At 56.9% G+C, this 57,671-nt stretch carries 51 protein-coding genes (2 of these 51 only partly in view); 27 read left to right on the top strand and 24 right to left on the bottom strand.

Going from position 1 to position 57,671, the window contains the following annotated elements; genetic code table 11:
* Positions 1-811 carry the 5' portion of a SufS family cysteine desulfurase gene (locus tag ACY8FN_RS02890; protein WP_463099185.1) on the bottom strand. The gene continues 410 nt to the left of window position 1, outside the view, so only the first 811 of its 1,221 coding nucleotides appear in the window; it begins with the start codon at positions 809-811; its stop codon lies off the left edge, out of view.
* Positions 812-992: 181 nt separating this feature from the next.
* Here ACY8FN_RS02890 and rep point away from each other — a divergent pair, with 181 nt between their 5' ends.
* The gene (gene rep / locus ACY8FN_RS02885) at positions 993-3,005 is read left to right on the top strand and encodes a DNA helicase Rep (protein ID WP_068978113.1); all 2,013 of its coding nucleotides are present in this window, start codon (positions 993-995) and stop codon (positions 3,003-3,005) included.
* Here the strand turns inward: rep and ACY8FN_RS02880 are convergent.
* The 5 genes from ACY8FN_RS02880 to ACY8FN_RS02860 all read right to left on the bottom strand — a co-directional run bounded on the left by ACY8FN_RS02880 (position 3,002) and on the right by ACY8FN_RS02860 (position 9,069).
* Positions 3,002-5,284: a putative bifunctional diguanylate cyclase/phosphodiesterase gene (locus ACY8FN_RS02880; RefSeq protein WP_463099184.1), complete on the bottom strand. Its 2,283-nt coding sequence runs from the start codon at positions 5,282-5,284 to the stop codon at positions 3,002-3,004. The genes rep and ACY8FN_RS02880 overlap by 4 nt on opposite strands.
* Before the next feature lie 84 nt (positions 5,285-5,368).
* Positions 5,369-5,824 carry a c-type cytochrome gene (locus ACY8FN_RS02875; protein WP_463099183.1) on the bottom strand — a complete coding sequence of 152 codons (456 nt, stop codon included), beginning with the start codon at positions 5,822-5,824 and terminating at the stop codon, positions 5,369-5,371.
* 197 nt (positions 5,825-6,021) lie between these two features.
* A complete protein-coding gene (tdh, locus tag ACY8FN_RS02870; RefSeq protein ID WP_068978116.1) occupies positions 6,022-7,050 on the bottom strand; it encodes an L-threonine 3-dehydrogenase in 1,029 nt (342 codons plus the stop codon).
* 68 nt (positions 7,051-7,118) lie between these two features.
* A complete protein-coding gene (locus tag ACY8FN_RS02865; RefSeq protein ID WP_463099182.1) occupies positions 7,119-8,309 on the bottom strand; it encodes a glycine C-acetyltransferase in 1,191 nt (396 codons plus the stop codon).
* A 115-nt stretch (positions 8,310-8,424) separates the two neighbouring features.
* Positions 8,425-9,069 carry a TetR/AcrR family transcriptional regulator gene (locus ACY8FN_RS02860; protein WP_101320080.1) on the bottom strand — a complete coding sequence of 215 codons (645 nt, stop codon included), beginning with the start codon at positions 9,067-9,069 and terminating at the stop codon, positions 8,425-8,427.
* 158 nt (positions 9,070-9,227) lie between these two features.
* Here ACY8FN_RS02860 and rfaD point away from each other — a divergent pair, with 158 nt between their 5' ends.
* From rfaD to ACY8FN_RS02830, 6 genes are all read left to right on the top strand, one after another.
* Positions 9,228-10,181 carry an ADP-glyceromanno-heptose 6-epimerase gene (gene rfaD / locus ACY8FN_RS02855; RefSeq protein ID WP_139717867.1) on the top strand — a complete coding sequence of 318 codons (954 nt, stop codon included), beginning with the start codon at positions 9,228-9,230 and terminating at the stop codon, positions 10,179-10,181.
* 118 nt (positions 10,182-10,299) lie between these two features.
* Positions 10,300-12,060 (top strand): polysaccharide deacetylase family protein, encoded by a 1,761-nt coding sequence (locus ACY8FN_RS02850; RefSeq protein ID WP_463099181.1) that lies wholly within the window; start codon positions 10,300-10,302, stop codon positions 12,058-12,060.
* A gap of 7 nt (positions 12,061-12,067) precedes the next feature.
* Positions 12,068-13,309, top strand: a complete 1,242-nt coding sequence (locus ACY8FN_RS02845) for an O-antigen ligase family protein (protein ID WP_463099180.1) — start codon at positions 12,068-12,070, stop codon at positions 13,307-13,309.
* A complete protein-coding gene (locus ACY8FN_RS02840; protein WP_463099179.1) occupies positions 13,310-14,362 on the top strand; it encodes an acyltransferase family protein in 1,053 nt (350 codons plus the stop codon). It abuts the gene before it with no gap.
* A gap of 162 nt (positions 14,363-14,524) precedes the next feature.
* Positions 14,525-16,372 carry a sulfatase-like hydrolase/transferase gene (locus ACY8FN_RS02835; RefSeq protein WP_463099178.1) on the top strand — a complete coding sequence of 616 codons (1,848 nt, stop codon included), beginning with the start codon at positions 14,525-14,527 and terminating at the stop codon, positions 16,370-16,372.
* Positions 16,373-16,493: 121 nt separating this feature from the next.
* A complete protein-coding gene (locus ACY8FN_RS02830) occupies positions 16,494-17,726 on the top strand; it encodes a 3-deoxy-D-manno-octulosonic acid transferase (protein WP_463099177.1) in 1,233 nt (410 codons plus the stop codon).
* A 47-nt stretch (positions 17,727-17,773) separates the two neighbouring features.
* Here ACY8FN_RS02830 and ACY8FN_RS02825 read toward each other — a convergent pair whose 3' ends face one another.
* Positions 17,774-18,313, bottom strand: a complete 540-nt coding sequence (locus ACY8FN_RS02825) for a hypothetical protein (protein WP_463099176.1) — start codon at positions 18,311-18,313, stop codon at positions 17,774-17,776.
* A gap of 299 nt (positions 18,314-18,612) precedes the next feature.
* Here ACY8FN_RS02825 and ACY8FN_RS02820 point away from each other — a divergent pair, with 299 nt between their 5' ends.
* From ACY8FN_RS02820 to ACY8FN_RS02800, 5 genes are all read left to right on the top strand, one after another.
* Positions 18,613-19,329, top strand: a complete 717-nt coding sequence (locus tag ACY8FN_RS02820) for a substrate-binding periplasmic protein (RefSeq protein ID WP_463099175.1) — start codon at positions 18,613-18,615, stop codon at positions 19,327-19,329.
* Positions 19,330-19,389: 60 nt separating this feature from the next.
* Complete coding sequence (locus tag ACY8FN_RS02815; RefSeq protein ID WP_005357044.1) at positions 19,390-20,211, top strand: helix-turn-helix transcriptional regulator; 822 nt, start codon at positions 19,390-19,392, stop codon at positions 20,209-20,211.
* Between the two features lie 40 nt (positions 20,212-20,251).
* Positions 20,252-20,887, top strand: a complete 636-nt coding sequence (locus ACY8FN_RS02810) for a LysE family translocator (RefSeq protein WP_463099174.1) — start codon at positions 20,252-20,254, stop codon at positions 20,885-20,887.
* A gap of 412 nt (positions 20,888-21,299) precedes the next feature.
* Positions 21,300-21,965, top strand: a complete 666-nt coding sequence (locus tag ACY8FN_RS02805) for a DUF3313 domain-containing protein (protein WP_463099173.1) — start codon at positions 21,300-21,302, stop codon at positions 21,963-21,965.
* Positions 21,966-22,184: 219 nt separating this feature from the next.
* Complete coding sequence (locus tag ACY8FN_RS02800; RefSeq protein ID WP_463099172.1) at positions 22,185-22,697, top strand: cupin domain-containing protein; 513 nt, start codon at positions 22,185-22,187, stop codon at positions 22,695-22,697.
* A gap of 101 nt (positions 22,698-22,798) precedes the next feature.
* Here ACY8FN_RS02800 and ACY8FN_RS02795 read toward each other — a convergent pair whose 3' ends face one another.
* Positions 22,799-23,299 (bottom strand): DUF1993 domain-containing protein, encoded by a 501-nt coding sequence (locus ACY8FN_RS02795; RefSeq protein ID WP_463099171.1) that lies wholly within the window; start codon positions 23,297-23,299, stop codon positions 22,799-22,801.
* A 157-nt stretch (positions 23,300-23,456) separates the two neighbouring features.
* Complete coding sequence (locus ACY8FN_RS02790) at positions 23,457-23,678, bottom strand: hypothetical protein (protein WP_463099170.1); 222 nt, start codon at positions 23,676-23,678, stop codon at positions 23,457-23,459.
* A gap of 263 nt (positions 23,679-23,941) precedes the next feature.
* Between ACY8FN_RS02790 and ydfZ the strand changes: the two genes are divergently transcribed.
* The 6 genes from ydfZ (at position 23,942) to ACY8FN_RS02760 (ending at position 27,939) form a co-directional block, all read left to right on the top strand.
* Positions 23,942-24,139, top strand: coding sequence for a putative selenium delivery protein YdfZ (ydfZ, locus tag ACY8FN_RS02785; protein ID WP_042018422.1), 198 nt, complete (start codon positions 23,942-23,944; stop codon positions 24,137-24,139).
* 203 nt (positions 24,140-24,342) lie between these two features.
* Positions 24,343-24,780 carry a DUF2846 domain-containing protein gene (locus ACY8FN_RS02780; protein ID WP_124243327.1) on the top strand — a complete coding sequence of 146 codons (438 nt, stop codon included), beginning with the start codon at positions 24,343-24,345 and terminating at the stop codon, positions 24,778-24,780.
* 225 nt (positions 24,781-25,005) lie between these two features.
* Complete coding sequence (locus ACY8FN_RS02775) at positions 25,006-25,791, top strand: metallophosphoesterase family protein (protein WP_463099169.1); 786 nt, start codon at positions 25,006-25,008, stop codon at positions 25,789-25,791.
* 3 nt (positions 25,792-25,794) lie between these two features.
* A complete protein-coding gene (locus tag ACY8FN_RS02770; RefSeq protein WP_463099168.1) occupies positions 25,795-26,676 on the top strand; it encodes a hypothetical protein in 882 nt (293 codons plus the stop codon).
* Complete coding sequence (locus ACY8FN_RS02765) at positions 26,673-27,011, top strand: MazG nucleotide pyrophosphohydrolase domain-containing protein (protein WP_463099167.1); 339 nt, start codon at positions 26,673-26,675, stop codon at positions 27,009-27,011. Before ACY8FN_RS02770 ends, ACY8FN_RS02765 begins: the two co-directional genes overlap by 4 nt.
* Position 27,012: 1 nt before the next feature.
* Complete coding sequence (locus ACY8FN_RS02760) at positions 27,013-27,939, top strand: thymidylate synthase (protein WP_463099166.1); 927 nt, start codon at positions 27,013-27,015, stop codon at positions 27,937-27,939.
* 207 nt (positions 27,940-28,146) lie between these two features.
* Here the strand turns inward: ACY8FN_RS02760 and uvrD are convergent, their stop codons facing one another.
* The gene (uvrD, locus tag ACY8FN_RS02755; RefSeq protein ID WP_463099165.1) at positions 28,147-30,318 is read right to left on the bottom strand and encodes a DNA helicase II; all 2,172 of its coding nucleotides are present in this window, start codon (positions 30,316-30,318) and stop codon (positions 28,147-28,149) included.
* Between the two features lie 505 nt (positions 30,319-30,823).
* Here uvrD and ACY8FN_RS02750 point away from each other — a divergent pair.
* The 4 genes from ACY8FN_RS02750 (at position 30,824) to ACY8FN_RS02735 (ending at position 35,577) form a co-directional block, all read left to right on the top strand.
* Positions 30,824-31,822 (top strand): BMP family lipoprotein, encoded by a 999-nt coding sequence (locus ACY8FN_RS02750; RefSeq protein WP_042018409.1) that lies wholly within the window; start codon positions 30,824-30,826, stop codon positions 31,820-31,822.
* Positions 31,823-31,907: 85 nt separating this feature from the next.
* Positions 31,908-33,491, top strand: a complete 1,584-nt coding sequence (locus tag ACY8FN_RS02745) for an ABC transporter ATP-binding protein (RefSeq protein WP_068978138.1) — start codon at positions 31,908-31,910, stop codon at positions 33,489-33,491.
* Positions 33,491-34,609: an ABC transporter permease gene (locus tag ACY8FN_RS02740; RefSeq protein ID WP_068978139.1), complete on the top strand. Its 1,119-nt coding sequence runs from the start codon at positions 33,491-33,493 to the stop codon at positions 34,607-34,609. The genes ACY8FN_RS02745 and ACY8FN_RS02740 overlap by 1 nt, the downstream gene beginning before the upstream one ends.
* Before the next feature lie 2 nt (positions 34,610-34,611).
* On the top strand, positions 34,612-35,577 hold the full coding sequence (locus ACY8FN_RS02735; protein ID WP_042018403.1) for an ABC transporter permease: 966 nt from the start codon (positions 34,612-34,614) through the stop codon (positions 35,575-35,577).
* An 87-nt stretch (positions 35,578-35,664) separates the two neighbouring features.
* Here the strand turns inward: ACY8FN_RS02735 and mgtE are convergent, their stop codons facing one another.
* The 9 genes from mgtE to argS form a co-directional block, all read right to left on the bottom strand.
* Positions 35,665-37,089, bottom strand: coding sequence for a magnesium transporter (gene mgtE, locus ACY8FN_RS02730; RefSeq protein WP_101318609.1), 1,425 nt, complete (start codon positions 37,087-37,089; stop codon positions 35,665-35,667).
* Between the two features lie 145 nt (positions 37,090-37,234).
* Positions 37,235-38,635 (bottom strand): siroheme synthase CysG, encoded by a 1,401-nt coding sequence (cysG, locus tag ACY8FN_RS02725; RefSeq protein WP_463099164.1) that lies wholly within the window; start codon positions 38,633-38,635, stop codon positions 37,235-37,237.
* A 12-nt stretch (positions 38,636-38,647) separates the two neighbouring features.
* The gene (gene nirC / locus ACY8FN_RS02720; protein ID WP_463099163.1) at positions 38,648-39,460 is read right to left on the bottom strand and encodes a nitrite transporter NirC; all 813 of its coding nucleotides are present in this window, start codon (positions 39,458-39,460) and stop codon (positions 38,648-38,650) included.
* Between the two features lie 57 nt (positions 39,461-39,517).
* Positions 39,518-39,835, bottom strand: coding sequence for a nitrite reductase small subunit NirD (nirD, locus tag ACY8FN_RS02715; RefSeq protein ID WP_463101123.1), 318 nt, complete (start codon positions 39,833-39,835; stop codon positions 39,518-39,520).
* The gene (gene nirB, locus ACY8FN_RS02710) at positions 39,835-42,381 is read right to left on the bottom strand and encodes a nitrite reductase large subunit NirB (RefSeq protein ID WP_463099162.1); all 2,547 of its coding nucleotides are present in this window, start codon (positions 42,379-42,381) and stop codon (positions 39,835-39,837) included. The genes nirD and nirB overlap by 1 nt, the downstream gene beginning before the upstream one ends.
* Positions 42,382-42,652: 271 nt before the next feature.
* Positions 42,653-43,981, bottom strand: coding sequence for an HslU--HslV peptidase ATPase subunit (hslU, locus tag ACY8FN_RS02705; RefSeq protein ID WP_101318599.1), 1,329 nt, complete (start codon positions 43,979-43,981; stop codon positions 42,653-42,655).
* Positions 43,982-44,049: 68 nt separating this feature from the next.
* The gene (gene hslV / locus ACY8FN_RS02700; protein ID WP_042018387.1) at positions 44,050-44,583 is read right to left on the bottom strand and encodes an ATP-dependent protease subunit HslV; all 534 of its coding nucleotides are present in this window, start codon (positions 44,581-44,583) and stop codon (positions 44,050-44,052) included.
* Between the two features lie 188 nt (positions 44,584-44,771).
* On the bottom strand, positions 44,772-45,617 hold the full coding sequence (locus ACY8FN_RS02695; RefSeq protein ID WP_463099161.1) for an SPOR domain-containing protein: 846 nt from the start codon (positions 45,615-45,617) through the stop codon (positions 44,772-44,774).
* A 3-nt stretch (positions 45,618-45,620) separates the two neighbouring features.
* Complete coding sequence (gene argS / locus ACY8FN_RS02690; protein WP_463099160.1) at positions 45,621-47,366, bottom strand: arginine--tRNA ligase; 1,746 nt, start codon at positions 47,364-47,366, stop codon at positions 45,621-45,623.
* A 309-nt stretch (positions 47,367-47,675) separates the two neighbouring features.
* Between argS and ACY8FN_RS02685 the strand changes: the two genes are divergently transcribed.
* The 3 genes from ACY8FN_RS02685 to ACY8FN_RS02675 all read left to right on the top strand — a co-directional run bounded on the left by ACY8FN_RS02685 (position 47,676) and on the right by ACY8FN_RS02675 (position 49,632).
* Positions 47,676-48,242, top strand: a complete 567-nt coding sequence (locus tag ACY8FN_RS02685; RefSeq protein WP_463099159.1) for an LON peptidase substrate-binding domain-containing protein — start codon at positions 47,676-47,678, stop codon at positions 48,240-48,242.
* Between the two features lie 141 nt (positions 48,243-48,383).
* Complete coding sequence (locus ACY8FN_RS02680) at positions 48,384-48,953, top strand: sigma-70 family RNA polymerase sigma factor (protein ID WP_068978146.1); 570 nt, start codon at positions 48,384-48,386, stop codon at positions 48,951-48,953.
* Positions 48,946-49,632 carry a ChrR family anti-sigma-E factor gene (locus ACY8FN_RS02675; RefSeq protein ID WP_463099158.1) on the top strand — a complete coding sequence of 229 codons (687 nt, stop codon included), beginning with the start codon at positions 48,946-48,948 and terminating at the stop codon, positions 49,630-49,632. The genes ACY8FN_RS02680 and ACY8FN_RS02675 overlap by 8 nt, the downstream gene beginning before the upstream one ends.
* Positions 49,633-49,698: 66 nt before the next feature.
* Here the strand turns inward: ACY8FN_RS02675 and bacA are convergent, their stop codons facing one another.
* The 5 genes from bacA to galE form a co-directional block, all read right to left on the bottom strand.
* Positions 49,699-50,514 (bottom strand): undecaprenyl-diphosphate phosphatase, encoded by an 816-nt coding sequence (gene bacA, locus ACY8FN_RS02670; RefSeq protein ID WP_101326498.1) that lies wholly within the window; start codon positions 50,512-50,514, stop codon positions 49,699-49,701.
* Between the two features lie 114 nt (positions 50,515-50,628).
* The gene (gene galM / locus ACY8FN_RS02665; protein WP_463099157.1) at positions 50,629-51,618 is read right to left on the bottom strand and encodes a galactose-1-epimerase; all 990 of its coding nucleotides are present in this window, start codon (positions 51,616-51,618) and stop codon (positions 50,629-50,631) included.
* A gap of 64 nt (positions 51,619-51,682) precedes the next feature.
* Positions 51,683-52,831, bottom strand: a complete 1,149-nt coding sequence (gene galK / locus ACY8FN_RS02660; RefSeq protein WP_463099156.1) for a galactokinase — start codon at positions 52,829-52,831, stop codon at positions 51,683-51,685.
* Positions 52,828-53,886: a UDP-glucose--hexose-1-phosphate uridylyltransferase gene (locus tag ACY8FN_RS02655; protein WP_463099155.1), complete on the bottom strand. Its 1,059-nt coding sequence runs from the start codon at positions 53,884-53,886 to the stop codon at positions 52,828-52,830. The genes galK and ACY8FN_RS02655 overlap by 4 nt, the downstream gene beginning before the upstream one ends.
* A 59-nt stretch (positions 53,887-53,945) precedes the next feature.
* Positions 53,946-54,959 carry a UDP-glucose 4-epimerase GalE gene (galE, locus tag ACY8FN_RS02650; protein ID WP_463099154.1) on the bottom strand — a complete coding sequence of 338 codons (1,014 nt, stop codon included), beginning with the start codon at positions 54,957-54,959 and terminating at the stop codon, positions 53,946-53,948.
* 201 nt (positions 54,960-55,160) lie between these two features.
* Between galE and ACY8FN_RS02645 the strand changes: the two genes are divergently transcribed.
* Entirely contained in the window at positions 55,161-56,168 is a 1,008-nt protein-coding gene (locus ACY8FN_RS02645; RefSeq protein ID WP_042018364.1) for a substrate-binding domain-containing protein, read from the top strand.
* Between the two features lie 189 nt (positions 56,169-56,357).
* Positions 56,358-57,671 carry the beginning of a beta-galactosidase gene (locus tag ACY8FN_RS02640; protein WP_463099153.1) on the top strand. The gene runs 1,746 nt beyond the window's last position, so only the first 1,314 of its 3,060 coding nucleotides appear in the window; the start codon lies at positions 56,358-56,360; its stop codon lies off the right edge, out of view.

Genomic DNA, 57,671 nt, shown 5'->3' with positions numbered 1-57,671 from the left:
GCAGAGTATTGAAGGTGGTGCCGCTGAAACTGACTCGATCGATCATCTCGCCACCTGCCTGCCAGGGCGGCATCCGTTCCAGCAGCTCGGCGCGGCCCCACAACACGCCGATGCCGGTCGGGCCATAGAGCTTGTGACCGGAGAAAGCGTAGAAGTCGCAACCTATGGCCTGCACATCCACCTCGAGATGAGCCACCGCCTGGGCGCCGTCGATCAGCGTCACGGCACCAACCGCTTTGGCGGCAGCCACCATCCGGGCGACCGGATTGACGGTACCGAGAGCATTGGAGACGTGAGTCACGCTCACCAGTCGGGTGTGTGGCCCCAGCATGGCGTGATAGGCGGCCAGATCGAGATCACCTCGTTCATCGAGCGGGATAACCCGGATCACCGCACCGGTGCGCTGGGCGACCAGCTGCCACGGGACGATGTTGGCGTGGTGCTCCAGGGTGCTGAGGATGATCTCGTCCCCCGCCTTGAGCTCGCTCATCCCCCAGCTCTGGGCCACCAGATTGATCGCCTCCGTGGTGCCGCGGGTCCAGATCACTTCGTGGCTGTCAGGCGCATTGATAAAGCGGGCGACCGTTTCGCGGGCTGCTTCGAAGGCACGGGTCGCGCGGCCACTCAGGGCGTGGGCGGCACGGTGCACGTTGGCGTTGTCGGCCTGATAGTAGTGAGCAATGGCATCCAACACCGCGTGCGGCTTCTGGGTGGTGGCGGCGTTGTCCAGATAGACCAGAGGGTGGCCGTTCACCTCTTGCGCCAAGGCCGGAAACTGGCTGCGCAGTCGGTCATGCTGTTGCTGATTCATGCTCCCCTCATCATCTGGAAAAAGTCATCATCTCGAAAGGTCGGCCATGATCCTGAAAATAGCGCTCGAACACAAGGCGCGATAAGCCTGATTGGCGGTTGTCTGCCGTGTAGCAGCTACGGCTCGTCGGGTGATTTCTGGTACAATGCCGCCCCTCATCATAAGCCAAGAGATCCGGCCCATGAAGCTCAACCCCAATCAGAACGAAGCGGTCAAGTATGTCTCCGGCCCTTGCCTGGTGCTAGCGGGTGCCGGATCGGGCAAGACCCGCGTCATCACCAACAAGATTGCCTATCTGGTGCAGCAGTGCGGCTATAACGCGCGCAATATCGCTGCCGTCACCTTTACCAACAAGGCGGCGCGGGAGATGAAGGAGCGGGTCGGCCAGACTCTGGGGCGCAAGGAGGCGCGGGGGCTGATGGTCTCCACCTTCCATACCCTGGGTCTCGATATCATTCGCCGTGAGCACAAGAGCCTGAATCTCAAGGCGAACTTCTCTCTGTTCGATGACACCGACCAGCTGGCGCTGCTCAAGGAGCTCACCGAAGACGAGCTCGACAACGACAAGGACAAACTCTCTGCCCTTATCAGCCAGATCTCCAACTGGAAGAACGACCTCATCCTGCCAGCCCGCGCCATGCGCATCGCTCGCGGGCCGGAAGAGGTGTTGATGGCCCAGCTCTATGAGCGCTATCACCGCCAGATGGTGGCCTATAACGCGCTGGATTTTGACGATCTTATCGTGATGCCGACCCTGCTGCTCAAGAGCAATCAGGAGGTGCGCGAGCGCTGGCAGAACAAAATCCGCTACCTGCTGGTCGATGAGTATCAGGACACCAACACCAGCCAGTACGAGTTGGTGAAGCAGATCGTCGGTGAGCGCTCCCGCTTTACCGTGGTGGGGGATGATGACCAGTCCATCTACTCCTGGCGCGGTGCCAAGCCGCAGAATCTGGTGTTGCTGAGTGAAGACTTCCCCAGCCTCAAGTTGATCAAGCTGGAGCAGAACTACCGTTCCAAGCGGCGCATCCTCAAGTGCGCCAACATCCTGATCGCCAACAACCCGCACGTCTATGACAAGGCACTCTTCTCCGAGCTCGATGAAGGGGTAAAGCTCAAGGTGCTATTCGCCAAGAACGAGGAGCACGAGGCGGAGCGGATCGCTGCCGAAATGATGGGCCACAAGTTTATGAACCGCACCCGGTTCAAGGATTACGCCATCCTCTACCGGGGCAACCATCAGTCGCGCATCTTCGAGAAGGCGCTGATGACCAACCGGATTCCCTACCGCATCTCCGGTGGCACCTCGTTTTTCTCCCGCACCGAGATCAAGGACATCATGGCCTACCTCAAGCTGCTGGTGAACGCGGACGAGGACACCGCCTTCCTGCGGGTGGTCAACCTGCCACGCCGCGAGATTGGCCCCACTACCCTTGAGAAGCTTGGTCAGTATGCCAACCAGCGTGGCAAGAGTCTGTTTGCCGCCAGCTTCGAGCTGGGGCTGGAGCAGCACCTCTCCGGCCGTGGTCTCGTGGCTCTGCAGGCATTCACCAACTGGCTGGTGCGGCTGGGCGATCAGGCGCTACGGGGCAATCCGGTTGAGGCGGTGCGGGATATGATCAAGGAGATCCACTACGAAGAGTGGCTCTACGAGACCTCCCCCAGCCCGAAAGCGGCTGAGATGCGGATGCAGAACGTCTCCACCCTCTATCGCTGGATCACCGAGATGCTTGAGGGGGATGAGCTGGAGGAGTCGATGACACTGGCTCAGGTGGTTACTCGCCTCACCCTGCGCGACATGATGGAGCGCAACGAGGGGGAGGACGATGCCGATCAGGTGCAGCTGATGACGCTGCACGCCTCCAAGGGGCTGGAGTTCCCCTATGTCTACATGGTGGGGATGGAAGAGGGCTTGCTGCCGCACCAGACCAGCATCGATGAAGATAACGTGGAGGAGGAGCGTCGTCTCGCCTACGTGGGGATCACCCGGGCCCAGACCGAGCTGACCTTTACCCTCTGCAAGGAGCGGCGCCAGTTTGGCGAGTCGGTACGGCCAGAGCCGAGCCGCTTCCTGCTGGAGCTACCGCAGGATGATCTGGAGTGGGAAAATCAGAAGAAGGTGACGGCCGAGGAGCGCCAGCAGAAAGGACAAGTGGGCATTGCCAATCTGCGGGCGATGTTCAAGAAGGACTAAAGCGGTGGGCTGGCCGGGGCAAGCAGCGGCACTATGTCGGCTCCGGGCATCGGGGGGGAGATGTATCGTCCTTGCCCCATCTGGCAGCCGATGTCGATCAGCTTCTGCAACTGTTGCTGGTTCTCGATCCCCTCGACCACCAGGGTGTAATTAAGATCCTGACAGATATCCCGCATGGCGCGGATCAACGCCAAATCTTTGGGTGACTGCAGCATGCGTTGGGTAAAGCTGTCATCCACCTTGATGTAATCCACCGGAAAGTGAAACAGGGCATTGAGGGAGGAGAAGCCGGTGCCAAAATCATCCAGGCTGATCTGGATGCCCTTGGCTCGCAAGTCATGCAAGGACGCGAGCGCATCGGAATCCTGTCGTGACAATTCCCGCTCGTTGAATTCAAAAATCAGATAGTTGGGGGCAACCCCCACCTCCTCGATGATGGCCATCAGCCGCATGATATGGTCGTGGTTGGCGAGGTGCTTGCCCGAGAGGTTGATGGCGACCTTGAACTTGCTTTGCCCCGAGAACGGCAACCAGTTTTTTAACTGTTGGCAGGTTCGCCGCAGGATCTGGTAATCCAGTTCGAGAATGAGACCGCACTGCTCCGCCAGCGGAATAAAATCAAAGGCATCTTTCAGCACTCCCTCTTCGGTCAACCAGCGTGCCATCACCTCCAGCCCGGTCAGGTGACTGTCTTGCAGCCGGATCACCGGTTGGTAGTAGGGGACGATTCGCCCCTCTCGTAACGCTCTGGCCAGCATCTCCTCCGGTGAATTCCAGTTCTGGTTAATGCAATCTTCCGAGTAGTGGACGATCCGGCTGCGGCCATTGCGCTTGGCCTGATACATGGCCAGATCGGCTTGATGGAGCAGTTGGCTAATATCCGTGGTTTGCTCGGATACGCTCGATACCCCCAGGCTGACGGTAATATTCAGCTCGTTACCTAACAGCCTGAACGGATAGGAGAGGCGGCTGATGATGCGGTTGAGCACCGGGCTGATGTCGTCCTCGTGTTTGCTGCTATCCAGATAGATGACAAACTCGTCGCCACCCAGTCTGGCCACCAGATCATTTTGCCGGATACAGGTCTGCAGCCGGCGGCTGACCTCTTTCAGTAGCTGATCGCCGGCACTGTGGCCCAGGGTGTCATTGATCTGCTTGAAGTGGTCCACATCGATAAAAATCACCGTAAATCCGGGCGATTTGTAGCGATTGTAGTGGGTCATGGCTTGATTGAGGTGGTTCATCAACAGCGCCCGGTTGGGTAGCTGGGTCAAGGGGTCGTGGAGTGCATCGAATTGCAGCCGTCGCTCCAGCTCTTGATGCTGCTTGAGCTGCTTTTGCAATCTGAGGTTGGTCTGGCGCAACTGCTGCAGCCGCTGGTTGATGGAGTCCTCGGTGTTGATGTCGGTGAGTTGCTGACGGATCCGCCTTAACTCCAGCAACAGGGTGAGCTGGCCGCGCAAGAAATCGAGGAACAGCTTGTCATCGGTCTCCAGCGGTTGAGCCGTGCTGATGATGAAGTGGCCGAAATACTGCTGCTGCAGTCGTAGCGGCATGCTGTGCCAGTGTCGTGATTCCCTGTTTACCTCGATATTGCTGGTGCTGTGACATAAACCACTGATGAGTTCATCACTCTGGTGAGGGTGTGCCGGATAAATTTTCTCCAGCTTCTGGCTATTGAGCCTGACCAGCAGCATGTCCTCGATGGCCAGCATCTGGCGCAGAACGGCCTCTAGCTGGGAAAACAGCGCCTGACCCGGCAGGGTGTTGGCTAACCGTATGATGCGGCTGATGCTCTCAATCTTCTTCTTCCAGTTAGGATCTTTACGGAACAACGGAGACGGGAGTTCAGCGAGATGATAGTCCGCTTGGGTTTCGGTCAGCCGTTTGGCCAGACACTCCAGCAGCAGGCGCAGGGTCGGCAGATCTGTTGGCGCGCCGCGCGCCAGTAGCCACTGTATCTGGCCATGCTCGATGGGGAAGACACACCACCCCTCAGCCTCATCCAGCTGGGTGAGCTGATCGGCGATGCGAGATTGCTCCCGGCCGAGTTGCTGTTTGAAGGTGTCGCTCACCTTGTGGGCGTAGATCCAGTTCAAGCCGGTATCGGAGAGGCCCAGCATGCCGAAATGTTGCAGCGGGCAGAGCTGATCAATTTGCTGGATAAGTGCGTCGTAATCCCCTACCGTGGCCGTTTGCTGCGCTGGGAAGTCCATAATGGCAGAGACCAACGCCAGCAGAGGAGTTGAGTAGTGGGGTTCGATGGATTGGGACGACATGAGCAACTCCCGATAGGTCTACCTTACAAGAGTAGTCGGAAGCCGATAGATTGAAAGGGCCGCAAGTGCGGCCCTTTCAAATACTTACAGTTTGTCGATCATGTAGTGAATGGCGTTTTCAATCTCTTCATCACTACAGGTCGTGCAGGTGCCGCGTGGCGGCATCATGCCGGACTTGCCGGTGAAGCCTTCAATGGCATGTTTTTTGAGTGTCGCAATACCCTGGGCGATGCGAGGTTCCCAGACCGCCTTGTCACCCCGTTTGGGGGCACCAGCGGCGCCGGTGGCATGACAGGCAAAACAGGCTCCATTGTATACGGCTTCGCCGTCGCGTGGGCCGGAAGGGGTTGCCGCAGCAGCCGTCGCACTTGCCCCGACAATACCTTCCAGATCCTTGGCGGTATAGACCTGACCGATTGGTTTGACCCGCTCGGCAATGGCTTCCGGCGACATCTCATCGGACGCAAGCACGACTCCAGACAGGCTGGCGGCCGTCATCCCGACAGCCAGCAAATAGCTCAGTTTTTTCAACACGCTCATATACTCCCAGCAGTCTTTTATTATCCCTGTAAACGACGGGATTATAACCGAATAGTTACGGCCTTTTAAACGCTTGTGTGTGAAGTGTTAAACACTCTGCGTACAAAGTTTTGGGCGATATCACGGCAATTCGGACGGTGGAGATAAAAAGAAACCCGGCATTCGCCGGGTTTCGGGTAACCAAACGGTGAAATGGACTATTTGTCCCAGCTCAGGATCACCTTGCCGGAGTGGCCGGAGCGCATCGCATCGAACCCCTGCTGGAATTCGTCGATGTGGAATCTGTGGGTAATGATGGGGGAGAGATCCAGCCCGGACTGGATCAGGCTGGCCATCTTGTACCAGGTCTCGAACATCTCGCGGCCATAGATCCCTTTGATAAACAGCCCCTTGAAGATCACCTTGTTCCAGTCGATGGCCATGGTTGAGGGGGGAATGCCGAGCATGGCGATCTTGCCGCCGTGGTTCATCTTGTCGAGCATCTCCTGGAAGGCGCTTGGCACGCCGGACATCTCCAGCCCCACATCGAACCCTTCGGTCATGCCCAGCTCGCTCATCACGTCGGCCAGCTTCTCTTTGCTGACGTTGACCGCGCGGGTGGCGCCCATTTTGCGGGCCAGCTCCAGCCGGTATTCGTTGACGTCGGTGATCACCACGTGGCGCGCACCGACATGGCGGCAGACCGCGGCAGCCATGATGCCGATGGGGCCCGCACCGGTGATGAGCACATCCTCACCCACCAGATCGAAGGAGAGGGCGGTGTGCACCGCATTGCCAAAGGGATCGAAGATGGCAGCCAGCTCGTCCGGGATGTTGTCCGGCAGCTTGAAGGCGTTGAATGCGGGGATCACCAGATATTCGGCAAAGGCTCCCGGGCGATTAACGCCAACGCCAATGGTGTTGCGGCACAGATGGGTGCGGCCAGCGCGGCAGTTGCGGCAGTGACCGCAGGTGATGTGCCCTTCACCGGAGACCCGATCGCCGATGGCGAAGCCGCGCACTTCCTGACCGATGGCGACCACTTCCCCCACATATTCATGGCCGACCACCATGGGCACCGGAATGGTCTTCTGGGACCACTCGTCCCAGTTGTAGATATGGATATCGGTACCGCAGATGGCGGTTTTGCGGATCTTGATCAGCAGATCGTTGTGGCCGAGCTCGGGGGCCGGCACATCCGTCATCCAGATGCCGACCTCTTTTTTGAGTTTGGAGAGTGCTTTCATGGTTGTTCCTTCATGCCAGTCAATCACGATGAATGCAGAAAAAAGGGGCTGCAGCCCCTTGATTCAAATCAGATAACGCCGAGTTCACGGCCGATGCGGATAAAGGCGTCGATCGCCTTGTCCAGCTGCTCGCGGGTGTGGGCGGCAGACATCTGGGTGCGAATGCGCGCCTGACCCTTGGGCACTACCGGGAAGGAGAAGCCCACCACATAGATGCCGGCAGCCAGCATGCGGCTCGCCATCTCGGAGGCCAGTTTGGCATCCCCCAGCATCACCGGAATGATGGCGTGATCAGCGCCCGCCAGAGTGAAACCGGCGGCGCTCATCCGCTCGCGAAAGTATTGGCTGTTCTCTTTCAGGCGGGCGCGCAGGTCGTGACCTTCAGCCAGCATGTCGATCACCTTGATGGTGGCGGCAACGATGGAGGGGGCCAGCGAGTTGGAGAAGAGGTAAGGACGGGAGCGCTGACGCAGCCAGTCGATCACCTCTTTTTTGCCGGAGGTATAGCCACCGGATGCGCCGCCGAGCGCCTTGCCCAGGGTGCCGGTGATGATGTCGACCCGATCCAGCACACCGCAATATTCGTGGGTGCCGCGACCGTTTTCGCCGATAAAGCCGACGGCGTGGGAGTCATCCACCATTACCAGCGCATCGTATTTGTCCGCCAGATCGCAGATGGATTTGAGGTCGGCGATGACCCCATCCATGGAGAAGACGCCGTCGGTGGCGATCAGCTTGAAGCGGGCACCGTCGGCATTTGCCTGCTTGAGCTGGGCTTCCAGCTCGGCCATGTCGTTGTTGGCGTAACGATAGCGCTTGGCCTTGCACAGCCGCACGCCGTCGATGATGGAGGCATGGTTGAGGGCATCGGAGATGATGGCATCTTCGGTGCCGAATAGGGTCTCGAACAGGCCGCCATTGGCATCGAAGCAGGAGGAGTAGAGGATGGTGTCCTCGGTGCCGAGGAAGCCGGATATCTTCTGCTCCAGCGCTTTGTGCTGATCCTGGGTGCCACAGATGAAGCGCACTGAAGCCATGCCGAAGCCGTGGCTGTCGAGCCCCTGATGGGCGGCGGCGATCAGATCCGGGTGGTTGGCCAGTCCCAGATAGTTGTTGGCACAGAAGTTCAGTACCTGCTCACCGCCGACGGCGATGCTGGCCTGCTGGGCGGAGGTGATGATGCGCTCCTGCTTGTACAACCCTTCCGCTTGCACCTGGTTCAGTTGCTCGGTCAGGTGACGATAGAATCCGTTAGACATCCTCGATCCTTATTGGCTATTTCAGCTGCGTATCAACAGAGGGCGACATTTTACTGCAATCTGTTGCGGCAAATTCAAATGATTGTGCTGATATTCAACAAATGTGAAACAGATCTCACCCAACAGGTTGGGCCAGCTGACGGTAATGTTGTTCCAGCTGGCGGATCTGCGTGGCCACTTGGGGTTGCACATAGGGGCGCAGCAGGAACAGCACCTTCAACACTCCCTGATAGAGCAGCGGTTTGGTGATGCGGGTGTTGGGGGCCTGGGCAATCTGGAACGGGATCCAGCAGGTCACCACCATCTTGATGGTTTGGCCCAGATCCGGCAGGTCTTCATCGCTGACATCGATAATGCCCCCTTCGCGCAGGCTCTTGAGCAGCGCGACCACTGATGCTCGCATCTGCTCCTGAGCCTTGAGGTACTTCTGTTGCAGCGGTTCGTCTCGGCTCAGGATGTCCGGCAGATTGGCGTAGAAGAAGCGGAACTGCCACATCAGATAGAAGATGGCATCCAGGTAGCCCATCAGATCCTGTAGGGTGATTTCACGGTTGCGGGTCGGGATGAAGCTCTCGCTCAGGTGGCGGGCATACTGGTCGAAGATGGAGTGGATGATGTCTTCTTTATTGCGGAAGTGGTAATAGAGGTTGCCCGGGCTGATGCCCATGTGCGCCGCAATATGGTTGGTGGTGATGTTGCGTTCACCCTGATCGTTGAACAGCTCGGTCGCGCTGTGAATGATCCTGTCTCTGGTTTTCATCACTCATTCCTCCAGCGGGTTTCGTCTGGGGGCGATTTTAACAAGGTCGAATCCCCAGACCGCCCGTGATAAACTTTTCGGCAATTTCAAATTGGCTCACTATACACAGCTTTAACAAGCAGTCACATGTAGCCATCAACGTACGAGAGGCAAACTCCATGATCGTAGTAACTGGCGGTGCTGGCTTTATCGGCAGCAATCTGGTCAAGCAGCTGAACGCTCAAGGACGGACCGATATCGTGGTCATTGATGACCTGACCGACGGCACCAAGTTCGTCAACCTGGTCGATCTGACCATCGCTGACTACATGGATAAGGAAGAGTTTCAGCACCGTATAGTGTCTGGTGACGATTTCGAAGAGTGGGATGGCATCGAGGTGATCTTCCATGAAGGCGCCTGCTCTGCCACCACCGAGTGGAACGGCAAGTTCATCATGGAGGTCAACTACGAGTACTCCAAGGATCTGTTCCACTACTGCATCGAGCGCGAAATTCCGTTTATCTACGCCTCCTCTGCCGCAACCTACGGTGGCCGCAACGACAACTTCATCGAAGATCCCAAGTTCGAACAGCCGCTCAACGTCTATGGCTACTCCAAGCAGCTGTTTGACCAGTACGTGCGCCGCTGGATCCCCGAGATCAACTCTCAGGTGGTCGGTCTGAAGTACTTCAACGTCTACGGCCCGCGCGAGCAGCACAAAGGCTCCATGGCTTCCGTCGCCTTCCACCTCAATACCCAGGTGAAGAAGGGTGAGAATCCCAAGCTGTTTGAAGGCTGTGACGGTTTCCCGAACGGTGGCCAGATGCGTGACTTCATCTATATTGACGACGTCTGCAAGGTAAACCTCTGGTTCTGGCAGAACCCGCAGCACTCCGGCATCTTCAACTGCGGTACCGGCCGTGCCGAGCCGTTCCAGAATGTGGCCGAAGCGGTGATCAAGCATCATCAGAAGGGGGCTATCGAGTACATCCCCTTCCCGGATCACCTCAAAGGTCGCTACCAGAGCTTCACCCAGGCTGACATGACCAAGCTGCGCAGTGTCGGTTATGACGCCGAGTTCAAAACCGTTGCCGAAGGGGTAGCGGATTACATGGCCTGGCTCAACCGCTAACGGGCGAGCACAACGCGGCAGCTTGAGCGCAAAACCGGAAGTGGGCACTCCCCTGCTTCCGGTTTCTGGTCTCTGTGGCTGCTTGCCGTTCCTCTCTTCTCTACCGGGTAACCGCGCGATGAATATATTGATGGCACTCTCCCAGCTCGAAGTAACGGGCGCGGAGGTATATGCCACTACAGTCGGCAACGAACTGACCCGGCGTGGTCACAACGTCTTTTATGTGTCAGATACCCTGACCAAGCCGACTCTTGGTCCCGTCTTCAAGCTTCGATTCAACAAGCGCAGCATCCTGCGCCGTTTCTGGCACGTCTTCTACCTCATCTATCTCATCAAGAAGCATCATATCCAGTTGGTGCATGCTCACTCCCGCGCCTCCGGCTGGAGCAGTTATGTGGCCTGCAAGCTGACTGGCACCCCGATGATCACCACGGTTCATGGTCGCCAACCAGTGCACGCGTCCCGCAAGGCATTCCATGCTCTCGGCTATCGGGCTGTTGCCGTTTGTGAGGATATTGCCCATCAGATTGTCGACAATCTGGGGGTCGATCCCGCGATCGTGCAGGTGCTGCGCAACGGTATCGAAACCGACAAGTTCCAGCCTGTGCCGGCGCCGGACAATCCCAAGCCGGTGATTGCCATCATAGGTCGTCTGAGTGGCCCCAAAGGGGAGCTCTGTTACCGCCTGCTCGACGAAGTGCTTGATCTTGATGCCTGTCGGGTGCGGATTGTCAGCGGTACCAAGGTGCCGGAGCGCTTTGCCCGTTTCGAAGGTCGTGCCGAGTTTGTTGGCTACGTCGACGATGTACCCGCTCTGCTGGCTGGCTGCGACCTAGTAATTGGTGCAGGTCGGGTAGCCATGGAAGCGCTGCTCTGCGGCCGCCCCGCCTTTGCCATCGGTGAAGCCAAGGCCATTGGTCTGGTGACCGAGCAGAATCTGGATGAAGCGCTGGCCAGCAACTTTGGCGATATCGGCCCCAAGGATCTGGCCATCGATTTTGCTGCGCTGAAGGGAGCGGTTGAATCTGCGCTTGCGAGCAAGATGGTGCCGGAAGCCATTCGCCAACGCATTCAGGATGAGTATGGCTTGCAGGGGGTGGTATCCGGTCTGGAATCCATCTATCAGGATGCGGTGGTGGAAACCCTGCGCCGCGAGATGCCAATCATCATGTACCACCGCTTTATCGAACAGGATAGCGAGAAAGGGGTGCACGGCACCTGGATGCCGATCGCCATGTTCGAGAAGCATCTGCGCCTGATGAAGTGGCTCGGCTACGAGACCCTGACTTTCCGCGATCTGGCGGACAAAGGCTTTATCCACCGTCTGCAATACGGCAAGAAGTACCTGATGATCACTGCCGATGACGGCTATCAGGACAATCTGACCCGCATGCTGCCGCTGCTGGAAAAATATGGTTACAAAGCCGTGGTGTACGTGGTCACCGGTGAAGGATATAACCGTTGGGATGTGGAGCATCCGACCAATCCGGATACCAAGGTCTCATTGATGAGTGGTGAGCAGGTCAAGGCGCTGGCCGCCAGCGGTCATGTGGAAATTGGTGGTCACACTCTGACTCATCCTCGCCTGAGCAAGCTCTCGCCAGAGCTGCAGGCCCATGAGATTCAGGAGAATAAACGCCAACTGGAAGCCCTGCTCGGCCATCCGCTGCTCTCGTTCGCCTACCCTTACGGAGATATGAACGAGAGTGCCAAGGCGCAGGCTATTGCTGCCGGGTATCGTTTTGCCGTCGCTACCAATAGTGGCCCCAAAGCAATGCACCAGGACCCTTTCCAGATCCGCCGGATCGCCATTTTCCCCCGCACAGATGTGTTCGGGTTATGGCGTAAAATCCGTGGGAATTATGTTTTTAGGAAATAGTTAATTTATGACACTAACTCATAATGTTTTTTTACCATGGCGTGGTAATTGCGTTCACAATCTCGTTCAGGTTGGCACGTTTTTATTTGGTGCGTTAGCTCTGACCATTTCAAGTGGTTATTCCTATGGACCCGCAATATTATTTGTGGTGAGTCTTGCCGTTTGTTGGCGTCCCTCTTATTGGGTAAGTATGCCAAAAGAGATGAAAGGACTTGCACTGGTTTTTATTTTTTATGTTTTGATACAGGCTTTATCTATATGGATGGATGGAGGGAAATTACGAGAATTTGATCGCCCCAGTAGAGTCCTCATGGTCGTGGTGATATTGCCTTTGCTTGCTAGATATCCAGCTCGCCTCACTAGCTTAATATCTGGTGTTTCTGTAGGGGCTTGCATATCTGGAGCCATTGCCATTCATGATAAATTGTATTTAGGTATGCCAAGAGCCTTTTATGATTCAATGCCAATACAGTCTGGCAATATCAGCATGACTATGGGGCTACTATGTTTATGTTGCTATTTTTGGTATCGTAAGGAGGGAAACAATAGAGGCGCAATAGTCATGCTATTTTCCTGTGGTATGGGGATGCTAGGCAGCGTTTTGTCTGGTACTCGTGGTGGATGGGTATTATTACCGATGATAATTTTGTCGATACTTATTTATTTTAGGTCTTCGATTCATAGAGTTGATAAGGTGGTCATGGTGCTCTTGTGCGCGGGAGCGATTAGTTTGTTTTTTTCCCCTAAAATAGGAATGCTAAGCAGGGTTGAGTCAGTTAAAAATGAAACATTAGAGTATGTTAATGGTGGAAATAAAAATACCTCGGTGGGAATTAGGTTTCAATTGTGGGAGAGCGCCATTTATTCTTTCAAAGAAAAACCATTTTGGGGGTGGGGTAATAATGGTGTTCGAGTGGCACATGCAGAACAGTTAGCGGATGGCCGCATTACTACATTTATATACGATTTTAACTCTCATGCACACAACCAGTTTTTGGATGAAATGGCTAAGCGTGGTTTAATTGGGTTGGCTGTATTATTGTCTTTATTTTTTTATCCCTTCCGCTCTTACATAATAGAGCCACGATGTAGTGCACTTAAACCTATTTTACTTGGGGTTAGTGCTATGACACTATTTGATTACTGCCTCACTCAGGCTTTTATCAACCACAATTCAGGAATTACATTTTTTCCTGTAATTTTTTCTATTCTTGTATCAGTTCAAACTGATAGTAGAGCGGAACACTAAATGCAACAACGTACAAATAAAAGTAGAATTTATGGTATTGATGGTTTGCGTTTTGTTGCTGCAATATCTGTCGTGTTATTTCATTACATTAGTTATTCTGTCGACAAAGATTTTGCATTAATACTTCAACAGTCTAATTTTGGATGGCTTGTATCTATTTCAAAGTATGGTTTTTTGGGTGTAGAGCTATTCTTTATGATCAGTGGATTTGTAATTCTCTATAGCGCTCAAAATAAGTCTTGGCAGGATTTCACCAAATCAAGATTTATCAGAATATACCCCACACTCTGGTTAGCGGCAACAATCACTTTTTTTGGGGTATTGCTATTAGGCTCCACATCTAGGGATCCAACCGTTACCCAGTATTTGGCAAACTTAACTCTTATGCATCGTTTCGTATTCAATCAACCACATCTTGATGGCGTGTATTGGACTCTCACAACAGAATTACGTTTTTATTTGATTATCGGAGTTATGCTTGCTTTTGGTTGGTTAACAGAGAAGAAATTAAAGTCGGTTATGGTTATTTGGAGTGTTCTTGCCATTACGTATTTGTCATTAGGTAAAGCAGGTAACTTCATTACATACGGTACTTATTTCTCAGCTGGTGTTGGTTTTTATTATTACTGGGCAGAAGATAAAACGTTTTATAATAAACTCTATTTATTATTCACCCTGATTGCTTCAATCTATTCAGGCATTATCGCACACAGCGATCTAAATTTGTCCAATAACATAATAGGCCTCGTTATTACTGCATATTTTGGTTGTTTTTATTTTTTATTAAATGGTTATCAACTCCCAATATCCAACAAGGTGCTTGTAAGCCTAGGTGGAATAACGTACCCACTTTATTTGCTTCATCAAGAATTGGGCTACTCATTATTACAGTATGTAGAAAAATCAGCTAACACATACATAGCCTTTAGTTTTATCACGACAATGCTAATGATATTTTTGGCATTCATAATATATCGTTACTTTGAGCCGCGAGCTCACGCCATAACAAGTAAATATTGTGTTGATTTAATTAAAAAATATGAAAAAAAGTGATTTAAACATTTCCATATTATGTTGGTGGCTTTTTAGTTAAAAACACATAGGTATTAATTTTCTGAAGATGAATTCAACGCCATAATAATGAAAAATCTAGCCTTTAGATTGATTGTTAGGCGTTGATATATTTCAGCAACGATTGATGTGGGGGGTGGATTAGTGTTTTTAAATTTATTTGATAGTGAATTAAATATTAATTTGGCGTGTATGGTTTTAGCGTATGGGTTGCTAGCAACCACTTTTATAAAGCGTATATTGTCGCTTAAGTTACATCTGACTAATGCGCCCTCATTAAAAGATGTTGCGTATATAGGAATGTATGCAGTTATAGCTGGTTATTGTGATAGTTCTTTAATAATTACATCGTTTTGGTTGGTTTTAATTTTGTTTTTATGGTGTAACGCTGTTTTATTCAGTTCTTATGGATTAAAAATAAACATCGGTAATGTCAAAACGTTTTTTAGTGGTGTAAAGTCATTCAAGGGAGAGTTAGCTGAAATTTGTAATTTTTTGTGGCGTTTTAACTGGGTGCTTCTTTGCCCGCTTTTTTTCATATCTTGTTTTTTTACTACATCATTTCTATCAAATTCTACATTTAATTTTGGTAGTACGGCACTATCTTTGGTATTGGCTATTTTTATATTTACTAAATCAAAGTTAAGGTTATTATCTGGGTTGTTATGGCTGTCAGGGTGTACCGTTGTTACGGTATCCTTATCAAGGATGGATGTTTACCCATATGATTTAATTTTTATATTTATAATATTGCTAGTTGCTATAGAATTTTATCGTGATGGTGTGTCACTAGCTAAGTTTATAGAAGGTAGGTCGGTTTTTGAAAGTATATCTAGTAATTCCAACATTAGATATAACTCATCCTTTACTGATTTGAAGGAGTTAGAAGAAATAATTTCCGGGAGGAATAAAGAAGCGTTATTAAATCCATACGAAAATCTTTATGGGGTACTAAAAGATAAAAGTGTATTTATATTTTCGGTCGAGTCATTGTCTTACTCTGCATTTATGCAGTCTGGTGTAGCTAAGGACATATTAAATATATTCACTGGCAGTATCAGTACAGAGAGAGCATATTCGGTATCTCCTAATACAAATCAATCGATTAGGGCTGTGTATAGTTGTATGTATAATGGAGAGTTAGAGGCTGGGGGGGCGCTTAGTTTATTAAATCAAGGTGGGTACAATACAGTATTTATAACCACTCAAGATACTCAATATTTCAATATGAATAAACTGCTTGTGGACAGTGGCTTTAACACAGTAATAGATAATCATAACTTACCAAAAAATAGCAATGACTACATAATTAAAGAGTATGTCGACAACATAAAAGCAAACGTAAAGGATGGTAAACATTTCTATCATATAATGAATTCACAAACTCATAGTAATTACAAGGTTTATGATAAGGAAGCTTTTTGCGAACATGATAATAGCGTTCTTCATGGGCGATACTTGAATGCTGTAGATGAGAGTTTGAGCATTATAAGAGATGTCATACTGTCATTAAAAAAAGACGGTTTTTTTAAAGATGCTGTTTTCATTTTAACTGGTGATCATGGCCAATCATTTGGCGAGTTTGGTTATCATGCCCATTCAAGTGCGACAATAAATGAACAAGTTCGGGTTCCTTTTATCATATTCAATGATGAATTGCCTAAAATTAATTTAGATATGTTCCTTAACATTGATTTAATGCCATCATTATTCCATCTGTTGGGTGTTTATTACTCATCAGATGAAATCGATGGTGCTAATGTTTTTACTGATAGGCATACCTACACCTTACTTTATTCAGATACTAAAAATGGAGAGGAACCATCTAACGTATCTGTTGTGATTGGTGATAAAAAATATTATATCGATAATGTTTTTGGCGAAAGATTTATTCTAAATCTTAATGATGACGTGCAAAAGTTAGATGTTAAAAATGAGAGTATAGAAAATGTTGTATATCTCGCATTAAAAAAGCATAACTTTATTGGTTAGGTGGACATTTATGATAAAAAAAATAATTAATACCGGAGTTTTATGGTTTGGTGTTCTCGGCGGGATACTTGTTTCTTGGTTATTTTCCGATCACCAACTCCTCACCGGCGATCAGACCCAAATGCTCTACAAGGGTTACCTTGGTGCTTATGAGGGGGTCTGGCTTAGTTATGGCAATGCGGCGAGTGCGGTGGGCAATGTGCCGGGGAGTTTGTCGGCCTGGCTGATTGGCGGGCCCTTGCTGCTGTGGGATTCACCTTATGCGCCCATGCTGCTGCTGCTAGCGATGCGGTTGGTCGGGTTCCTGCTGTTTGATTCGGTGATCCGCCAGGTGTTTGATGACCGTGGATTGAATGGCAATGTATTGAATAGCCATGTGGTGCGGTTGCTGTTTCTGGTGCTCTGCTGGCTCAACCCCTGGTTCCAGTACGAGAGTCTGCTCTACAACCCCTCTTATCTGTTCCTCTTCTCCGCCATGCACTGCTGGTCGGCTTGGCATATGCGCGAGCGGGCCTCCTTCTGGCACATGATCGTGCACTTGCTGGCCATTGGCATGGCGATGCAGTTGCACTACTCCTGGCCGCTGCTGGCGGTGATGTCCACCTACCTGTTCTGGCGCCGCATTCTCAAAGTGAGCTGGAGCGGGGTGGTGGTGGCTGCCCTGTTGATCGGTGCCTCGTTGATCCCGTATATGTTGGAGGCGATAAGTAACACTGCGATCACGCAGCAAGCCGATCCCGAAGCGCGTCAGCGCTATATCGGCTGGGGGCTGGTGCATGTCTATCCGGTGCTGAAATCGGTGCTCTACTGGTTGCGTTACGGCTCCTGGCTGTTTGCCAGCAAGCTGGTCAACGACACCCAGTTTATCTGGCTGGCGGGCCACGAATATCTGCAGTTGGCGGCGGTCTGGCTGTGGCGGGTGGTGATCTACGGGGTGGGCTCGGCGACCGTATTGCTGGCGGCCAAGGCCAACTGGCAGCTGTGGCGCGATCTCAAACCACGCTTGCTGCGCAGTGATCGTGCCGAAGTGGATGGCGAGAGCTGGCTCGGCCTCTATGCGCTGGCGGCAGTGCTGGCGGTGCTGGTGAGTGCGGCGCTCTCGCCCATCACCTTCAACTACTGGCACCTGATGCTGATCTTCCCCTACGCCCTGTTCCCGACCCTGCTGCTGCTGGTGCGCTGGAGTCGCCGTTACCCGCAGTGGGTTGGCAAGGGGCTGCTGGCTGCAACCCTGTTCTGCACAGCCGTGAACCTGATTGCGGCGTGCGACAGCACCAAGTTCTCCTATCAGGCGGACTACAAAACCCAGGTGCTGGAGTATCTGCAAGAGATGAAGCTGCAACCCGGGCAGTGAGTCATCCACAGCCAGCTCCCTGATCTTGGGGGGCTGGCTGTCGGTCGCTATTCGAAACGATCCATATGGGCGAAGTTTTTGGCTTCGGCAACCCAACCCTCACGCCCTTGCTGGTCCCGAATTTTTACCCACCACTGGTTCTGCGGTGACGGGCCGTATCTGACCTCTTTGCGCGCATAGTCGTAATCGAGGATGTAGGTTTTGCCCTTGTACCAGAACAAGCCATCACCTTCGCCCACCCAGCCGAGGAGATAAAGTTTTTCCCCTGCCTTCATGTTAAACAGCGGCCCTTTTCCCTCTTTGCTGTAGCCCAATTTGACCGGTCTGAGTATCTCGACGATCCCCGCTTTTTCGGTAATGACGACCCCGGTCAGCCCTTCTACCTGCTGGCCGCGGGGTACCCGGAACAGCTCCCTGGCAGTAGAAGACGGTTCGGCTCTGACGATCACCTCTTGCTTGGTGGTCCATGCCTGATAGGTGCAACCTTCAAACGGGCAGCGTCCCCAGTCGAAATAGGGCTGGCGCGGCTTTTCATCAGAACTTACGGTCGTGGCGAACAACGACAACAACAGCAAAAACAGTCTCATGAATCTACCTGTCCGGCGGGGCGATCACCCGTCGGTTTGATGAAGGGGGCAACACTATATCTCAAGACCCTAATATTCATCAAAGCAGCGGCTTTATTGATTTTCAGCGCAATAAAACGGGTGGTTGATGGTAATGGAAATAGGGGCCACAAGGGGCTGCTGAACGGCGGGAGGGGATAGCCCGCCCCTTTGCCTTGTGCCATGCTGATGGCTATCGGGGCATCGGGTCGGCACTTATGGGCATCTCTCGTTCGGGTATGGGTTTGTTATTACTGCTATCGGCACTTCTACTTCCTTTTATGACTATCAGCCAAGCCGTGGCGGCCAATGCGCCACTGCGGGGATGCGTCTTCCAGCTGGCACCGCTGGTCACCATCGATCAGCAGGGCAAGGTCTCCGGGCCGGTGCTCGACTACTTTCGCCGCCACATCGAACCCGTGATCGGGCGCACCATCGAGTGGCAGGGGCTCAATGTGGCGCGGCTGCTCAGCAACCTCGAGAGCGGCGAGTGCGATCTGACCCCGCTGCTGAGTTACAGTCCCGAGCGGGCTCGTCACTTTCGCTATATCGACCCCCACCTGTTGCTGCTGCGGCCGGTGCTAGTGGTACTGGGGCCATCGCGACTTCACTCGGTCGAGCGGCAGGAAGATCTCTACGGCACCACCATCGGCTGGTCGAGTCAGGCGATCGTGCCGCCGCTGTTGCAGCATCCGCAGATCCATATCGACACCCTTTCCCAGCTCAGCTGGGAGCATGGCAACATGCAGAAGTTGCTGCGCGGGCGGATTGATGCCGCGCTCTTCTCCAACGATATTTCCGCCAACCATTTTCGCGCCAAGCTCCCTGCGGCGACTCGCCTTATCTACCTGCCGGCCCCCCCGCTGCAGGTGCATATCGTGTTGACCAAGTCGCTGGGGGATGCCAATCCCGAGCTGGTGCAGCGTATGCGCCAGGTGGTGGAGCGGGTGCCGCTCGCCTCACTGGTGGAGTCCACCCCGCGGCTGTGGGGGCGTTGAAAGGGAGTTGCGTGCAATAATCTACAAGTCCAAGGCCCGCTGCTGGTGTATCTATAACCCATGAATACCACCGATTCCCTCATCCGCTACTGGCAATCCCCGCACCTGCCGGGGGTGGAGCTGTCGCACTCCCACCACAGGGCGTTCAGCTACGGCCGCCATGTCCATCTCGACTACCATATCGGGCTGGTGCAGCGGGGTGGCCAGAAGTTTATCCACAAGGGGAACAGTCACCATCTGGTGCGCGGGGTGCTCTCTACTGTCAACCCGGACGAGGTGCACGACGGCCTCAGCCTGCTGCCGGAAGGATACGAGGTGCGGGTCTTCGCCATCGATCCGCAGCAGCTGGCGCTTTGGCTGCCGGAGCAGCCGGAACCCTTCTTCGACAAGGGATTGCAGAGCCGCCCCGACCTCTATCAGGGTTTTGCCCAACTGCACGGCTATCTTGACAACCCCAAGGCTGATGGCCTGTTGATCGAGAGCCAGCTGCTGGCCCTGTTGGGGGAGCTGCTGCATCTGGCCCCCGAGGTGCATCAGCTGGCCGATCCCCAGTTGCGCTTCCTGCGCGACTACCTGATGGCCGCTCTCGATGAGCCCCACTCGCTGGAAGAGCTGGCGGGGCTGCTCGGGCTCGACCGTTTCGCCTTCTTGCGCCAGTTCAAGAAACGCAGCGGCATGACCCCCTACGCCTGGCTGAAACGGCTGCGGTTGGAGCAGGGCAAGCGGCTGCTGGCGAGCGGGATGGCGGTGAGCGAAGTAGCGCTGGCGGTCGGTTTCTTCGATCAAAGTCACTTCCACCACGGCTTTCGCCAGGCATTCGGTCTGACCCCTGCCGAATTTCGTGCCCAGATGCAATCTTTTACAAGCCGCGCCCCCCGCTGATCCGCCATGCTGGCTCTCCGTCGTTAAAGCGAGAGTTGTTATGCTGACCAGTTTGTTCGTTACCCTTGGCCTGATGCACCTGATTGCACTGGCCAGCCCCGGCCCCGATTTTGCCCTGATCCTGCGCACCAGCCTGCACCGGCCGACCGCCCTTGGCGCGGCGCTGGGCATCTCGCTGGCGATCATGGTGCACGCCACCCTGAGCCTGACCGGGATCAGCATGCTGATCGCCAGCCACCCGCTGCTGTTTATGGTGATCAAGTGCGGCGGCGCCCTCTATCTGGGCTGGTTGGGGTGGGGTGCCTTGATGGCGGCTCGCCAGCAGAGCAGTACCGTGATGGCCAGCGCTGCCAACGAGCTGCACGGCTGGGGTAGGGGCGTGCGCACTGGCCTCGCCACCAACCTGCTCAACCCCAAGGCGCTGGTGTTCTTTATCGGTCTGCTGGCCGCCATGGTGACGCCAGAGGTGGATGGAGTGACCCGCAGCCTGCTAGTGGGCGAGCTCTTCATCATCTCCCTCTGCTGGTTCGGCCTGCTGGCGTGGAGCCTCTCCACCGATCGTGCCCAGCGCCTGCTGCTGCGGGTGCAGCGGCCGCTCAATCTGGTGACCGGCGTGCTGTTTGCGCTGGTCAGTCTCTCCATTCTGGTGAGCATGGGGGCCGAGCTGGTAGCCTGACGGTCTGGGATCTGGATAACTGATGGGAGGGCCTGCCGCTTGTCCGGCGGCAGGCCCGTTTACGCAAGATAGCTGATGATCGGTCATCGCCCGTTCTGAAGTATTTCCCCGTGCAACTCACGCCGCCTACGGGCCCGCATCGTTTGAAAAAACAGAGCGCCCGCCGCAGCCCCATGTAGCCGGATTAAACAACCGACCCCCGCCAGATCACCGCTCACACACTCACCGCTTCTGTACAAAAGTGCCGCAATTGTGACAACTTGGATGTGAGCTGAACAAGCTTGATCTGCCCCTTGTGGGAAGGTGGTGAATCGGTTATTTCTCTGTGGTATTGGCGGCATCCAGCACGGGTTCTCCAGCCATGTGGTGCAAAATCCGCAGCAAAAACAAACAGTAAAATGCAGGAGCAAATATGAAAAAGGTCGTGATGGTTGTCGTGGCTGCGGCCCTTCTGGGTGGCTGCGCCGTCAAGAATCAGGTCTCCTACAGTTTGCAGTCGCTGCAGACTGTCCCCCTCAGCGCCTTCCAACCGAGCGAGAGCAACCCCAACCAGCGCGTCTACAAGGAGCCGGGCGTTGACCTGCGTCAATACAATGAGGTGCTGCTCGATCCGCTGCAGTTTATCCGGCAGGAGAATGGCCAGTGGTATCTGCTGACCGCCAACGAGCAGAACCAGATTGGCCGCTACTACCACGACAAGTTCCAGAGCGAGCTGATCCGCCACGGCGTCAAGATCACCACCGCCCCCGGCCCGAAAGTCATCCGGATCCAGTCCGCCGTCACCAACTTCGACCTGACTCGCCCCGACCCCAAACTGCGGGATCTGCTGCCCGCCAAGATCGCCATCAACGTCACCCGCGAAGTGATTGGCAAGGAGCCCTACCTGCTCAAGGTGGGCAGCATGGCCCAGCTGCTCGACTCCCAGAGCGGCAAGCTGTTGGTGCGGGTGATGGATGCCCGCGAAAGCCCGGACACCACCCACAAGGATTCGCCCATCACCGCCGAGGAGATGGAGAAGATGATCGATCAGTGGGCTGCCAACCGCGCCAAACAGCTGGCGGACAATATCGGCAAGTAAGCGCCAACATCATCGAGAGGGGGAGCCAGCGGCTCCCTCTTTTTTTGGCCAGATGGCGGGCCACCTTCATGGCTCGCAGCCCATGCCAGCAGGGCGATCAGCCCATTGCCGAGTCCGCCACCACGTCATCCGCCGACCGATTTCTGCTTTTCTCCCCCGCATTCTGGCAGTTAGGATGACCCCTCCCGTGACCGCATCCTCATAGCATAAGGAACCACTATGACCCGTCACCCCTGCATCAAACACTGGAGCGAGCTGCAAGAGCAGACGCCGCGCTACTACTCCGGCAGTCAGGAGCCCCTTTCCCGTGGCTGCGCCCTCGGCAAGCACTTCGGCTTTAGCCGGATCGGCATTCACCACGAGATCGTCGAGCCCGGCCACCGCACCAGTTGGCCCCACGCCGAAAAGACCGAGGACGAGTTCGTCCACGTACTGGAAGGGACGCCGGATGTCTGGCTCGACGGGGTGCTCCATCGGCTGCAACCGGGTGATTCGGTGGGCTTCAAGGCCGGTGACGGGCTGTCCCACGCCTTTATCAACAACACCGACCAGCCGGTGCGGCTGCTATGCATCGGCGATACCGATCGGGAGGACAACCGCATCCACTACGCCGTGCATCCCGAGCGCAATATCACCCTCGGCAAGCTGCACTGGGATGACGTCCCCGAGCGTGAGCTGGGGGATCATGACGGCCTGCCCGACCAGCTGCGCGAGAGCAACGGCCCTTTCTAGGGCGTAGCCCTTCTGCGCTCCAGCCCTGCACAACCCGATATAAAAAAGCCTGCCGCGTGGCAGGCTGTTGCTATCTGTTTGCCGCCTGTGGCGTACAGCGTTTATTGCAGGTTGAGCCCGCCCAGAAAGTCGCGCTTGCCGAGATCGACCCCGGCCTGACGCAGCAGGGCATAGGTCATGGTGAGGTGGAAGTAGAAGTTGGGGATGCCGTACTCATGGACGCAGGTATGGCCATCCATCCCTTTGCCACCCGCCCAGTGCGGCACGTAGCGGGCGCTGGCGTACAGGCTGTAGTCCGCCTCCAGCTTGCTCTGCAGATAGCTGATGGTCTTGCCGATATGGGCGCGCAGATCCGCCATGGTCTTGGGGTCATCCCCCAGCACCGGCAGCTCGCTGTGGCTGGCAGTGGCGACCACGGAGCGGGCCGAATCGCAGCAGATCAACACCTGCTTGGACAGCGGCAGCATATCGACGATCAGCCGCTCGCCGAAGAAGTTCTCCACGTTGAACTGCTTCGCCGCAGCGTGGGCTTCGGCCTTGGCCAGACAGTGGTCGAGGTTGGTCAGCATCTTGATAAACTGGGCGGTAATGTCGCGATTCATGAGCACTCTCCATCTTGTTGAAACAGCGGCCGCTTGCGTGGCCGCAGTGAATGAGACTGGCTAATCGGCCACCAATATACTCCATCCCCTGTCAGGTTCGAGCCCGTGGTGGCAAAAAGGGCAGGGGAGGCGTGCGCCACACGACAGACGGTGGCGATCAGCGAGAGGCGCGCTGCCAGAGCAGTGTCAGGCCGATGCCAATCACCAGGATCACACCGAAAACGAACGCCAGTCCATCGGGGGAATCCTGTGTTTTGGCAACCAGTACGCAGGCAGCAAAGGTGCAGAAAATCCCCACATAGATGCGCCAGAACCGCGGAAAATCGGTAATGAATTCGATAAGGTCGACCAGATCATCGAGCAGTTGCAGCAGTGACATCATCCCCTCCGGCGACGCCGTTACGCTTTGTTCCCCTCCAGCTTGGCATGACAGAGCGGCAGACGGAATCAGCGATGGCTATACCCAACCGGCCCAACCGGGGGGTTGGCCGCGTGAGCGCTCGCCTTTTCATCCTCCGGGTCCCTCATTGCCCCTTTTTTGATCTGTGACATAAATCACCCTTTTTCAGGGGCGTAGGCTGAATGTCGTTGTCCTGGACACTCGTCTGCGTATCCGTCAGGACACCAGCAAAGGAGAATGACATGAAGATCTATGACCGTAACCGCAATGTGCTGAACCTGGGTCAGCGCGTGATGATTGCCGCCACCGGCGCAGTCGATTTTCTCAAAGAGGCCCACACCGACCACATGACCCCCTATCAGGCGGAGCATGAGAAGTGCGTGCTGCTGGCCAACACTCAAGAGCGCTACGCGCCCATCGAGTTGATTAGACTAGGCTGATCCCTTTACCTGTCACCCTACTCTTTACAATTCACCCGGCCACCACGCCCCATCTGGCGGCCGGGTTTCTGAGTTCCCCCCTTCATCCCACCAAATGCTGGAAAATTGAACCGGGTCACACCCCGACCGATTTGAGCGATTGTCAGCCAGCACAGGCTCATGCGAACCTTTAAATCCCGTTAACTCACTAAAAAATAACGACTATGTTCAGGCAAATAATGATGAGTGCTGCCCTGCTGTCGGCGGCGCTGCTTTCCGGTTGTGCTTCCGTACCCATGGCCGATGCCACCGCAGACGCGCAGGCCAAGCAGTTTGTGGCGCCCAAAGATGCGGCCAACCTCTATATCTATCGCAATGAGACCTTCGGTACGGCCGTTAAAATGCCGGTGCTGGTGGATGGTTCTGCCGTAGGCGATACCGTGGCTCACAGCTATATCCTCAAGCAGGTGACGCCGGGCAGCCACACTATCACCTCCAAGTCGGAGAACGATGCCACCCTGACCCTCAGCACCGAGGCGGGTAAAAACTACTACGTCTGGCAGGAGGTCAAGATGGGCCTGCTGATGGCTCGTTCCAAGCTGAGTCAGGTCAGCGAAGAGGAAGGCAAACAAGGGGTGATGGAGAGCAAGTTGGTTAAGTGACCATAGCTCTTTATTTATAATGGTGAGAGTTGGGCGTAGCTTCACCAGCTACGCCTTTGTCAGCAAGATGGGTGTCACTGATTTCTACGCTTCGCTAATCGAACCTATGGTCCTTGGGAAGATGATTGTTATAAATCTCCAAAGAGGTCTCAACATATTGCGATGACGTTTATATACATCAGATGTCCATGATAGAATGCCATTTCGAGCTTAGAGGTCAACACATTGGATATTATACATTTATCAGATATGCACTTTGGTAATCCTGGGGCTCTCTTTAATGAGAGGGAGCTGTCAGAGTCACTCTCAAAGTATATTATTGAAAAAACAAAAAAACCTATTGTTGTTATCAGTGGAGACATAACATTTAAGGGGCAAGCAGATGGGTACAAACTTGCATCCTACTTTATTGAAAAGCTAATTTCATTGGGTGGTGTGGAACGAAATAACCTTTGCTTTTGCCCTGGTAATCACGATATTGTAGACAACAGCTTTCATGATTTTGACACGTTCTCATACTCCTCCAGAAGAAATAATGAGATATCATTCTCAAAAAAACACCACAGTGTTATTGAAATTCAAAACACTCTGTTCTTTATTTTGAATAGTTCTTTTAATTTAAATCATAAACATGGCTTAATAAATGAAGATTGTTTTGAAATAGACCTAACTCCATATAATGATAGAAAAAAAATAATTGTCTTTCATCATCATATTCTTAATCAATTTGATGGTGATTTTTCTGCTATAAGAAATAGCTATGACCTTGTAAGATTTATTGAATGTAATGGATTTGTTTTAGCTCTACATGGCCATCAACATACAGAGCAGTATTATCATGTTGGAAAGTCAGCAACTCCAGTAATCTCCGCTAGAAGTGCTAGTTATGCTCAGGCTGGCTATCTTAATGCGTTCAATCACTACATCATAAATGATGAAGGAATCATTATTGAAAATAATGTTTTTGAGCGTTCAGGTAAAACAGTTGTTATTAGGAAGCTGGGAGGTTAATAAATGGAAATTCAATATAAGAATGTAAGCTCTCTCGAAGAAATTGCTAATGACGCAGCAACATTAATACCAGCTCATAATTATAAGATAAATCTACTGTTAGCATATGAGCTTCCTACAGATGGACTTATCCGGAATGCATTATTGGATGTTCAAGATAAGGCGCTCCAATGGAGTGCAGAGCAATGCCCAGAAAACTTATACTTTAATCACGGAGAATATAGAGTCAATGGCGTAAAAAACATAATTAGCGAGTTAATCTGTAAACCTTCTAGTAATAGGGCAATATATTCACTAATTGATCAAAGTACAATTATGAACTCAGGGGATAACCCCATCCCTTCATTTATGATTTTCCAAAGTATACTGGATGATGGAGTTTTATATTGCAATATTTATTTAAGGGCGTTAGAAGTTAGTACCTTCTTAAGAATTAACTTAGAAGAAATTAGATTGAACATAGAAGAGATATCGCGTTCTACTTTGGAGTTTCGAACCGTCAGATTAACTATTCTTGCATGCCGCGCTCATCACGTTCCAAACTTCAATCCGTTAGAAAAACCTAAGTTAGATCTCATGACTCAATATCAAATAATGACGATGATTAGAGATAATAGAGATGAATTTATTCGTAACGTAGAGCAGATGGCAAATATACAAACTGTGCCAAGCAGTAAATCTATTAAATACATTCTCGAGATAGTCGATGGTGAGTGGCAAGCAGAGAATAAAGGTAGAATCAAGAAACTTTTATCAGAAACAATCTCAAAAATTGATGAACTTGTTAAGCTTAGACAGCAACATTCACATCATGAACGTGTAAGTGAACTGAGCGACAATATCTCAGAAATCCTTATAACCTTAGTTGGAGAGTTTTCAGTATGAGCCTAACACTGAAAGAGATATGCAAGAAGCAGAAGATCTTTGACCAAAAAACATCTATCAATGGGAGATCGTTTTACACCAATATAGATGCAGATAATTTGCATGAATTAGAGCATTTAATTGTTTGTTTGGTTGGTGAGTTAGGTGAGTTTTCAAATCTAACAAAAAAAATAGTTAGAGGTGATAAATCGTTTATTAGCGAAAAAGAAAATCTGAATGAAGAACTTGTAGATGTATTTATATACTTAATCAAAATTGCAAATCAATTTGATGTTGATTTGGAAAAAGGATTTTTAGCGAAATTAGAAAAAAACAAAAAAAGATTTGGTGATTAATATGAATTTATACCAGTGTGCCAACCTCAATGAACTGTATTATCAAGCATTGAGTGATTGTATTGATATAAAATCGCCTACACCTTCACGTGTGGGGATGGTTTATGACCTAGGGCCCTCAGTTTTTGAATTAGAACCTGGATGGTTAAATATACTAACCCTCCCCAAAAGAGCATTAAACCCATTCTTTGCGATCGCTGAATCTGCATGGGTTATTAGCGGTAGTAATAAGTTAGACACATTAAGCTACTATTTAAGATCATATAATAAATTTTCGGATGATAATCTTACTCTAAATGGAGCCTATGGTTTTAGGCTGAGAGAGCACTTTGGCTATGATCAAATTAAATATGCTATCAATGAATTAAAGGGGGCGCCAGAATCTCGTCGTTGTGTTTTATGCATGTATGGTCCAGATGATTTAAAAAATAAACAATCAAAAGACATTCCATGCAACACGTCAATAATGCTTAAAATTCGAGATGGCTCTTTGGATATCACGGTAATTAATAGATCAAACGATATATATTTAGGTATTCCATATAATTTTTTCATCTTCCAAGTTTTGCATTACCATCTAGCGAATGAAATTGGTGTTGATGTGGGCTATCAAAGGCATTTCACTGATTCACTACATTTGTATGAGAGTGATCTCACCGGAGCAAAGGAAGTATTGAGGAATATGAGTGATAATTCTAAAGTGTTGCTTTCAGAACCAAATAAATTAATTTCAATGATATTGTCTGATATTGAAAATATAAATAACAGGCGATTTAATGATATTAAGGGTATGCCTATTAGAGAAGCTATGATGATGTATGAAAAATACATGAAAGATCATGATGTATCTGTTTTTGATAAAGATACAGAGAACGCGACAATTAATTTCTTGATCAAGGAATGGTCTGGTAAATATGTAAATATGTAAATATGTAAATATGTAAATATGTAAATATGTAAATATGTAAATATGTGAATATGAATAATTATAATAATGAGGCCTTGTTGGCGTTAAAAAGTTCAACCTAAAAAGAATGAATTCAATAGTCTCAGCTGAACATTCGTACCATAAAACGTCTTCGAACGAACACAACCCGGCCTAAGCCGGGTTGGTTATTTCAAAAGGCAGGAAAAATCAAAGCGCTTCCAATCTGGCATACGCCGTCACCAGCCACTTGGCGCCGACCTCGTCGAACTGGATCTGTACCCGGCTCTGCTGGCCGACTCCTTCGAAGTTGAGTACCACCCCTTCGCCGAATTTCGGATGGAGCACCCGCTGGCCGAGCTTGATGCCGCTGGCGTCAAAGCTCTGCTGCACCTCGTTCTGGCTAAAGCGGCCGTACTGGGTGGGGCGGCTCACCTGGGTGCGCAGCCGGATCTCTTCCAGACACTCGGCGGGGATCTCGCGGATAAAGCGGCTCACGCTGTGCTGCATTTCGCGGCCATAGATGCGGCGGCTCTCGGCATAACAGATGTAGAGCTTCTCCATGGCGCGGGTCATGCCGACGTAACACAGGCGCCTTTCCTCTTCCAAGCGGCCCGACTCCTCGGTGGATTGCGGGCTGGGGAACATTCCTTCTTCGACGCCGACCAGCAGCACCAGCGGGAACTCCAGCCCCTTGGCGCTGTGCAGGGTCATCAGCTGCACCGCATCGGCATATTCGTCCGCCTGATTTTCGCCGGATTCCAGCGCCGCATGGGCGAGGAAGGCGGAGAGATCGCTCATATCCTCCAGCTCGTCCGGGCGCTGGTATTGACGGCAAGCGGTGACCAGTTCGTCCAGGTTTTCTACCCGCGCCTGGGATTTCTCGCCTTTTTCCGCCAGATACATCGCCTTGAGGCCGGAATTCTGGATGGCGATATCCGCCTGCTGGTGCAACGGCAGCATACCGACCAGCTCTTCCAGCGCATCAATGAGATCGACAAAGCCGCGCACAGCATTACCGGCGCGACCGGTCAGCACCTTGTCGTTGAGCAGCCCCTTGGCCGATTGCCACAGGTTGAGCCCCTGATCGCGGGCGTTGCCGCGCAGGATCTCGAGGGTGCGATCGCCGATGCCACGGGTCGGGGTGTTGACCACCCGCTCGAAGCTGGCGTCGTCGCCACGGTTGTTGATCAGCCGCAGGTAGGCCATGGCGTCTTTGATCTCTTGCCGCTCGAAGAAGCGCAGGCCGCCGTAGATGCGATAGGGCATGGCGTCTTGCATCAGCGCCTCTTCCAGCACCCGTGACTGGGCGTTGGAGCGATAGAGGATGGCGCAGTCGGCCAGCAGGCCGCCCTTTTCCTTCCAATCCTTGAGGCGGCCGACCACGAAGCGCGCTTCGTCCACCTCGTTGAAGGCGGCGTAGAGGGAAATCGGGTCGCCCTCGGCCCCCTCGGTCCACAGCTCCTTGCCGAGTCGATCCGAGTTGTTGGCGATCACGCTGTTGGCGGCTTTGAGGATATTGGCGGTGGAGCGGTAGTTCTGTTCGAGGCGGATGGTCTCGGCCCCCTGATAGTCGGTCAGGAAGCGCTGGATGTTCTCAATCTTGGCGCCGCGCCAGCCGTAGATGGACTGGTCATCGTCGCCGACGATCATCACCTTGCCGCTGCTGCCCGCCAGCATCCGCAGCCAGGCGTACTGGATGCCGTTGGTATCCTGAAATTCGTCCACCAGAATGTTCTGGAAGCGGTCGCGGTAGTGCTCGAGGATGTGCGGCCGGTTGAGCCACAGCTCGTGGGCGCGCAGCAGCAGCTCGGCAAAATCCACCAAACCGGAGCGATCGCAGGTCTCCTGATAGGTCTGGTAAATCTTTTGATAGGTGCGGGTGACAGGGTCGCCATAGAGGTCGATGTCGCCGGGGCGCAAGCCCTCGTCCTTCTTGCCGTTGATGTAGCTCATCACGGCGCGCGGAGCCCAGTGCTTCTCATCGAGGTTGAGCGCCTTGATGACGCGGCGGATCAGCCGGTACTGGTCATCGGAGTCGAGGATCTGGAAATCCTGCGGCAGCCCCGCATCCAGATGGTGGGCCCGCAGCAGGCGGTGGGCGATGCCGTGGAAGGTGCCGATCCACATGCCGCGCACGCCGTCACCGATCACTTTCTCGACCCGGCCGCGCATCTCTGCCGCTGCCTTGTTGGTAAAGGTAACCGCGATGATGGAGAAGGGTGAACAGCGTTCCACCTGCATCAGCCAGGCAATGCGGTGCACCAGCACCCGGGTCTTGCCCGAACCGGCACCGGCCAGCACCAGCAGATTGCTACGAGGGGCCGCAACGGCATCTCTTTGTTTGTCGTTGAGCCCGTCGAGCAGGGTTGAAACGTCCATCACCACTCCTGTTTATTTATACAGGCGGGGATTATACGGCCATCCCCCTGTCAGACCAAATCCAAACTCGGGGCCGGGGCGCGATGGGGGCTCGCGGGGGCGCCGGTGCGGCCATTTTTGGCTGGCGCAGCAAGATGAGCGCCGGGAGGTTTCCAGCTGTAGCCAACCCTTGCTCGCGCTGTTTATGGGGATTTTGCGAGCCTGATCACGGGCTGATCGGGGGGAGAGGTGAATAAGTGGGGAAAACGGTTTACAGTAACTTGCTGAACAATAAGCGAAATGTCGTTTGGGTCTTTTAATTGTCAGCATAAAAAACTGAAAAGTAGCTAAAAAACAACTCCTTATAAGGTTATTTGCTTATAATTCAAACCGTTAACGCAAACGTTTTTCCCTTATCATTTGCTTGACCCGCATCGGGGCTGACTTAGAGTAACCCTGCGTGCTAGATAGCCTGTTTTAACAGGCAAGCAAGTTCCCTCACTTAATAACAATCAAGGATACGATCGTGACTAAAGTGCTCAAGCTGGCCACTGTGGCCGCCCTCACTCTGACTGCCCTCTCTGTTCAGGCTGCCGCCGAGCCAGCCGTGATTTATGACACCGCGGGCAAGTATGACAAGTCATTCAACGAAGCCGTGTTCCGTAACGGCGTCGAGCTCTTCAACAAGGACAAAGGGGTCAAGATCAAAGAGTTTGAACCCCAGAACGAAGCCCAGCGCGAGCAGGGTCTGCGTCGTCTGGCCAGCCGTGGCAACACGCCGATCGTGGCGGTCGGTTTCAACATGGGTTCTGCGGTAGAGAAAGTGGCTGGCGAGTTCCCGAACATCCAGTTCGCCATCATCGACATGGTGGTCGACAAGCCGAACGTGCAGTCGCTGATCTTCAAGGAGCATGAAGGCTCCTTCCTGGTGGGTGCGCTGGCGGCCATCGCCTCCAAGAGTGGCAAGGTCGGCTTCGTGGGCGGTATGGATATCCCGTTGATCCGCAAATTCCAGTGCGGTTACGAGCAGGGTGCCAAATACGTCAATCCGAAGATCGACGTGCTGCAAAACATGACCGGCTCTACCCCGGCGGCGTTTGCTGACCCGGCCAAGGGTGCCGAGCTGGCCAAGTCCCAGTTCGCCAAGGGTGTTGATGTGGTTTATGCCTCTGCTGGCGGTACCGGCATCGGTGTGTACCAGGCTGCCAAAGACGAAGGCAAACTGGCCATCGGCGTAGACTCCAACCAGAACCACCTGCAACCGGGCACCATGCTGACCTCCATGGTCAAGTCGGTCGGTCTGGCCGCATACAAAACCTGGGATGACGCTGCCAAAGGCCAGTGGAAGCCGGGTATCCAGAACCTCGGTCTGGCTGAGGGCGGTGTGGATTGGGCGCTGGATCAGTACAACGAGAAGCTGATCACCCCGGAAATGAAAGCCAAGGTGGATGCCATCAAGGCCGACATTATTTCAGGCAAGATCAAAGTTCATGACTACATGAGCGATAACACCTGCAAATACTAATTAGATAGTTGCTACGACTCTCAACGCACGACCGGCCCGCACGGGCCGGTTTTTAGTCTTCTTTCATGAAACGCAGGGCTGCATCATGGACCAGACAGATCGCTATGCCATCGAATTAAGAGGTATCGATAAGCGGTTCGGCGAAGTGTACGCCAACAAGCTGATCGACCTTAAGGTTCGCAAAGGCAGTATCCACGGCATTGTCGGCGAAAATGGCGCCGGTAAATCCACCCTGATGAGCATCATTTATGGTTTCTACCATGCCGATAAAGGCGAGATGCTGATCGACGGGAAACCGTTCAAACCCCATGGCTCACAAGATGCGATTGCCGCAGGCGTGGGCATGGTGCACCAGCACTTTATGCTGGTGAACAACTTCACTGTTTTGGAAAACGTCATCCTCGGCGCTGAGAACGGCTGGCACCTTCAGCAGAGCGTGGCGTCGGCCGAAAAACTGCTGGGTGAACTGGCGCGGGATTATGGCCTCGACGTGCCGCTGCACGAGAAGGTCGAAGATCTGCCGGTTGGCTTGCAACAGCGGGTCGAAATTCTCAAGGCGCTCTATCGCGGTGCCCGCATCCTGATCCTCGACGAGCCGACCGGGGTACTGACCCCGCAAGAGGCGGATCACCTGTTCGAGGTGCTGAAAAAACTGCGGGACCAGGGGGCGACCATTATCCTCATCACCCACAAACTGCGGGAGATCCTGGCCATTACCGATCAGGTCTCGATCATGCGCCGGGGCGAGATGGTGGCGCACGTTGCCACCAAGGATACCGACAAGGAACAACTTGCCGAGCTGATGGTGGGTCGCAAGGTGCGGCTCAAAGTGGACAAGGGGCCAACCCAACCGGGGGAGGCCAAGCTCAAGGTCGAGGGGCTCAGTTACTTCGACGCCAGCAAGGTGGAGCGGGTCAAATCGGTCAGCTTCGAGGTGAGGGCCGGTGAAGTGGTCGGCATCGCTGGCGTCTCTGGCAACGGCCAGTCCGAGTTGCTCAGCCTGCTTGGCGGCATCATCAAGCCGAGCAAGGGTAGCTTCACCATCAGCAGCCAGAGCGGGATCAACAAGGTGAGCGCAGAGCATCCGGCGGATCCCGAGCAGGTGCGCAATTACGGTCTTGGCCATGTGCCGGAAGACAGGCACAAGATGGGGCTGATCAACCGCTTCGAGGCGAAAGAGGCCTTTATCCTCGGTTATCACCGTCGCCCGCAATACAACCGGGGGTGGCTGCAGAACAAGGAGGCGATCCAGCAGGATTGTCAGGCCAAGATGGAGAAGTGGGACGTGCGCCCGCCCCATCCCGATCACAAGACCGCCAACTTCTCCGGTGGTAACCAGCAGAAGCTGGTGATCGCCCGTGAAGTGGAGCAGAACCCGGATGTGCTGTTGATCGGCCAGCCGACCCGCGGGGTCGACATCGGTGCCATCGAGTATATCCACCAGCAGATCATCGCCATGCGCGACAAGGGCAAGGCGGTGCTGCTGGTCTCGGTGGAGCTGGACGAGATCATGAGTCTCTCTGACCGGATCCTGGTGATTGCCGATGGTCGCATCGTCGGCGAGCTGGATGGTGCCAAGGCTGATGAGCGCACCATTGGTTTGATGATGGCGAACATAGTGCCGGACGAAGTTGCTGGTTTGTCTGGCGTAGCCAAGGAGGCCCACTGATGAGCCAAGTCCGTATTCCTGCCTGGGTCTCCGTGGGCGTCTTGTCTGCGGTCAACATCCTGCTGGCCTTCCTGGTGTCGGCCATTTTGTTCTACTACCTCGACATCAACCCGATCGATGCCGCCAAGATCATGTGGTACGGCGCGTTCGGCACTGGTGAAGGGGTTGGTTTCACCCTCTACTACGCAACCGGCTTTATCTTTACCGGTCTGTCGGTGGCGGTCGCCTTCCACGCCGGTCTGTTCAACATCGGTGGTGAAGGTCAGGCCTATATCGGCGGCCTCGGGGTCGGTCTGGTCTGTCTGACCCTCGGCGATGTGCTGCCGTTCGCTTTGTTGTTGCCGCTCTCCATCATTGCCGGTGGTCTGTTCGGTGCGGCCTGGGCCTTTATTCCGGCCTGGCTGCAAGCCAAACGCGGCAGCCACATAGTGATCACCACCATCATGTTCAACTTCATCGCCGCCTCGCTGATGGCCTATCTGCTGGTGGAGGTGTTCAAGCCGCCCGGCTCGATGGCGACCGAGAGCAAGGTGTTTGCCGAGGCCAGCTGGCTGCCCAAGATGAGTGCGCTGGCGAGTACCTTCGGCATGGAGATGCCCAACAGCCCGCTCAATATCAGCTTTATCTGGGCGCTGATTTGCGCGGCACTGGTGTGGGTCTTTATCTGGCACACCCGCTGGGGTTACGAGATCCGCTCGGTCGGGGCCAGCCAAAGTGCCTCTGCTTATGCCGGTATCTCCTATCCCAAGGTGGTGATCCTGGCCATGGTGATCTCCGGCATGCTGTCGGGCTTCTTTGCCCTCAACGTGCTGCAGGGTGAGCTGCACCAGATCAAGCTCAACTTCGTGGAAGGGTTTGGCTTCACCGGTATCGCGGTGGCGCTGATGGGGCGCAACCATCCGGTCGGCGTCATCATCGCCAGCCTGCTGTTCGGTTTCCTCTATCAGGGGGGCGCCGAGCTCAGCTTCGAGTTCGGGGTTGACCGCAACATAGTGGTGGTATTGCAGGGTCTGGTGATCCTGTTCTGTGGCGCCCTTGAGCACATGATGCGTCCGCGCATCGAGCAGCTCTATCTGGCGTTTGCCAACCGTTCAGCCGCGCAAGCCAAGGGAGTCTGATCATGTTTGAAATTCTGATCCTGATGCTGGATGCCACCATTCGTACCGCGCCGCCGCTCATTCTCGCCGCCATGGCGGGCATGTTTTGCGAGCGCTCCGGGGTGGTCAACATAGCGCTGGAAGGCAAACTGCTGGCGGCGGCGTTCGCCAGTGGTGCGGCGGCTGCGGTCTCCGGTTCTGCCTGGGTGGGTCTGGGGGCCGGGGTGGGTGTCTCCATCCTGTTCGCTCTGATGCACGGCTTTGCCACCATCACCCACCGTGGTGATCAGGTGGTGAGCGGCATGGCCATCAACATTCTGGCGGCCGGTCTGACCGTCACCCTGGGCCGTTACTGGTTCGATCAGGGTGGCCAGACTCCGGCACTGTCCGGTGATGCCCGGTTCGCCCCCATCGAGTTCCCCTATGCCAAGGAGCTCTATGATGTGCCGGTGATCGGCCAGCTCTACAGCGAGCTGCTCAGTGGCCACTCCCTGCTGGAGTACGTGGCATTTGCCTGCGTCCCGCTGGCCTGGTGGGTGATGTTCCGTACCCGCTTCGGGTTGCGGCTGCGGGCGGTGGGCGAGGCACCGGCAGCGGTCGATACCGCTGGTATCTCGGTGGTGCGGATGCGCTACACAGCGCTGATCATCGGCGGCTTGCTGGCGGGTATCGGCGGCACCTATCTGGCGGTAGCCCAGACGGCGCAGTTCATCCCCAACATGAGTGCGGGCAAGGGCTTTATGGCGCTGGCGGCACTGGTGTTTGGCAAGTGGCGCCCCTGGAGTGCGTTGGCAGCCTGTCTGCTGTTTGGTTTCCTTGATGCGGTCGCCATCCGGCTGCAGGGGGTGACTATCGGTGACTTCGCTATTCCGGTACAGGCCATCGAGGCACTGCCTTACATCCTGACGGTGTTCCTGCTGGCGGGCTTTATCGGCCGTGCAGTGGCACCCAAGGCGCTCGGCACCCCTTATGTGAAGGAGCGGGAGTAGCGCCCTTTATCGCGATACTCCCGACCACACAGATAGCAGCAGGCCCACTTCGGTGGGCCTGTTTTTTGCTGATGGAGAGGCAGCTTGTTACAGCAGGAACAGGGTCGCCAGCCCCAGAAAGATAAAGAAGCCGCCGGTGTCGGTGATGGCGGTGATCATCACGCTGGCCCCTACCGCCGGGTCGCGGCCAAGGCGGGTCATGGTCATGGGGATGATGACTCCCATCAGGGCAGCCACCAGCAGGTTGAGTACCATGGCCAGGGTCATGACGCCCCCGAGCGCAGGGTCCTGATACAGCAAGAAAGTCACGAATCCCATAATGCCACCCCACACCAGACCGTTAATCAGGGCCACTCCCAGCTCGCGCACTAACAGGAAAGAGAGGTTGCCCGCCTGAATGTGTTGCAGTGCCAGCGCTCGCACTATCATGGTGATGGTCTGGTTGCCGGTGTTGCCGCCGATCCCGGCGACGATGGGCATCAGGGCCGCCAAGGCTACCAGCTGCGAAATGGTGTGCTCGAACATGCCGATCACCCGGGAGGCAACAAACGCGGTGCAGAGGTTCAGCGCCAGCCAGGCCCAGCGGGTTTTGACCGCCTTGCCAACTGGGGCGAACACATCTTCATCCTCGCTGATACCCCCCATCCGACGCAGGTCGGTATCGCTCTCTTCATAGACCAGATCGACCACCTCTTCGACCGTGATACGGCCCATCAGCTTGCCCTTGCCATCCACCACGGCGGCGGAGAGCAGGTCATCCCGCTCGAAGGTTCGGGCCGCAGCTTCGTCGTTGTCTTCCGGATCAAAGGTGACCGGATCTTGCGTCATGACCTCCTTGACCAGAGTGGCGGGCTTGTTGAGCAGCACAGTGGTCAGGGGCAGCTCCCCCAACAGGTGGTTGCGCCGGTCGATGACGAACAGCTTGTCAGTGTTGGCGGGGATCTTGCGACGCAGTCGCAGATAGCGCTGCACCGTGGCCAGACTCACCTCGGGGCGGATGGTGATGATCTCAAAGTCCATCATGGCGCCAACGGTATGTTTACCGTAGCGGATCACCTCCCGTACCTGATCCCGTTCTGCGGGGGCCATGTAGGTGAGCAGCCGTCCCATCAGGTTGCGCGGCAGGTACTGGCCCAGATAGATCTGGTCATCGATATCCAGAGTGCGCAGGGCGTGCAGCAGCTCCTTGTCGCTCATGCCGCTGATCAGGCTGTCCCAGACGGTTTCGGATGCTTCTACCAATATCTGGCCACGGCGTGCTTCATCCACCAGTGCCCACAGGGCATGACGCTCATCGGGCGGCAGTGACTCCAGCGCATCGGCGACGTCGGCTGCCGGCAAGTTGTTGGCCAGCCCGCTCAATTCGCTGGTCTGGTCCCGCTGCTCGGCATCTTGTTCGACCTGCGGGTCGAGCAAGCTATCGGTGAGGGCGTCGTCAGTCAGTAGCAGGCTAAGGATGCGGGATCTGTCTTCCGCGCGCTGCCGGGCGCTGTTCTTGATGGGAAGAGACATGGATGAATTCCTGAAAGGGTGGCCAAGGGCGCAATCCCCATAGGATACCAGACTTAAAACAGCTGGTTATGACCGTGATAGGAGAAGAGGGAGGTAAAAGTGAGGCCACCTGCTGGTGGCCTCATGATCGTTTGCCGAGAATCCCTCAGGCGAGGGCTCGCTGAGCCTGTGGTGCCTCGCCAAACCAGGCGAGCTGGTCGGCCAAAGTGACCACCGAGCCCACCATGATCAGCGCCGGACTCTCGACCCCCACCGCCAGCGTGGGCAGCTCATCGAGGGTGCCGCGAATGACCCGCTGGCAGGGTTGGGTGCCGCGCTCGATCAACGCCACCGGTGTGCTGCCCTGCTTGCCGTGAGCCAGCAGTTGCTCGCGGATGGTGGCACAGCTGGAAAGCCCCATATAGAACACCAGCGTCTGCTTATCCTTGGCCAGCAGCGGCCAGTCGAGATCCCGGGCGCCCCCCTTGCCGTGGGCGGTGACGAAGCGCACGCTCTGGGCGTGATCGCGGTGGGTCAGCGGAATACCGGCGTAGGCGGCGCAGCCGCTGGCTGCGGTGATCCCCGGCACCACCTGAAAGCCGATGCCAGTGCCGACCAGCGTCTCCAGCTCCTCGCCGCCACGGCCGAAGATAAAGGGGTCGCCCCCCTTCAGCCGCACTACCCGCTGGCCCTGCTTCGCCTCCTCCAGCAAGAGCTGGTTGATCCCCTCCTGCGGCACGCAGTGGTTGCCCGCCTGCTTGCCGACAAAGATGCGTTTGGCGTCGCGGCGTACCAGCGCCATCACCTCGTCGGAGACCAGCCGGTCATAGACCACCACGTCGGCCTGCTGCATCTGGCGCAGGGCGTGCAGGGTGAGCAGACCCGGATCGCCGGGGCCGGCTCCCACCAGCACCACCTCGCCAGCGGTCTGGCTTTCGTCGGCAAACAGGCTGTCGGCCAGCTGGTGGGCAGAGGCGTGATCCCCCCGCGCCAGCGCCTGTCCGAGCCGGTCGGCCCCGAGCAGCCGCTCCCAGAAGCGGCGCCGCTCCCCCATGGTGGCAAAGCGGGCCTTGACCCGCTCCCGCAGGCTACCGGCGAAGGTTGCCACGGCACCCAGATGTTGCGGCAACAGGGCCTCCAGTTTCTCCCGCAGCAAGCGGGCCAGCACCGGCGCCTTGCCGCCGGAGGAGATGGCCACCATCAGCGGCGAGCGATCGATGATCGACGGCATGATGAAGCTGGAGCGTTTCGGGTCATCCACCACGTTGGCAAAGATCCGCGCCTGATTGGCGCTTTGGTAAACCAGCGCATTCACCTCGCGCCGATCGGTGGCGGCCACCACCAGCCACTTGCCCGCCAGTTGCTGCGGCGCAAATTCACCGGCCAGCCATTCGATGCTGCCGTTGGCAGCCAGTTCCGCCAGCTCGGGGTCGAGCTCGGGCGCGACCACGGTGAGGCTGGCACCGGCATCCAGCAGCAGGCGCGCCTTGCGCTCCGCCACTTCGCCGCCGCCGACCAGCAGCACGGGTTTGTTGTCGAGTCGGCAAAAGATGGGCAAGTAGTCCATGGGGCCTCCTGATCAGGCGGTTTGGGTCTGGTTGGCGATGCTGGTGGTCTCGCTCACCGCGACCGGGCGCTCAGCCTTGGGGGTGGCATACCAGTAGCCGAGGCCCATAAAGAGGACGCCGGAGACGGTGTTGCCCAGGGTCACCCACAGCAGGTTGTGGCCGATGCCGCTCAGGGTGTAGGCCTCGGAATGGGCACCAAACCAGGAGAGGGCGAACAGGGTCATGTTGGCGATGGAGTGCTCGTAGCCGGAGGCGATAAAGGCCAGCAGGCACCACCAGATGGCGATGAAGCGGGCGGCCCCTTCGGTGCGCAGCGCCATCCAGATGGCGAGGCAGACCAGCCAGTTGCAGAGGATCCCCTTCATAAACAGGGTCAGCGCCGGTGCCTGGGTTTTGGCCAGCGCCACCTTGTGAGCCAGGCTGCCCGCGTCCGGCAGCAGGCTGCCGCCGTAGGAGTAGATGAGCGCCACCACGATGGAGCCAATCAGGTTGCCCGCCCAGGTCTGCGGCAGGATGCGCAGCAGGTCGGCCATGGTGATCTTGCCCGTCTTCACCCCGAAGGTGAGGAACATGGTGTGGCCGGTAAACAGCTCGGAGCCGGCGATGATCACCAGCGTCAGGGCGATACCGAAGGTGGCCCCCATCACCAGCGGCCGGATGGCGGGATCCACCAGGTTGCCGAGGGTGAAGATGAGGATGATGCCAAGGCCCACATAGGCCCCCGCCATGGCGGAGCTGAGCCAGAAGCCGAGCTTGTCGCTGCGCTCGAAGCGGTTGATGCGGGCCGCGTTGGCGGCGCACTTGTTGATGGTTTCCGTGTACATCTTGTGAGTCCTTGAAAGGGCTGCCTGCAGGCAGCCCGAAAGAGAGTGAAATCGGCTTTAGACGGCGACCCAGACCTGCTGTTCGCGCACTTCAACGGGGTAGCTTTGAACCGACATCGCAGGATTGTCGAAACAGTGGCCATCGCTCAGGCGAAAGCGCTGCTTCTTGAGCGGGCTGGCCACCCAGAGTTCGCCGTCGTGTTCGCAGATCAGGCCCCGCGACAGCACATTGGCGGCGAAGAAGGGATCCCGGTTGTCGATGGCGAACACCTCGGCGGCCGCGCTCGGGCGGAACAGAGCGATCTGGCGACCCTCGATCAGAGCGCAGACGCCGGTGCCAGGGAGTATATCGTTGAGTTGGCAGGCTAATTTCATCATTTGGTTTCCACCTCAATCTGGTAGACGGGGATGCGCTCGGCCGGGGTGGCCGGTCGGTGCTGGTCGCGCTCGGCGACGAACTGAACGTCCGGGTCGCGCTTGTCGCTGTTGATGAAGTGGCTGAATCGCTTGAGCGCTTCCTCTTCGTTGAGGGTGCGCGACCACTCACACTCGTAGCTGTCGATCAGGGTCTGGATATCGCGCTCGAGCGTGTCGGCCAGTCCCAGCTTGTCATCGACGATCACCTCGCGCAGGTAGTCGACGCCCCCTTCCAGATTGCCGAGCCAGACCGAGGTGCGCTGTAGTTTGTCGGCGCTGGTGACGTAGAACATCATAAAGCGGTCTATCAACCGAACTAACGTTTCGCGGTCGAGGTCAGAAGCCAGCAGGTCGGCGTGGCGCGGTTTCATGCCGCCGTTGCCGCCCACATAGAGGTTCCAGCCCGCGTCGGTGGCGATGATGCCGACGTCCTTGCCCTGCGCTTCGGCACACTCGCGGGTGCAGCCGGAGACGCCGAACTTCATCTTGTGCGGGGTGCGAATCCCCTTGTAGCGGTTCTCGAGGAAGACCCCGAGGCCGACGCTGTCCTGCACGCCGAAGCGGCACCAGGTGCTGCCGACACAGGTCTTGGCCATGCGCAGCGCCTTGGCGTAGGCCTGACCGGTCTCGAAACCGGCCGCCAGCAACTTGCGCCAGATGGCGGGCAGGTCATCCTTCTGGGCCCCGAACAGACCGATACGCTGGGCGCCGGTGATCTTGGTGTAGAGCTTGTAGTCGCGGGCCACTTCGGCCACCGCCAGCAGCCCTTCCGGGGTCACTTCACCACCGGCCATGCGCGGGATGACGGAGTAGCTGCCGTCCTTTTGCATGTTGCCGAGGAAGATGTCGTTGGTGTCCTGCAGCGGGATGTTGCGCGGGCTCAGCACATGCTCGTTCCAGCAGGAGGCGAGGATGGAGCCGACGGTCGGTTTGCACACCTCGCAGCCATAGCCCCGGCCATGTTTGGCCAGCAGCTCGTCGAAGCTCTTGATCCCCTCCACCTTGACCAGATGGAACAGCTCCTGACGGGAGTGGGGGAAGTGGGCGCAGAGGTGGTTGTTGACCTCGATGCCCTGCTTCACCAGCTCGGCGTTGAGTACCTGGCTGATGAGCGGCACGCAGCCGCCGCAGCCGGTACCGGCCTTGGTGTGCTGCTTGATGGCGGCCAGCGTGGTGTGACCTTCGGCCACCGCCTGAGCGATGTCCCCTTTGGAGACGTCGAAGCAGGAGCAGATCTGGGCGCTCTCCGGCAGGGCATCCACCCCCAGCGTCGGCTTGGCACCGGCGTAGGCGGGCAGGATCAGGGTGTCCGGGTGGCTCGGCAGCGGCAGGGCGTTGAGCATCATCTGCAGCAGGTTGCCGTAATCTTCCACGTCACCCACCAGCACGGCGCCTAGCAATCGACTGTTGTCTTCGCTCACCACGATCTTCTTGTAGACGCCAGCTTGGTCATCCTGAAAGACATAGCTGTGGCTGCCCGGAGTGCGGCCGTGGGCATCACCGATGGAGCCGACGGAGACGCCGAGCAGCTTGAGCTTGGCGCTCATGTCCGCCCCCTCGAAACGGCTGTCGCCGCCGAGCAGGTGGTCGACGGTGATCTGGGCCATCTTGTAGCCCGGGGCCACCAGCCCGAAGAAGCGGCCCTGCCAGGCGGCACACTCGCCGATGGCATAGATGTCGGGGTCGGAGGTGAGGCAGTGATCGTCGATAACGATGCCGCCGCGCTCGGCGATGGCGAGATCGCCGTAACGGCCCAATGTATCTTGCGGGCGAATGCCGGTGGAGAAGACCACCACATCCACTTCCAGCTGGCTGCCGTCGGCAAAGGCGAGGCAGTGTTTCGCCTGCTCACCGCCATGCATCAGGATCTCGCTGGTGCTCTTGCTGGTGTGCACCTGCACGCCCATGGATTCAATCTTGCGACGCAGCAGCTGGCCACCCTGACCATCGAGCTGCTCGGCCATCAGCACCGGCGCAAACTCCACCACATGGGTCTCGAGGCCCAGCGCCTTGAGGGCACCGGCCGCTTCGAGGCCAAGCAGACCGCCCCCGATCACCACCCCGCTCTTGCCGCTCTTGGCGGCGCTGCGGATGGCTTTCAGATCCTCGATGGTGCGATAGACGAAGCACTCGTGGTGCTGGCTGCCCGCAATGGAGGGCACCCAGGGGTAGGAGCCGGTGGCCAGCACCAGCTTGTCGTAACCGACCACAGTGCCCTTGTTGGAGTGCACTTCGCGGTTGGCCCTGTCGATTGTTTTCACCGCTTCGCCGAGCAGCAGGCGGATGCCGTGCTTGTCGTAGAAGCCGGGTTTGACGAGGGAGAGATCTTCGCTGGTGTGATGGGAGAAGTAGGAGGAGAGATGGACGCGATCGTAGGCGGGGCGGGGTTCTGCACCGAAGACGGTGATCTCGTAGCGGCCCGGGTCGGCCCGCTCGATCAGCTCTTCGATGAAGCGGTGCCCCACCATGCCGTTGCCCACAACGACCAGTCTGACTTTGCTCATGATTGCCTCTAGTTTGGAGTAATAAAACATCATTCTGGGGCTAGGCTAACCAGTCGGTCGGGGCGGGCAATTGATGCAAATCAAGTGTCTATTTATATATCTCGTCAGAGGTAATCCCCTGAGATTAATAGTTATATCTAAGTAGGTAGACCTGTGGTGCAGTGGATCTGGCTGGTTGTCGGGGTAGTTAAAGAAGGGAGTGGGATGGGGGGAGATGAAAAAAAACGCCTCCATACAGGGAGGCGTTCGACCAGCGGGGTGTTGAGCAGGCTTACAGGATGTAGCGGCTCAGGTCTTCGTCTTCGATCAAGGCGCCGAGGTGGGCGTTGACGTAGTCGGTGTCGATGACGAAGGTCGCACCCGATTGCTCGGAGGCATCATAAGAGATGTCTTCCATCAGCCGCTCCATCACGGTATGCAGGCGGCGGGCACCGATGTTTTCGGTGCGCTCGTTGACCTGCCAGGCCGCTTCAGCCAGTCGGCGGATGCCCTCTTTGGTGAACTCGATATTGACCCCTTCGGTGCCCATCAACGCCTTGCTCTGGGCGGTCAGGGAGGCGTTCGGCTCGGTCAGGATCCGCTCGAAATCATTGGTGGTGAGCGCGGTCAGCTCGACCCGGATCGGTAGACGACCCTGCAGTTCGGGGATCAAATCTGACGGCTTGGCGATCTGGAAGGCGCCGGAGGCGATAAACAGAATGTGGTCGGTCTTGACCATGCCGTGCTTGGTGTTGACGGTGCAACCTTCGACCAGCGGCAGCAGGTCGCGCTGAACCCCTTCACGGGAGACGTCAGGGCCTGAGCTTTCGCCACGCTTGCAGACCTTGTCGATCTCGTCGAGGAACACGATGCCGTTGTTCTCGACGGCGGCGATCGCTTTTTGCTTCAGCTCTTCCGGGTTAACCAGCTTGGCCGCTTCCTCTTCGATCAGCGCCTTCATGGCCTCTTTGACTTTGATCTTCTGCTTTTTCTTCTGGCTCTGGCCGAGGTTCTGGAACAGCCCCTGCAGCTGGTTGGCCATCTCTTCCATCCCCGGTGGGGTCATGATTTCGACCCCCATCGGGCTGGCGGAGAGCTCCAGTTCAATCTCTTTGTCATTGAGTTGACCTTCCCGCAGTTTCTTGCGGAAGATCTGGCGGGTGTTGGAGTTGTCGGCTTTCTCCTCCTCACCCCAGGTGTTGCGCGGGTTGGGCAGCAGGGCATCGAGGATGCGCTCTTCGGCGGCTTCCTCGGCACGGAATTTCATCTTCTCCATCTCGGTCTCGCGCACCAGCTTGATGGCGACATCGGTCAGATCGCGGATGATGCTGTCCACTTCCTTGCCGACATAGCCCACTTCGGTGAACTTGGTCGCTTCGACCTTGATGAAGGGGGCGTTGGCCAGCTTGGCCAGACGGCGGGCGATCTCGGTCTTGCCGACCCCGGTCGGGCCTATCATCAGGATGTTTTTCGGGGTCACTTCATGGCGCATCTCTTCATCGAGTTGCATCCGGCGCCAGCGGTTGCGCAGGGCAACGGCGACGGCGCGCTTGGCATCGGCCTGGCCAATGATGTGTCGATCCAGCTCGTGGACGATTTCTCTTGGAGTCATCTCGGACATGATAGGGTTCCTGTATCCGGGGCGGGCAGCGCCCACCCCTTGAAGAATGTGGTCGTTGGCTCGCGCCGTTATTTGGCCGCGTAGTCCAGCACTTCAATGGTGTGGTTGCCGTTGGTAAAGACGCAGATATCACCGGCGATCTTGAGCGACTTCTCGACAATGCTCCTGGCATCCAGCTCGGTGTTTTCCAGCAGGGCGATGGCGGCGGATTGGGCGAAGTTGCCGCCGCTGCCGATGGCGATGAGATCGTGCTCCGGCTGCACCACGTCACCGTTGCCGGTGATGATGAAAGATTTGTGTTCGTCGGCCACGGCCAACAGCGCCTCGAGGCGGCGCAGGGCGCGATCAGTGCGCCAATCTTTGGCCAGCGCCACGGCGGCGCGCTCCAGATTACCCTGATGGGCCTGCAGTTTTGCTTCGAAACGCTCAAGCAGGGTGAAGGCGTCGGCGGTACCGCCAGCGAAACCGGCCAGCACCTTGCCGTTATAGAGACGATGAACCTTGCGGGCGTTGCCCTTCATGACGGTGTTGCCAAGAGAGACTTGGCCATCGCCACCGATGACGACCTGACCGTTGCGGCGAACTGAAACTATGGTAGTCACTTTACTTACCTCGCTTGAGCCGAATGACGGCCTGACTGTGCATGGCAAGAAAGATGGGGATGGCAAAGCGGCTTTTCAACCCTGCCTTTTATCGGGATAAATGCGGTGACGGGATGCCGAGGGGGTGAGCGGCCCCAAAAGAGCAGGGCCGGATGTTGCCACCCGGCCCTGCGTCATCGGTAAGCGGATTACCCTTTCTTGGGAATGCAGCCGCTGATGCCGGAGCTCTGCAGCTTGCGGTTGGCCGCATCGACGGCAGCCTTGCCGTTGAAGGGGCCTACCATCACCTTGTAGACGGTGCCGTTGGCGCCATTGATCACCTGCAGGCTGGAGGAAAGACCAGCGCCAAAGGCGATGCGAGCCTTGAGCGACTCTGCAGAATCCTGCGAGCGCAAGGCGGCGCACTGCATCATATAGCGGCCATTGTCGGTCGCGGCCGGTTGTGCCGGGGCACTGGCGGGCTGGGCTTTGGCGGCAGCGGCACGCTCCCGTTCCAGCTCGGCGCGGATCTCTCGCTCCATCCGCTCCCGTTCGGCCTTGCGGTCGATCGCCTGCTCTTGCGCGCTGGCAACCGGTGCACCCGAGGTGGAGGGGGTGGTCGCCGGATTGGGCAGATAAGGCTTGGGTTGGCCAATCGGAGTACCCGGCTGGGGGATGTCGGTCGGCACCGGTTGCGGCAGCTTGCTCGGCTGCAGGGTCAGGGTCTCTGCCGGTGGTGGCGGCAGCACACCCGGCTGGGTCGGCGGCTCTATGATATCGACCTGCTTGTTCTCCAGCCGCTCGATATAGCTCCACTTCTCCTGTGGCAGCCCGTTATTCTGCGTTTTTGGCTTGTTGGCCTTTACCTGCTCTTCAATGGTGGGGACGTCGTTGCCCTTGCCATTGATCATGTAAAGGAAGCCGCCAAAGCCTGCCAGCAGTGCTGCGACCAGCAGGATTGGAATAACAGGAAAGCGGCGAGGGGCCGCTTTCTTGGTATTGCGGCCACCCGCCCGACGTCGCGGGCGGCTGCCGACATAATCCCGGGTTGCCATCTATTACATGCGCTCCAGGGTATGGATACCCAGTACGCCGAGGCCCAGCTTGAGCACTTTGGCGGTGGCGGCGCACAGCAGCAGACGGCTCTGACGGCTTGCTTCGTCCACGCCATCCTTGTTGATCGGGCAGGCTTCATAGAAGGTCATGAAGTTGCCGGACAACTCGTACAGGTAGGTACAGAGCAGGTGCGGCATGCCTTTGTCTGCCACGCCGTTGACCGCATCGGAGAACTGGATCAGCTTCTGGGCCAGCACCTCTTCGGCCTCTTCGTTCAGGGTCACGTTGCCGGTCAGCGTGCTGGCATCGATGTTGGCCTTGCGGAAGATGGACTGGATCCGGGTGTAGGCATACTGCAGGTAAGGCGCAGTGTTGCCTTCGAATGACAGCATCATGTCCCAGTCGAAGATGTAGTCGGTGGTACGGTTCTTGGAGAGATCCGCATACTTCACCGCGCCCATGGCGATGGCGTTGACCACGTTGGCCTTCTCTTCGGCAGAGAGGTCGCTGTTGCGGCTCTCCAGCAGAGCAGCGGCGCGCTCTTCGGCCTCGTTCAGCAGGTCAACCAGCTTGACTGTGCCGCCGGAGCGGGTCTTGTAGGGACGACCATCCTTGCCCAGCATCATGCCGAAGGCGTGGTGCTCGAGCGGCACGGATTCCGGCACATAGCCCGCCTTGCGGGTGATGGTCCAGGCCTGCATCAGGTGCTGGTGCTGACGGGAGTCGATGAAGTACATGACACGGTCGGCGCCCAGGGTTTCATAACGGTATTTGGCACAGGCGATGTCGGTGGTGGTATAGAGGAAACCACCATCGCTCTTCTGGATGATGACGCCCATGGCCTCGCCATCCTTGTTCTTGAACTCGTCCAGGAAGACTACTGTGGCCCCTTCGCTCTCGACTGCCAGCCCCTTGGCTTTCAGGTCGGCAACGATCTCCGCCAGCATGTCGTTGTACATGGACTCGCCCATGATGTCCTTGTTGGTCAGGGAGACATTCAGGCGGTCGTAGTTGATCTGGTTCTGTTCCATGGTCATGTCGACCAGCTTCTTCCACATGGTGCGGCAGTACTCATCGCCGCCCTGCAGCTTGACCACGTAGTTACGGGCACGCTCGGCGAAGGCTTCGTCTTCGTCGTAGCAACGCTTGGCCTGGGTGTAGAAGGCTTCCAGATCCTTGAGTGCCATGTCGCTGGCGTGCTCGTTGGCCATCTTCTCCAGATAGGCGATCAGCATGCCGAACTGGGTGCCCCAGTCGCCGATGTGGTTGGCACGCACTACCTTGTGGCCGAGGAATTCCAGCGCACGCGCGGCTACGTCACCAAGCACGGTGGAGCGGATGTGGTGCACCGCCATCTCTTTGGCCACGTTGGGGGCTGAGTAGTCCACCACCACGGTCTGCGGGGTCGGCAACTTCACGTTGGCGTTGGCAGAGGTCACCATGGCCTCGACCTGACCGGCCAGCCAGCGCTGGTCGAAGAAGAAGTTGATGAAGCCGGGACCGGCGATCTCGACCTTGGCGATCAGGTCGGAGGCAGGCAGATGCTCGATGATGGCAGTGGCCAGCTCACGCGGGTTCTTGCGGGCCGGTTTGGCCAGCAGCATGGCCAGGTTGGTAGCCAGGTCGCCGTGAGCTTTTTCCTTGCATCGGTCTACTTGCACGCGGGCTTCCAGGTCCGCCGGCAGGATGCCTGCTGACTTGAGATTGGCTACCGTTTGTTCAAGTAGATGATGAATATGCTCTTTCATAACTGACCACCAAGGTTGCGCGTCGAAAAATGACTGATATATAAGGGCGTGAATTTTACCCGCATCGGCCCGAGAAAACTATAGGGATGACCCGCCGCTCGCTGTCGGGCGGATATTTCACTGCTTTTGGCGCCAATATCCGGAAGATTGACCGTAATATGGTGCTTATCCATTTCTACTGCATATCGAAGCGGGTTGTCCAGGCTATTTTCCCCTGATTGTTAAGGGTTTTTCCTTTCCCGATGACGGGAATGATCTCCTCCCTCTGGCCCGGCGTATCAACAGAGGTTACCAACCGAGGAGTTTGCGATGCGACTGGCGCTGTTTCCCCTATCTGCCCACCTGCTGCCCGGCGGCATCATGCCGCTGCGGATCTTCGAACCGAGATACCAGCGGATGATCGCCGAGGCGGGGGAGTCCGGCTTTGCCCTCTGCATGGTGGACCCTCGTCAGCCCGATGCCCTGCGCAACATGCTGCCCATCGCCACCCGGGTCACCATCATCGATTTCGACCAGCTGCCGGATGGCATGCTGGGGATCACGGTGCAGGGGATGGAGCGGGTGCAGATAGAGGATCTGTGGCAGGAGCCAGACGGCCTGCGCATCGGCGAGGTGACGCCGCTCACGGCCTGGCCATCACAGCGGCTCCATCCCGATCAGCAACCGCTGGTGGAGGCGCTGCAGGAGGTGTTTGCCGACTACCCCGACTATGCCGCTCTTTATAGCGAGCCGCGTTGGGATGATGGCAACTGGGTGGCGCAGCGCTGGCTGGAGGTGCTGCCGATCCCCCCCGAGCAGAAGCAGTTGTTGCTGGTGGCTGCCGACAATCAACCTGCCATGGCCCTGCTCAAGGGGGTGCTGGTGGCCAGCCACTGATTTATTTCTGACCCGCTGATCCGCCAGCGCCGCAAGGTCGTAATAGTCATCACCACAGCACGCTCGACAGCACATCAAAGGGATGGCGCAATGGCATATACTGGCCAACCACACTCGACCATACGCAGGACATCACCCGTGATGGATAACCCTAATGGCGACCTGAAAGCCCTGTTGATCCGGGTGGCAGAGCACGCCGACAAGGCGGCCTTTGCCCACCTGTTCCAGCACTTCGCGCCGCGCATTCGCAGCTACGGCTTGCGCCATCTCGGCAGCGAGGCCAACGCCATGGAGCTGGTGCAGGAGACCCTGCTGCTGGTGTGGCAGAAGGCGCGCCTCTACCACCCCGAGAAGGGGGCGCCGACCACCTGGATCTACACAGTGATGCGTAACCAGTGCTTCGACATGCTGCGCCGCCGTCGCGCCAGCAAGGAGGATCTCTGTGCCGAGGAGCTGTGGCCGGTGCTGGAGTTTCAGGCCGAAGAGGAGCACCTGAGCGGCGGTGAAGATGCGGTGCTGACCCGCCAGATGGCCCACTATCTGGGCACCCTGCCGGAGCCGCAACAGCAGGTGGTGCGCGGCATCTATCTGCAGGAGTTCTCCCAGCAGGAGCTGGCGGAGCGACTCGGCGTGCCGCTCGGTACCATCAAGTCCCGCCTCAGACTGGCGTTACAGAAACTGAAAGAGCAAGTGGAGCAAGGCCATGATTAAAGCCCATCCGACCGACCCAATGCTGCGCGCCTTCGCCGCCGACGAGCTTCCTCTGCCGCTGGCGGTGGGGCTTTCCGCCCACTGTGAACTCTGCCCGGATTGCGCTCTCCGACTGAAAACATTCGAAGAGGAGCTGGCGCAGCAATATCTTGACTCGCCTGCAGAGCCTGAGCTGGCCCCCCGCGATGATGTGGCGCTGGATGCCGGATTAGACGCCATGCTGGCGGGTATTCTGGCGCAGCCGTTGCCTGAGCCAGTAGCCCCCGAGCTGCCCCGTGCCCAGCCCACCGAACTGGAGATAGCCGGTCACGCCTACCCCTTGCCACGGGTGCTGGCCCGCTACCGTTCGCCCAAGTGGCGCCATATCGGGGCCATTCGTCAGCAGAGTCTGCCGCTGGACGAGATGGGTGCCCGCGCCAGCCTGCTCCATATCGAGGCCGGTGGCCGCATCCCCGAGCACACCCATCAGGGCTATGAGCTGACCCTGCTGCTGGCGGGCACTATCGAGGATGGGGATACCCGTTACAAGGCGGGAGATTTTATCTGGCGCGATGCCAGCCACTCTCACAGCCCGCACACGCCGGATGGCTGCCTCTGCTACACGGTGCAGGATGCGCCGGTGCAGTTCACCAAGGGGTTGTCGCGGCTGTTGAACGGCATCAGCCAGCACCTCTACTGAGCACCATGACGCCATAGAAAAAGGGACCAAGTTGGTCCCTTTTTTCATTCCATTGCGGGCTGCCGGTCAGGCGACAAACACCAGATAGACGGCGAACGCCACGATAAAGCGGTAGATGGCGAACGGGATAAAGTCGATGCGGCGGATCAAGGCCAGGAAGGTCTTGATGGCGACCATGGCCACCACGAAGGCGGTGATAAAGCCCACTGCAAACATCGGGAAGTCAGCCATCGAGAGAAAGTCGCGGCTCTTGTAGAGATCCAGCCCGCTGGCCGCCACCATCATGGGCACCGCCATGAGGAAGGAGAACTCGGCGGCGGCGTGACGGCTGATCCCCATCAGCATGCCACCACTGATGGTGGCACCGGAGCGGGAGAAACCGGGCCACAGGGCCAGACACTGGAACAGACCGATACCGAATGCCTGTTTGTAGCTGATGTCATCCAGGGTTTCGGCGGTGACGGCAGGGCGGCACTTCTCGGCGATGATCAGCAAGATACCGCCAGCCACCAACGCGTACATCACAGTCTCCGGGCCAAACAGGTTGGCCTTGATCCAGCTGTGTACGGCGAGGCCGATGACGATAGCAGGCAGCATGCCGAGGATGATGTGAACCAGCGACAGGGTGGCGTGATCCTGAGACGGTTTCTGGCCAAAGTGGATGCCAATCAGGCCGAACAGACGGCGCCAGAACACGGCGACCACGGCGAGGATGGAGCCAAGCTGGATCACCACTTCGAAGGTGGCGGCCTTGGGGCCTTCAAAGCCCAGCAGATGGCCGACGATAATCATGTGGCCGGTGGAGGAGACGGGGAGAAACTCGGTCAGCCCCTCGACGACGCCCAGAATAAAGGCGACCAGCAGGCTATAAGTGTCAGTCATCGAACAGAATCCTTGCTACGTTGATGCAAAAAAAGCCCCGACAGTGAATTCGGGGCGGCTTATCTTGCTCGATTGTGACTGCTGAGGCTATGTAAAAATCGTGAAACCTTTAAGTCAGTCGCGGATAAAGCGGTAGCGGGTCTGGTGGTGATAACGCCCGCCCGGTAGCAGCCAGGGGTTGCCCAGCTCGGGTCGATTGGGGCTGTCCGGCAGCTGTTGCGCCTCAAGACAGAAGCCGTCGTGATCCCGGTGCGATTGGCCGCTGCGGTTCGGGGTATTGGTCAGCCAGTTGCCGGTGTAAAACTGCAGCGAAGGCTGGTTGGTGTAGACCTCCATCGCCAGCTGCTTGTCGCCCGACACCACCCGGGCTGCCCACTCCTGTGCCGGGCCGTTGAGCAGAAACGCATGATCGTACCCCTTGGCCTGTTGCTGCTGGGGATGGCTCAACCAATCCTGCCCGACAAGGCGCTGGCGGCGCAGATCGAATGGCCCCTCCACCGGAGTGATGGCGATCGGCAGACCGCTCGGGTCGCTGGGCAGGAAGTGGTCGGCATTGATGCTGATGAGGTGGTCACGCACATCGCCGCCATCGGCTTGCCCATCGAGATTGAAGTAGGCGTGGCTGGTGAGGCTGACCGGGGTCACCGCATCCGTGCTGGCCATAAAATCGACCACCAGATCGCTCTGCTCCAGCCGGTACTCCAGGGTCACCCGCAGATTGCCGGGAAAGCCCTGATCTCCCGCTCGGGAGAGCAACGCCAGCTTGACCCGATCCGCTTCCAGCTCCTTGATCTGCCAGCGCTGGCGATGAAAGCCTGCCTGCCCGCCATGCAGGCAGTTGGGCGCCTGATTGGCATCCAGCGACCAGCGCTCGCCATCGCGCGCCAGCTCGGCGCCGCCAATGCGGTTGGCAAAGCGGCCCGCCACCGCACCCAGCCACACCTGTTGGGTGGGATAGGCGTCGTCGGCACAGCCCAGCAGCACTTCACGGCGCTGACCCGCTACCGGCAGGGTGAGGGAGGTGAGGGTGGCGCCAAAATCGAGGCCGCGCAGGCGCAGCCCCTCCTCGTTTTCCAGCTCGAATGGGGTCATAGCGCTGCTCATAACTTGCCTGCACCTGTGTTGCCGATCCGGCAGACGTAGCCGTCGGCCTGCATCATAAATGGACTCATAGTTTTCCCGCCCCCGCGCTGGCGCGGCAGACGTAGCAGTCGGCCTTGCGGCCGGAGAGGGCCGGATACTCCGCCTCGACGGCGGCGATCACCTCGGCCACTTTTTCCGGACGCAGCAGGGCGACCACGCAGCCGCCGAAGCCGCCACCGGTCATCCGCACGCCGCCATCGGTGCCGATCCTGGCCTTGATGATCTCCACCAGACCGTCGATGGCGGGAACTGTGATCTCGAAGTCATCGCGCATGGCGGCGTGTGATTCGGCCATCAGCTCGCCGAGGCGGGCCAGATCGTGGCTGGCCAGCGCATCGGCCGCCGCCAGGGTGCGGGCGTTTTCGCCGACCACGTGGCGGGCGCGGCGGTAGCACTCCTCATCCAGCCCGACTTTGCCCGCTTCCAGACCAGCCAGATCGAGGTCGCGCAGCGCCTTGACCCCGTAGTGACGGGCGGCCGTTTCACACTGTTGGCGACGGGTGTTGTATTCGCTGTCTACCAGACCGCGGCGCATGTTGGAGTTGACGATCAGCACCGCCAGATCCGTCGGCATGGGGATTAGGCGGGTCTCCAGCGAGCGGCAGTCGAGCAGCAGGGCGTGGTCGCTCTTGCCGCTGGCAGAGATCATCTGGTCCATGATGCCGCAGTTACAGCCGACGAACTTGTTCTCCGCCTGCTGGCCGTTGAGGGCGATCTCCGCCTGGCTGATGTCGAGCCCCAGTGCCTCTTTGAAGGCCTGACCGATCGCCACTTCCAGCGAGGCGGAGGAGGAGAGGCCCGCACCTTGCGGCACGTTGCCGGAGACCACCAGATCAAGGCCGCGCAGGGCATGACCACGGGCTTGCAGGTATTTCACCACGCCGCGGATATAGTCGCTCCAGCGCTGGTCAGGGTGATGCTCGATGGGCTGGTCGAGATCGAACTGGTCGCGCTGGTTGTCATAGTCGGCAGCGATCACCTGCACTAACTGGTCATCGCGCAGGCCGATGGCGACGCAGGTCTCGTAGTCGATGGCGCAAGGCAGCACGAAGCCGTCGTTGTAGTCGGTGTGTTCACCTATGAGGTTGACGCGACCGGGGGCGCGCACCAGCAGATCGGGCTTTTTGGCAAATTGCTCGGCAAAAACGGTGCTGACGCGTTGGCTGGGGGTCATAGGGCCTCCTCATTGGTTTGGCTGGTCTGGTTGTAGTGAATGGGGCTCAGGGCACGCAGCCGCTCGGCGGCCTGCTCGGGGGTAAGGTCGCGCTGGGTCTCTGCCAGCATCTCGAAGCCGACCATGAATTTGCGCACGGTGGCGGAGCGCAGCAGCGGCGGGTAGAAGTGGGCGTGTAGCTGCCACGCTTCGGGGCAATCCGATTTGGGCGGTGCAAAGTGCCAGCCCATGGAGTAGGGGAAGCTGCACTCGAACAGGTTGTCGTAACGGCTGGTGAGCTCCTTGAGCGCTACTGCCAGATCCTGTTGCTGGGCCTTGGTCAGGTTCAACATGGAGGGGACGTGCGCCTTGGGCAGCAGCAGGGTTTCAAACGGCCAGGCGGCCCAGAAGGGGACCACCGCGAGCCAGTGCTCGGTCTCCACCACGATGCGCGAGCGATCCGCCAGCTCCCGCTCCACATATTCGAGCAGCATGGGGCGGCCATGCTCGGCCAGCCAGTCGCGCTGGTGCTGCTCTTCGCGGGCGATCTCGTTGGGCAGGAAGTCGCTGCCCCACAGCTGGCCGTGGGGGTGCGGGTTGGAGCAGCCCATGACGGCCCCTTTGTTTTCAAAGACCTGCACCCACTGCCACTGGGCTGACAGCTCGGCGACCTGATCCATCCAGGTGGTGATCACCCCCTCGATAGCGGGCAGCGGCAGCTCGGGCAGGGTCTTGCCGTGATCCGGCGAGAAGCAGATGACCCGGCTGGTGCCACGGGCGGCTTCCAGTTTGAGCAGGGGGTCGCCCGCGTTGTCTGCGGCCGGGGTATCCTGCATCAGGGCGGCGAAGTCGTTGGTAAAGACGAAGGTGCCCTTGTAGTCGGGATTGGTGTCACCGGTGACCCGGGTGTTGCCGGCGCAGAGGAAGCAGTCGGGATCGTGGGCCTGTTTGGGGGCCTGACTCACCTTCTCCACCTGTCCCTGCCAGGGGCGTTTGGCCCGGTGGGGGGAGACCAGCACATACTGGCCGGTCAGCGGGTTGAAGCGGCGATGGGGATGATCGACGGGGTTGAACATCATCTCTCCTGAATAAGATATTGAAAAAAGAGTCGTTTATTAACGGGGCGCAGGAGTGCCTACTCCTCGTAACCATTCGGATTGGCCGATTGCCAGCGCCAGCTGTCGGCGCACATGGCGTCGATATTCCGGGTCGCCTGCCAGCCCAGATCGCGCTCTGCCTTGGCCGGGTCGGCCCAGCAGGCGGCGATGTCGCCCGCGCGTCTTGGCTCGATGCGAAACGGCAGCGGCTTGCCGCAAGCATTGGAGAAAGCGGCGACCAGCTGCAACACGCTCTGGCCCTGACCTGTGCCCAGGTTGTAGCTGTGCACGCCACCCTTGCCGACGCAGTGCTGCAGTGCCTTGACGTGCCCCTCGGCGAGATCCATCACATGGATGTAGTCGCGCACACCGGTGCCGTCCGGGGTGGGGTAATCGTTTCCAAAGACCGACAGGCAGTCGCGACGGCCGATGGCCACCTGGGTCAAAAATGGCATGAGATTGTTGGGGATGCCCTGGGGGTCTTCCCCCATGGTGCCCGACTCGTGGGCGCCGACCGGATTGAAGTAGCGCAGCAGGGTCATGCTCCAGTGGGGCTCGGCCAGCTGCAGATCTTCGAGGATCTCCTCGATGATCAGCTTGGATCGTCCGTAGGGGTTGGTGGCGCTGCGGGGGAAATCCTCGCGGATCGGCAGGCAGGCTGGATCGCCATAGACGGTAGCCGAGGAGCTGAACACCAGATTGTGCACGCCAGCCCGTTTCATCGCCTGCAGCAGGATGAGGGTGCCGCCGAGGTTGTTCTCGTAGTAATCCAGTGGAATGCGGGTCGATTCACCGACCGCTTTCAGGGCGGCAAAATGGATCACCGCATCGATCTGCTGTTCGGCAAAGATCCGGTCCAGCAGGGCGGGATCGCGAATATCCCCTTGATAGAATGCGGGCTCCTGACCGCTGATGGCGGCAATCCGCGTCAGCACACTGCCCTTGCTGTTGCCGAGGTTGTCGACCACCACGGGATTCATGCCTGCCGCTTGCAGGGCCAAACAGGTATGGCTGCCGATATATCCGCAGCCGCCGGTGACCAGAACGTTCATCTTGCTCTCCACTGAAAACGTGTCTGGAAGGAGTCTAGCGAGGGGGGGGCGAGCAAACTGTGAACTTGCTTGCAAAATTGTGTAAACGATTACACTCTTTTCAAAATAGCCATAGCCGCACATATGTTCTTCATCACTGTTTTTAAAGGGTTTGCTGGTTATAATGCAGCTCTATTGCACTGTGAAATGAGTGAAAACAGCATGAGCACCATCAAGGATGTCGCCCGTTTGGCCAATGTGTCAGTGGCAACGGTTTCACGGGTGATGAACAACTCACCCAAGGCCAGTGCCGCTTCTCGCGAGGTGGTGCAGAAGGCCATGGCCGAGCTGGGCTACACCCCCAACGCTAACGCGCGGGCGCTGGTGAGCCAGACTTGCGACACCATGGGAGTGGTGGTCGGAGACGTGGCGGATCCCTTCTTTGGTGCACTGGTAAAGGGGGTCTCGGCGGTAGCGGTAGAGCAGAACCTGCATCTGCTGATGGGTAACGGTTTTCACAAGGCTCGTCAGGAGCGCGAAGCGATCGAGCTGCTGATCGGCAAGCGCTGCGAGGCGCTGGTGGTGCACAGCAAGGCCCTCAGTGACGAGGTGCTTTGCGACTACGCCAATCGGGTGCCGGGTATGGTGCTGATTAACCGCGATATTCCAGCCCTCAAGGGGCGCTGTATCTCCCTCAATAACCGGCTGGGGGCGGCTACCGCGACCCGTCATCTGATTGACTTGGGCCACCGCCATATCGCCTTTATCAGCTCGGATCACGCCATCGAAGATGCCACCTTGCGCCTGCAAGGCTATCAGGACGGGCTGATGGCGGCGGGTTTGGCTGCCGATGCGGAGCTGATCGAGAGCGGCACGCCCAACGAGGAGGGTGGCGAGCGCGCCATGCTCAACCTGCTGGCCAAGGGGCTCAAGGTGACCGCCGTGGTGGCCTATAACGATGCCATGGCCGCCGGTGTTATCTCGGTGTTGGCAGATAACGGTCTGCGGGTGCCGGAAGAGGTCTCGGTAGTGGGCTTCGATGACATCATCTATGCCAGATACCTGAGACCCAAACTCTCAACCATGCGCTACCCCATCGAATTGATGGCGGCCCAGGCGGCCAAGCTGGCGATTCAGCTGGCGGCAGGGGAGAGTGAGGCGACCCAGAGCCGGATCTATACCCCTACGCTGATCAATCGTCACTCGGTGGCACCGGTTCGGGCCGGATAGCCCCCTGTTGTGGCCCTGTTCGGGGCCATTTCCTGCCTGTTTATTGTTTTACTGGTTTTTAATCATTTTTACTCCGTTTTACTTAACAAAACGAGTGTAATCGTTTACATCTGTGTGAGCGAGATCGCCGTTCCCTGCGCCATATTTCTCTAGACTGCATACGTTTTCTAATCTGCGGGGAGAGAGTGAATGTTGAGGGAGATAGTGGCGCGTCAGGATTGGCAGACCCAAGCGATTACGTCGGTAAACCGGCTGGCTGCCCATACCCCCATGTTCAGCTGGCGCAGCGCGGCGGATGCCAGAGATGATCGGGCCTCTTCCTCCCGTCTCTTGCTCGATGGTGAGTGGCGCTTCTCCTTCTTTGCCGCCCCCGAGCGGGTGCCCGAGAGCTGGCTGGCGCAGGATCTGGCGGATGCCACCCCCATTACCGTGCCGGGCAACTGGCAGTTGGATGCCGCCCACCCGGCAGCGCGGCCGCTCACCGATGGCCCCATCTACACCAATATCAAATACCCCTTTCCCTGCGATCCGCCGCGGGTACCGACCGAGAACCCCACCGGCTGCTACTCCCGCGAGTTTGAGCTGCCTGCCGACTGGCTGGCCGGTGGCCAGAGCCGGATCATTTTCGACGGGGTGAGCAGCGCCTTCTATCTCTTCTGCAACGGCCACTGGGTAGGTTACTCCCAGGACAGCCGCCTGCCCGCCGAGTTTGATCTGACCCCTTATCTGCACGCCGGTCGCAACCGGCTGGCGGTGCTGGTGCTGCGCTGGTCCGATGGCTCCTATCTGGAAGATCAGGATATGTGGTGGCTGTCGGGGATCTTCCGCTCCGTCAGTCTGTTGCACAAACCGGCCCGCCATCTGATGGATATCCGGGTCACCCCCGAGCTGGATGCCTGCTATCGGGATGGCCGCCTCAAGATCGCACTGCAGGTGGCCAATGGGGCCTGTCTGTCGGTGGAGGCCAATCTTTATGACGGCAGCGAGCGGGTAGCGACCCTGCGCCAGCCGATCGGCACCCAAGCCATTGACGAGAAAGGGGCTTACGACGATCGCGCCGAGCTGACGCTCGATGTGGCGGCGCCGCACCAATGGAGCGCCGAGACGCCCCATCTCTATCGCCTGACCCTGACCTTACTGGACGAGCAAGGCCAGACCATAGAGTGCGAGGGGTGCGATGTGGGCTTTCGGGTGGTGGAGATCCGTGGTGGCCTGCTGCGGGTCAACGGTCAGCCGCTGCTTATTCGCGGTGCCAACCGTCATGAACACCATCCCGCCAAGGGGTATGCCATCGATCGCGCCACCATGGAGCGGGATCTGCTGCTGATGAAGCGGCACAACTTCAATGCGGTGCGCTGCTCCCACTACCCCAACCATCCCGACTTCTATCGCCTCTGCGATCGGCTCGGCCTCTATGTGGTGGATGAGGCGAATCTGGAGACCCACGGCATGACCCCGATGGGGCGGCTGGCGCGGGATCCCGCCTGGAGCAACGCCTTTCTG

The organism is Aeromonas sp. 160P, from assembly GCF_055193095.1.
Note: the sequence above shows the minus strand (reverse complement) of the source record. Positions and strands in the feature narration are given on the sequence as shown.

What these genes read in the sequence shown, in the direction of transcription:
- rep (WP_068978113.1), top strand. Translation starts at nt 993, where the DNA reads ATGAAGCTCAACCCCAATCAGAACGAAGCGGTCAAGTATGTCTCCGGC.
- ACY8FN_RS02880 (WP_463099184.1), bottom strand. Translation starts at nt 5,284, where the DNA reads ATGTCGTCCCAATCCATCGAACCCCACTACTCAACTCCTCTGCTGGCG.
- ACY8FN_RS02875 (WP_463099183.1), bottom strand. Translation starts at nt 5,824, where the DNA reads ATGAGCGTGTTGAAAAAACTGAGCTATTTGCTGGCTGTCGGGATGACG.
- tdh (WP_068978116.1), bottom strand. Translation starts at nt 7,050, where the DNA reads ATGAAAGCACTCTCCAAACTCAAAAAAGAGGTCGGCATCTGGATGACG.
- ACY8FN_RS02865 (WP_463099182.1), bottom strand. Translation starts at nt 8,309, where the DNA reads ATGTCTAACGGATTCTATCGTCACCTGACCGAGCAACTGAACCAGGTG.
- ACY8FN_RS02860 (WP_101320080.1), bottom strand. Translation starts at nt 9,069, where the DNA reads ATGAAAACCAGAGACAGGATCATTCACAGCGCGACCGAGCTGTTCAAC.
- rfaD (WP_139717867.1), top strand. Translation starts at nt 9,228, where the DNA reads ATGATCGTAGTAACTGGCGGTGCTGGCTTTATCGGCAGCAATCTGGTC.
- ACY8FN_RS02850 (WP_463099181.1), top strand. Translation starts at nt 10,300, where the DNA reads ATGAATATATTGATGGCACTCTCCCAGCTCGAAGTAACGGGCGCGGAG.
- ACY8FN_RS02845 (WP_463099180.1), top strand. Translation starts at nt 12,068, where the DNA reads ATGACACTAACTCATAATGTTTTTTTACCATGGCGTGGTAATTGCGTT.
- ACY8FN_RS02840 (WP_463099179.1), top strand. Translation starts at nt 13,310, where the DNA reads ATGCAACAACGTACAAATAAAAGTAGAATTTATGGTATTGATGGTTTG.
- ACY8FN_RS02830 (WP_463099177.1), top strand. Translation starts at nt 16,494, where the DNA reads ATGCTCTACAAGGGTTACCTTGGTGCTTATGAGGGGGTCTGGCTTAGT.
- ACY8FN_RS02825 (WP_463099176.1), bottom strand. Translation starts at nt 18,313, where the DNA reads ATGAGACTGTTTTTGCTGTTGTTGTCGTTGTTCGCCACGACCGTAAGT.
- ACY8FN_RS02820 (WP_463099175.1), top strand. Translation starts at nt 18,613, where the DNA reads ATGACTATCAGCCAAGCCGTGGCGGCCAATGCGCCACTGCGGGGATGC.
- ACY8FN_RS02815 (WP_005357044.1), top strand. Translation starts at nt 19,390, where the DNA reads ATGAATACCACCGATTCCCTCATCCGCTACTGGCAATCCCCGCACCTG.
- ACY8FN_RS02810 (WP_463099174.1), top strand. Translation starts at nt 20,252, where the DNA reads ATGCTGACCAGTTTGTTCGTTACCCTTGGCCTGATGCACCTGATTGCA.
- ACY8FN_RS02805 (WP_463099173.1), top strand. Translation starts at nt 21,300, where the DNA reads ATGAAAAAGGTCGTGATGGTTGTCGTGGCTGCGGCCCTTCTGGGTGGC.
- ACY8FN_RS02800 (WP_463099172.1), top strand. Translation starts at nt 22,185, where the DNA reads ATGACCCGTCACCCCTGCATCAAACACTGGAGCGAGCTGCAAGAGCAG.
- ACY8FN_RS02795 (WP_463099171.1), bottom strand. Translation starts at nt 23,299, where the DNA reads ATGAATCGCGACATTACCGCCCAGTTTATCAAGATGCTGACCAACCTC.
- ACY8FN_RS02790 (WP_463099170.1), bottom strand. Translation starts at nt 23,678, where the DNA reads ATGTCACTGCTGCAACTGCTCGATGATCTGGTCGACCTTATCGAATTC.
- ydfZ (WP_042018422.1), top strand. Translation starts at nt 23,942, where the DNA reads ATGAAGATCTATGACCGTAACCGCAATGTGCTGAACCTGGGTCAGCGC.
- ACY8FN_RS02780 (WP_124243327.1), top strand. Translation starts at nt 24,343, where the DNA reads ATGTTCAGGCAAATAATGATGAGTGCTGCCCTGCTGTCGGCGGCGCTG.
- ACY8FN_RS02770 (WP_463099168.1), top strand. Translation starts at nt 25,795, where the DNA reads ATGGAAATTCAATATAAGAATGTAAGCTCTCTCGAAGAAATTGCTAAT.
- ACY8FN_RS02765 (WP_463099167.1), top strand. Translation starts at nt 26,673, where the DNA reads ATGAGCCTAACACTGAAAGAGATATGCAAGAAGCAGAAGATCTTTGAC.
- ACY8FN_RS02760 (WP_463099166.1), top strand. Translation starts at nt 27,013, where the DNA reads ATGAATTTATACCAGTGTGCCAACCTCAATGAACTGTATTATCAAGCA.
- uvrD (WP_463099165.1), bottom strand. Translation starts at nt 30,318, where the DNA reads ATGGACGTTTCAACCCTGCTCGACGGGCTCAACGACAAACAAAGAGAT.
- ACY8FN_RS02745 (WP_068978138.1), top strand. Translation starts at nt 31,908, where the DNA reads ATGGACCAGACAGATCGCTATGCCATCGAATTAAGAGGTATCGATAAG.
- ACY8FN_RS02740 (WP_068978139.1), top strand. Translation starts at nt 33,491, where the DNA reads ATGAGCCAAGTCCGTATTCCTGCCTGGGTCTCCGTGGGCGTCTTGTCT.
- ACY8FN_RS02735 (WP_042018403.1), top strand. Translation starts at nt 34,612, where the DNA reads ATGTTTGAAATTCTGATCCTGATGCTGGATGCCACCATTCGTACCGCG.
- mgtE (WP_101318609.1), bottom strand. Translation starts at nt 37,089, where the DNA reads ATGTCTCTTCCCATCAAGAACAGCGCCCGGCAGCGCGCGGAAGACAGA.
- cysG (WP_463099164.1), bottom strand. Translation starts at nt 38,635, where the DNA reads ATGGACTACTTGCCCATCTTTTGCCGACTCGACAACAAACCCGTGCTG.
- nirC (WP_463099163.1), bottom strand. Translation starts at nt 39,460, where the DNA reads ATGTACACGGAAACCATCAACAAGTGCGCCGCCAACGCGGCCCGCATC.
- nirD (WP_463101123.1), bottom strand. Translation starts at nt 39,835, where the DNA reads ATGAAATTAGCCTGCCAACTCAACGATATACTCCCTGGCACCGGCGTC.
- nirB (WP_463099162.1), bottom strand. Translation starts at nt 42,381, where the DNA reads ATGAGCAAAGTCAGACTGGTCGTTGTGGGCAACGGCATGGTGGGGCAC.
- hslU (WP_101318599.1), bottom strand. Translation starts at nt 43,981, where the DNA reads ATGTCCGAGATGACTCCAAGAGAAATCGTCCACGAGCTGGATCGACAC.
- ACY8FN_RS02695 (WP_463099161.1), bottom strand. Translation starts at nt 45,617, where the DNA reads ATGGCAACCCGGGATTATGTCGGCAGCCGCCCGCGACGTCGGGCGGGT.
- argS (WP_463099160.1), bottom strand. Translation starts at nt 47,366, where the DNA reads ATGAAAGAGCATATTCATCATCTACTTGAACAAACGGTAGCCAATCTC.
- ACY8FN_RS02685 (WP_463099159.1), top strand. Translation starts at nt 47,676, where the DNA reads ATGCGACTGGCGCTGTTTCCCCTATCTGCCCACCTGCTGCCCGGCGGC.
- ACY8FN_RS02680 (WP_068978146.1), top strand. Translation starts at nt 48,384, where the DNA reads ATGGATAACCCTAATGGCGACCTGAAAGCCCTGTTGATCCGGGTGGCA.
- ACY8FN_RS02675 (WP_463099158.1), top strand. Translation starts at nt 48,946, where the DNA reads ATGATTAAAGCCCATCCGACCGACCCAATGCTGCGCGCCTTCGCCGCC.
- bacA (WP_101326498.1), bottom strand. Translation starts at nt 50,514, where the DNA reads ATGACTGACACTTATAGCCTGCTGGTCGCCTTTATTCTGGGCGTCGTC.
- galM (WP_463099157.1), bottom strand. Translation starts at nt 51,618, where the DNA reads ATGAGCAGCGCTATGACCCCATTCGAGCTGGAAAACGAGGAGGGGCTG.
- galK (WP_463099156.1), bottom strand. Translation starts at nt 52,831, where the DNA reads ATGACCCCCAGCCAACGCGTCAGCACCGTTTTTGCCGAGCAATTTGCC.
- ACY8FN_RS02655 (WP_463099155.1), bottom strand. Translation starts at nt 53,886, where the DNA reads ATGTTCAACCCCGTCGATCATCCCCATCGCCGCTTCAACCCGCTGACC.
- galE (WP_463099154.1), bottom strand. Translation starts at nt 54,959, where the DNA reads ATGAACGTTCTGGTCACCGGCGGCTGCGGATATATCGGCAGCCATACC.
- ACY8FN_RS02645 (WP_042018364.1), top strand. Translation starts at nt 55,161, where the DNA reads ATGAGCACCATCAAGGATGTCGCCCGTTTGGCCAATGTGTCAGTGGCA.